Below are 57,013 nucleotides of genomic sequence, written 5' to 3' on the forward strand. Positions count from 1 at the left end.
TCAGCAGACCCAGCATATCCGCGGCTGACAGGATCGGTTTGCCGCCTGCCGAGCGAACATGCTGTGAGTGCTGGATAGGGAGGTAAGCATGGCCGGACCGCATCTGATCAACCGGGACCAGTGGGCCGCAAGGCCTGACGTTTGGCAGGGCGAGTTCGAGGGCGGTCATTATGGCGCCGGCGTTTCGGTCATATTCTACACGACCGACCGGATCGGCGGCGGTCCGAAATTGCACCGGCACCCCTATCCGGAAACCTTCATCGTTCGCACCGGCCGTGCTCTGTTCACCGTCGGCGACGAGACGATCGAAGCGGAGGCGGGGCAGATCGTCGTCGCACCTGCGAACGTTCCGCACAAGTTCGCCAATCTTGGTCCGGGTCGGCTGGAGACCACGGACCTGCATGCGAGCGATGCCTTTTCGACCGAGTGGCTGGAATAGGGCGGGCGGCCCGAACAACCGTATTTCGCTATTCGCCGTCTCTTCAAACGCGCGTAGACTGTCTCCACCGGCAGATTTACCTGGAGCGGAGATCGGCCATGAATCCCTTCAATAACTTTCGAGATTATCCCATCCTTCCCGGCGACGTGTTGATCCTCGAAGGCGTGCTGAACAAGGCGCTGAAGGAACGCAACTTGTCTATCGCCAGTGAGGAGGCCGACCAACTCGCTAGAAGGATCATCAAGCTTTACCAGACCGGCGTCAGAGAGCCGGACCAGATTTGGGAGATGATCCGGACAATCTGACGAGCGGCCTACTGCGTGTGTGCTTAATCAGGACCGATCTAAGGACAGAAACATGCAGCAATTCAAAGTGCTGCAGCGTGTGCGTCTGGAAAGGCGCCCGGCGCTGCCGGGAGCAGAAGCCTTCTCGTTTGCGTCCCTCAGCCGTTGCGGATTTCACTGAGCGTGCGCGTTGGCGTGATTGCTTCCGGGTCGAGCTTGATCTCGATGATCGCAGGCTTGCCGCTGGCGCGTGCTCGGAGGAAAGCATCGGCGAATTCTTCCGTTCGCTCGACTGTTTCGCCGTGGCCGCCATAGGCGCGCGCAAGCGCTGCAAAATCCGGATTGGTAAGGTCCGTTGCGCTGACACGGCCGGGATACTCGCGTTCCTGGTGCATGCGGATCGTACCGTAGATGCCGTTGTTTATCACGAGCACGATGATCGGTAGCTGATAACGGATCGCGGTCGCGAATTCCTGCCCATGCATGAGGAAGCAGCCGTCGCCGGCAAAGCAGATGACTTCGCGTTCCGGGTGGAGCTGCTTCGCCGCGACGGCCGCCGGCAGGCCGTAGCCCATCGACCCCGAGGCGGGGGCCGCCTGGGTTCCATAACGGCGGAAGCGGTGGAAGCGGTGCACCCAGGTGGCGTAGTTGCCGGCGCCGTTCGTGAAGATCGTGTCCGGCGCGGTATTCGCCTCGATCCAGTTCATGATCGGCCCCATCTGCACGTCGCCGGGTCCCTTCTCGGGCGGCGTCGACCATTTGAGATAGGCTTCGTGCATCGCCGCGGTGCGAGCGGACCACGCGGGTTCGCCGTCCGCGGGCCTGATGTCGTCGAGTGCGGCAACGAAATCGCGTGGGCTCGCGGCGATCGCCAGATCCGGGCGGTAGACGCGGCCGAGCTCCGCCGGGTCGGGATGGACATGAACCAGCGTCTGCCTGGGGTAGGGGACGTCGATCAACGTATAGCTGGAGGAGGGCATTTCCGAAAAACGGCCGCCGACGAGAAGGACGAGGTCGGCCTCCTTGATTTCCTTCGCCAGCGCGGGGTTGATGCCGATGCCGACATCGCCGGCATAAAGCGGGTTGAAGTGATCGAAGAGCATCTGGCGGCGGAAGGAGCAGCCGACCGGCAGTCTCCAGCGCTCGGCAAAGCGCTGGAACTCCGTTACGCTTTCGGCCGACCAGCGCGTACCGCCGAGAATGGCGATCGGCCGTTTCGCGGCGGCGAGCAGCTCCTTCAACCGGGCTACCTGGCCACGGCCCGGATGGCTTTCGACCGGCTGGTAGGCGCGCGCGGGGGGCGCCTCGGTGCTCTCGGTCAACATGTCTTCAGGCAGCGTCAGCACCACCGGCCCCGGACGACCGGAGGTTGCGACGGCAAAGGCGCGGGTGACGAATTCTGGGATGCGCGCCGGATCGTCGATTTCGCCTACCCACTTGGCGACCTCGGTGAAGGCGCGGCGATACTCGATCTCCTGGAAGGCCTCGCGCTCGCGCGCATCGCGCTGCACCTGGCCGATGAAGAGGATCATCGGGATCGAATCCTGTCTTGCGACATGAAGGCCCGCGGAGGCATTGGTGGCGCCGGGGCCGCGGGTCACCATGCAAATGCCGGGCTCGCCCGTGAGCCGCCCCCAGCAATCCGCCATCATCGCCGCGCCGCCTTCCTGGCGGCAGACGACGACGTCGATGTCGGTGTCGTGGAGCGCGTCCAGTACGGCCAGATAGCTTTCTCCCGGCACGCACGAGATGCGTTTGACGCCGTTTGCGACCAGCGCCTCGACAATCAGTTGACCACCCGTTTTCATCCACACACCTCCCAATGCTCTTTCATTCTATCCGCTTGCGGATTTGTTGATTTTACGCACGCCTCAGATCGCCGGCGACACCGGGGCGATGCTCGCCGTCTTCTCGACCTTGCGCTCGCGCCAGATGATATAGAGGCCCGAAGCGATGATGATCGCGATGCCCAGCCATTTCAGCGCATCCGGCAGATCGCCGAAGACCAGCCAGCCGAAGATCGTCGCCGAGACGATCTCGAGATATTGGAGCGGCGCGAGCACCGAGGCCGGGGCGGCGCGATAGGCATAGACGCCGAGCACGCCCGAGATCGTCGCAGTGACGCCGACGCCGAGCAGGTAGCCCCAGGCGTCGCCTTCCGGCCAGAGCGGATCGAACACGCTCGATCCGCTGCCTTCGCCGAACGACAGCAGGACGAGGCAGAAGAGGCCGCCCCAGATGCCGGCATGGAACTGCATCGACCAGGGATCCTCGTTCTGCGCGACCATGCGGGTGACCAGCAGGAATACTGCGAGGCCGAAGGCGGCGACGATCGGCAGAAGCGCAATCAGGCCGACTTCCTGCATGCTCGGCTGGATGACAAGCAATGCGCCGAAGAAGCCGACCGCACAGGCCGTATAACGGCGCCAGCCGATCGTCTCCTTCAGGAAGATACTGCCGAGAATCGTGAGGATGATCGGTTCGACGAAGAAGATCGCGATCGCGTCGGCCACCTCCATTACCTTCAACGTGGTGATGAAGGAGAGCATGGTCAGCACCAGAAGGCCGCCGCGCAGCGCATGCAGCGCAGTCTTGCGCCAGGTAAGGTCAAAGAGGGTACGTCGGACAAGGACGACCGGCAGGATGAAGACAACCTGCAGCAGGAAGCGGGCGGCGGTGATTTCCGCCGACGGAACCGTGGCAATCGCCAGCTTGGCAAAAATGTCGATCAGCGGCGAGATCAGAACGGCGATGACCATCAGCGTCAGGCCGTAGGAGACGCGGCTATGATCGGTGGCGATTTTGGGCAGCGAGAGGTCGGTCATGATCTTCCGTTTCAGCGCTTCCTGTCGACGGCCTTGAGGCACCAGGCGGCGAAGTCTTCCGTCGCCTTCTCCCGGCCGATCTCGTTGAGCGTTTCGTGGCGCATGCCGTCATGGATCCTAACCGTGACATCGGTCATGCCGCGCGCCTTCATCCGCCCGGCCAGCCAGCGAATGGCGGCACCGTTGAAGGTCGAAGGATCGGCGCTGCCGCCGACGAGATGGACAGGCAGATTTACGTGCAGCCGTGCCAGCCGGTCCGCGCGAGCGCCGGCGAAGGCGAATTTGAACACGTCGATCCAAAGCGACACCGTCGCATCGAAACCGCAGAGCGGATCGGCGGCATACTTGGCGACTTCACTTTCGTCGCGCGACAGCCAGTCGAAATCGGTCTTCCGATCGGCAATCGCCTTGCTCCAGGCGCCGAAGGTGAGCTTCGTGAGCAGCGGGCTCGGCACGTCCGAGCCTTTGAGCATCCTCTCGATCGCCAGCACCGCCTGACCGCCTCGGCCGGCAATGCCGGGGCGGAAATTGGAATTCCAGACGGCGAGAGCGTCGTAGAGCTCGGGATCGCTTTCGGCGGCGTTGAGGGCGATGAGGCCGCCCATCGAATGGCCGAAGAGAACGATCGGCAGGCCCGGGTGGCTGGCGGCGGCCATGTGGCGCATTGCCCGCAGGTCCGCTATGACCTTCTCCGTTCCGTCGCGATGCGCGAAGGTCGCAAGCGGCGCGTCCGGCGCCCGGCTCTCACCGTGGCCGCGGTGGTCATGCGCGTAGACGTGAAATCCGTGTGCCGCCATTGCTTCGGCGAAGCGCGCATAGCGGCCGGAATGTTCGGCGAGCCCGTGGCTGACGATGAGAATGCCCTTCGGCTCGGCAGAGGTGGCGAAATGGCGCCACCCGAGCGCGGCACCCGTCGGGCTCTGATGCGTCCTCACCTGCCCGAACATGCATGCCCCCGGAACATTCGTCAGACTCTTGTATGCGCCCAACAGAGGACGCCGGTTGCGCAAAAACCGGAAACACTTTCCAGCGGGAAAATGCTCCGCCGGATATCAAATCGATTTGGGCCGCAAAGGCAATCGCTGCTTGTTGCTTGTTGCGCATGAGGTCACAACGAATCCGGAAATGAGGATTAGGGGTTGCAATTTTCGCGTTTTTGTCGATATTTGTTCTCGTTTTGTTTTCTTGTAGGAGGCTATCTGAAATGCGGGCGAAGGCGGTAACGAATCTTACGAGGGTTGCGACGCTCATTCTGGGGCTGGGACTGTCGTCCCTTGCCGCAGCCGAGGACGTGTCGACGGACGAAACTGCAGGGGCGACAAGCTCCGACAAGACGCAATATGTGCTGGCGGTGAGCTGGCAGCCGGGATTTTGCGAGACGCGACCCACCCGCAAGGAATGCGTGGACCAGACGGCCGACCGTTTCGATGCGACGCATTTCTCGCTGCACGGGCTTTGGCCGCTGAAGAAAAGCTACTGCGGCGTCGAAGCGGAGCTTAAGGCGCGCGACCGCAAGGGCGATTGGCTGGACCTGCCGAAGCTTGCGATGGCCGACGAGACTGCAGCCCGTCTGCTTGTCGCCATGCCCGGCGTCAAATCCGGCCTCGATCGCCACCAGTGGCTGCAGAGCGGCACCTGTCAGGCGGCAAAGGCCGAGGATTACTTCAAGCTGCAACTGCGTCTTCTCGATGAACTGAACTCGTCCGCCGTGCAGGCCCTTTTTGCTGAAAAGGTCGGTTCCGAGATCGGCGAAAGTGAGATCAAGCAGGCTTTTGACCGGAGCTTCGGCGCCGGTGCTGGTGACCGGGTGCGCATGCGTTGTCAGACGGTGGAGGGCCGCAGCGTCATCACCGGCCTCACCATCGGGCTTTCCGGAGATCTCGCGGGCAAGGACGCCCTTAAAAGCCTGATCCAGGCGGCCGGACCGACAGAGTTCAAATGCGCCAAGGGGATCGCCGACGCTGCCGGTCGTGGCTGATCCGTGACGGGTAGCCTATGGGGAGGGAATGGCGAGGCGGGGCCTTTGGCGGATTGCCCCGCCACCATAATTCGCCTACATAGCGGGCAAATTTCCCTTCCGATGCGGAGCATTCCTTTATGGCACGTCAGTTCATCTATCACATGGCCGGGCTCAACAAGGCCTACGGCAACAAGAAGGTCCTGGAGAACATCCACCTGTCGTTCTATCCGGACGCGAAGATCGGTATTCTCGGCCCCAACGGCGCCGGTAAGTCGACGGTTCTCAGGATCATGGCCGGCCTCGACCATGAATATACCGGCGAAGCCTGGGTCGCCGAGGGCGCGACCGTCGGCTATCTGCCGCAGGAACCGCAGCTCGATGCACAGAAGACGGTGCTCGAGAACGTCATGGAAGGCGTTGCCGCCAAGAAGGCTATCCTCGACCGCTACAACGAGCTGATGATGAACTATTCCGACGAGACGGCGGAAGAAGGCGCAAAGCTCCAGGACGTCATCGACAGCCAGAATCTCTGGGATCTGGACAGCCAGGTGGAAATGGCGATGGACGCGTTGCGCTGCCCGCCGGGCGATGCGGAGGTCACCAATCTCTCGGGCGGTGAGAAGCGCCGCGTCGCGCTCTGCAAGCTGCTGCTCTCGCAGCCGGATCTCCTTCTGCTCGACGAACCGACCAACCATCTCGACGCCGAGACGATCGCCTGGCTCGAAAAGCACCTGCGCGAATATCCCGGCGCCGTGCTGATGATCACCCACGACCGCTACTTCCTCGACAACGTCACCGGCTGGATCCTCGAACTCGACCGCGGCCGCGGCATTCCCTACGAGGGCAATTATTCCGCTTATCTGCAGGCGAAGTCCAAGCGCATGGCGCAGGAGGGTCGCGAAGAGGCCACTCGCCAGAAGGCAATCAGCCGCGAGCAGGAGTGGATCGCTTCGAGCCCGAAGGCCCGCCAGGCAAAGTCGAAGGCGCGTATCCGTGCTTATGACGAGCTGGTCAAGGCGGCGGCCGACCGGCGTCCAGGCGACGCGCAGATCATCATTCCGGTCGGCGAGCGTCTCGGCCAGGTGGTGATCGAGGCGGAAAACATCTCCAAGGGCTATGACGACCAGTTGCTGATCGAAGGCCTGAACTTCAAACTGCCGCCCGGCGGCATCGTCGGTGTCATCGGTCCGAACGGCGCCGGCAAGACGACACTCTTCCGCATGATCACCGGCCAGGAACAGCCCGACGAAGGCGCGGTCCGCATCGGCGACAGCGTCCAGCTCGGCTATGTCGACCAGAGCCGCGACGCGCTCGACGGAAGCAAGACTGTCTGGGAGGAAATCTCCGGCGGCAACGACGTCATCAAGCTCGGCAAGCACGAGGTCAACTCGCGCGCCTACTGCTCGTCCTTCAACTTCAAGGGCGGCGACCAGCAGCAGAAGGTCGGTACGCTCTCCGGCGGCCAGCGCAACCGCGTGCACCTCGCCAAGATGCTGAAGGCCGGCGGCAACGTCATCCTGCTCGACGAACCGACCAACGACCTCGATACCGAAACGCTGGCGGCGCTCGAGGACGCGCTCGAAAACTTCGCCGGCTGCGCCGTCATCATCAGCCACGACCGCATGTTCCTCGACCGTCTTGCGACCCATATCCTCGCCTTTGAGGGCGACAGCCATGTCGAATGGTTCGAAGGCAATTTCGAGGACTACGAAAAGGACAAGATCCGGCGCCTCGGCCCGGATTCGGTCAATCCGAAGCGGGTGACCTATAAGCGCCTGACGCGCTGAGGCCTGAGCGGTCGAGGAGAGCGCAGACGGGGCAGGTTCCCGCGCAACGGATCGTTGCGCTTTCGCCTGCTCATTCCGTGCTCGTCACAGGAATACAGCACGCCCAAGTCCTGGGCGCAGAAAACGCGTTGCTGTTCCGTACCGCTCTCCTAGGCTCAGCCCGCTTGAAGCCAGCCACAGCGCCGACGCGCCGTGGCTGGCTTCCTGTGACGTGCACGGGAATGAGCGTGGATGGCCCGGCTTGGGTCCCGACAGGCGTTCTGCCTGGCAGCATCCGTCGGCTGAGATTCTCCGCCCGCCCGGCTATCTCCCGCGCGCCATTCCATTGCCTTTCCGCGCAAATTCGCTTGCACGCGTCTCGCAAATCACATAAAGATATCTTTATGTGTTGATGAGGAGACGATAGTGAGCCGAGGAACGCTTGGGTTGGACGCGTTGGTCGACGTTTTGAAGGCGGCGGGTGAGCCGACGCGAATGCGCCTTCTCGCGCTGCTTTCCGCCAGCGACCTCACCGTTACCGATCTTACCGAAATTCTCGGCCAATCGCAGCCGCGGATCTCTCGGCATCTGAAGCTGCTGGCCGAAGTGGCGCTCATTGATCGCTATCAGGAAGGGGCATGGGCCTATTTCCGCCTGCGGCAGGAGGGGGGGCGCGTCGCTCTGGTGCGCGATCTCCTGGCAGCAGCCGCGGCTGAAGACGCCATTCTCGCCAAGGATGCGGCGCGGCTCGCCGTCCTGAAGCGGCAGCGTGCCGAGAAGGCGCAGGCCTATTTCAGCCGCAACGCCGCCGGATGGGATGAACTGAGGCGGCTGCACGTCAGCGAAGGCGACGTCGAAGCTACGCTGAAGGCGATGGTCGGCGACGAGCCGGTCGAGAGCCTGCTCGATCTTGGCACCGGCACGGGGCGCATCCTGCAGCTTTTCGAGGGTATCTACCGGCGCGGCATCGGCGTCGACGCCAGCCGCGACATGCTCGCCGTGGCGCGGTCCAATCTCGATAAAGCCGGGATCACGAAGGCGTCCATCCGCCACGGCGACATTTTCAATCTGCCGCTGGATGGCCAGGCTTTCGATCTCGTGACGATCCATCAGGTGCTGCATTTCCTGGAGGAGCCGGAAGCGGCGATCACCGAGGCCGCGCGTATGCTCGCGCCTGGCGGCCGGCTCGTCATCATCGATTTCGCGCCGCACGGGCTTGAGTATCTGCGCGACGAGCACGCCCATGCGCGCCTCGGCTTCTCCCATCAGGCGATGGCCGACTGGCTGCAGAAGGCAGGCCTTGCGCTGGAGAAAACAACCGACCTCGCGCCGGAAGGTGCGGACGAGGGCAAACTGACAGTGACGATCTGGCTGGCGCGCGATCAGCGCGTCGCCGATCACATCGCCGATATGCCGCGTCAGCGCGTTCAGGCAGGGGGAGTTTGAGAATGGCCACACGCACGCTTTATCCGGCCGAGCGCGGCAATCTCAGGCTGTCATTCGAGTATTTTCCCCCGAAGACGGACGAGATGGAGGCACAGCTCTTCCAGACGATTGCCGATCTCTCCGTTTTCAACCCGGCCTTCGTCACCATGACCTATGGCGCCGGCGGCTCGACCAAGGCCCGTTCGCTGACGGCGGTCAGGCGGATGATTGGGGAGATGGGTCTTGGAAACACAGCGGCGCATCTGACCTGCGTCGGCGCCCCGAAGGCCGAAGTCGATGCGGTGATCGACGAGTTTCTGGCCTTCGGCATCCGGCATTTCGTGGCGCTGCGGGGCGATCCGCAGGGCGGCATCGGCAGCGCCTACCAGCCGTTTCCGGGCGGTTATGAAAACGCCGCCGCCCTCGTGAAGGCCTTGCGTGCCCGAGGCGACTTCGAAATCTCGGTCTCGGCCTATCCGGAAAAGCACCCGGAGAGCCCGGATGTCGCCGCCGACATCGACATGCTGAAGCGCAAGGTCGACAACGGCGCGACGCGGGCGATCACCCAGTTCTTTTTCGACAACGATGATTTCGAGCGCTATCTGGAGCGGGTGCGGCGGGCTGGCGTCCAGGTCCCGATCGTGCCGGGAATCCTGCCGATCAACAATCTCACGCAAGTGCAGAGATTCGCCGGCCTGTGCGGAGCGCGGATTCCGCAGGCGATAATTTCGCGGCTCGCCCATCTTGAAGAGCAGCCGGCCGAGCGGTTCAAGGAAGCGACCCACATTGCCGCCGAGCAGATTGTCGATCTTGCGCGGCGCGGCGTGCGCGACTTCCATCTCTACACGATGAACCGTTCGCCGCTTGTCACGGCGGTTTGCGACCTCGTCGGCTATGCGCGTGCACCGGCACAGGAGCCCGCCGTCGAACTCCCGATCAAGGCGGTCGCAAGGGCATAGATATAGATAGTGCCGGCGGGCGCGCAGTGTCGGAACAGAGAGAAAGCCTATGAACGGATCAACGTTCATGGGCTTTGGTCATTATCGCAGCCTATTGACCGGTACTCTATGAGAGGCCTGCCTGACTAATCTTGCTGCAAATGGATTTTCCGGAATTAAAGTCCCCGTCTCCGTTTGGACTTGTCAGCGGCCCTGCTCAGACAAAAAGCATTACGGCCACGAATGCAAACGCTGCACTGATCATGAGGACATTCAACGAATGTGTAAGTCCCATAAGCTGATCCTCCCTGCGTTGACGGGTAAAACATAGGGCGAAAAAGCGGCGCGTGAAAGCGAAACTTGTGCTGCGCTGCGAAATGCGCCTAATCGAGAAACCATATTCACAGGTCTAACTGCTCGAAACCGCTCAACAATTTCCGTTGCCACATTTTTTTCACAATTGCTTCGCAGCGGTTAATATGAACGTTTGTAATGCTGCGTGAGCGGGGCGTGGCGTGGCGGCGCGAGCCGTTTTGATTCTGTTCAAGCCGAATATCGAAGTCTCAGGATGCGTCCGTCGAGGACGATGAGACCGGTCGCGATCAGGGCCATGCCGGCGACGTCCATCGCCTGCAGCGTTTCGCCGAGGAAGAGATAGCCAAGCAGGATGGCGCTCGGCGGCACCAGGAGAGTGACAAGCGAAGCATTCGTCGCGCCGGCTTCCGCCATGACCCGGAAATAAAGAATGTAGCCGTAGGCGGTGGAGACAAGGGCAAGCCCGAGGATCGCGAGCACAGCGGTCATCGGCGGCATGTGCAGTATCCAGGGCGTATCCGCAAGGGCAGCGATCGGCAACATCATGAGTGTCGATGCCGTCAGTTGTCCTGCTGCCGTGACGGGCGGCGCCAGATTGCGGAAGCGCTTGCCGTAGGTTGCCGCGAGACCGTAGCTCACGGCAGCGAGCACGGGCAGGACGAGCGCCCAAAGCGGGATCGTGGTGGAATGGCCGACAAGACCCGCGAGCGCGCTCGGCCCGACAAGCACGATGGTGCCCGCCAGTCCCAGCAGGCAGCCGCTGATCTTGGAGGCGCTCAGTTTCTCGTCGTCCGTTGCCATGTTGGCGATCAACACGGTCCAGACCGGCGTCGTCGCGTTCAGGATCGCGGCGAGCCCTGCGCCGATTTGGGTCTGGCCGAGGAAAATGAAGGCGTGCGGAATGGCGTTGTTGATTAGCCCCATCAACAGGAACTCGGGCCAGCGTTCCTTCAGCGCCGGATAGATGTCGTAGCGGCCGCGAATGTAGATGTGGAGAGCAAGTGCGGCGAGACCGAGGCGCAGGAGAACCAGCGTGAAGGGCGGCACATGGGCGACAGCCACCCGCGCGAAGAAAAACGAACCACCCCAGATGAGACCGAGCAGGGCCAGGAGCGCCCAGTTGCGCATCGTCATCTGTGTGTTGATTGGTGAATTCATGATCGTGCCTGCGCCGTTCTGCAAATTGACGCGCAAGCCCTAATACGGCGAAGCGGGTGGTGCCACCCGCTTCTTGCTCGCGTTCGACTGTTTTCGAGCCCGTCCCGGCTTGTCCGATGACGAGCGTAGTTCTTGAGCGCCGTGCGTCTTTTCAGACGCACAAAGATCGCCATTGCACTTCGAGTTGCTGCTTGTTTTTGTCCTTAACTCGGCTTCGACCTAAGGGAACATGCAGCAGATCAGAGCGCGCCCAGGAGCTCCGGCGTGGCCCAGCCGTCCGCGGGCAACCCCAGCTTCAGCTGCTCCTTCTGCAGCGCAGTGCGCGTGCCGGAGCCGAGAATGCCGTCGATCTTGCCGACGTCATGGCCGAGGGCCTGGAGCCGCGTTTGCAGCGCCTTCATCTCGACATCGCCGAGGCCCGGTTCCGGATTGCCGCCCTGGTAGGGCGGGGCGCCGGCAAGGCGGGTGGCAAAATAGGCTGCGGAAGTCGTATAAATGAACGACTGATTCCACTCGAGATAGATGTTGAAGTTCGGATAGGTCAGGAAGGCGACGCCCTTGCGACCTTGCGGCACCACGAGGGATGCTTCAAGGCCGCTGTTGGCGGTGTTGCCGTCGCGCGGCGTGACGCCGAGCGCGAACCAGTCTCCCGCCGTCATGCCGGATTGCAGCCCGGTCTTCTCCCATGGCAGGTTCTCCGGGACGCTGACTTCCTGAATCCAGGGCTGGCCGGCCTTGAAGCCGAGGCTCTGGATGAATTTTGCCGCCGTGAGGATGGCATCCGGTGAACTTTTCTTCAGATTGACGTGGCCGTCGCCGTCGCCATCGACGCCATAGGCGATGATGTCTTCCGGCAGCATCTGCACCTGACCGATCTCGCCGGCCCAGGCGCCGGTGGTCGTCGCCGGGTCGAGGTCGCCGTGCTGCACCATTTCGATCGCAGCCAGCAGCTGCGGGCGGAACATTTCCGGGCGGCGGCAATCATGCGCCAGCGTCACCAGCGCATTACGCGTGTTGAAATCGCCCTGGACCGCGCCGAAATCCGTCTCCATCGCCCAGAAGGCAGTGATGACCGGCGCCGGCACGCCGAATTCGCTCTCCGCCCGAGCGAAGACGTCGGCATATTCCCTCATCTTCTGCGCGCCGATATCAAGCCGGGCCTTGCTGACGGTGCGCTTGGAAAATTCGGTGAACGTCTGCTTGAACACGCCCTGAGCGCGGTCGCGGCTCAGAACCTTCTGGTCGATCGCGGCGCCGGCGAGAGCGCGGTCGGCGCCATCGGCCGGAATACCCTTGGCAACTGCCTCAGCCTTGACGCCCTCGAGAAACGTGGCGAGATCGCCGCCGCAGGCCACGGCCGGCGTCTGCGGTTGGGTCTGCGCCAGCGCCGAGGTGCCGGTCAGCGCGAGCAGTCCGAGAGTGAGAAGGGCTTTTTGGGCTGCGCCAGTCATCATAGTTCCTTTCTGTCGCCGGTCGGTCTCAGTCGGCCGGCGAGCCTGCAATCTGTCTACTGCATGTTTCCTTGGACCGGCGGCGATCCAAGGAAACATGCAGCCATTCCGAGTGCTACAGCAACCGTTGCGCGTCTGAACACCGCACAGCGCTGTAGGGATCAAATCTGCCCAAGCTCTCTCAGAGCATTATGACCGAATGAAGAAATGCGGGGTTTCCACGACCAAATCCGAACAGCAATTCCCGTCTATCTCGCCCGGGAAACCGCCGCGACCCACTTCTGCCAGTTTTTCGCGGACCCGGCGAAGGCATTGATGTCCGTGCTTCCCTGGATGCCGGGGATGACGCCGGTGCTGGTGTATTGCCAAAAGGCCCAGCGGCGCTCCACGTAGACCTCGCCCGGATGCTTGGCAACGGAGCGGACCCAGAAGTGATAGTCCTTGAACTGGTCGACGAGATTGTCGCGATGGAAGTCAACGGACGTATAGATGATCGGCCGCTTGCCGTAATGCGCTTCCAGCCGGTCCATGAAGCGCTTCATTTCGGCGCGCACGGTCTCGGGCGAGGGGCGATAGCGGCAGGTCTTCGATTCGCCGTTCCATTCGACATCGAGCACCGGCGGCAGATAGACCGCGGTCTTTGGCACGTTGGAGATGAACCAGTCGGCCTGGGCGTCAGCGGTCGAGCAGAAGTAATAGAAGTGGTAGGGCGCGTAGGGAATCCCGGCGGCGCGCGCCTGCTGCCAATATTCGTTGAAGCGGGTATCGACCCTGTCCTTGCCTTCGGTCGCCTTGATGAAGGCGAAGGAGACGCCTGAATTCTTCACCCTCGCCCAGTCGATGTCGCCGTTCCACTTGGACACGTCGATGCCGTGAACGTGATGACCATGCGGCGTGCGACCGCCGAAATCCTGCGGGTCGGTATCCCGGAACCGCGGCGATATCGAAGCGGTCTGGACCAGGTCGTAGTCGGTTGAGGTGCAGGCGGAAAGAATGGTTGCGATAGGCAGCAAAGCCAGGAGAAGCCGGCGCATGAGTTTCCCGTTTCGAGACGATCGACGATCCTGCCTCACGCGATGGCTTCCATGATGATGATTTTCCCCTCGGAGGCGTGCCCCATTTTCACCATAACATCGTAAAAATTGAGTTAGCTCAAGTGGGGATTGCGACGGGACGAACGCTTCGGTGTCGCTGGCGCGAGCGCTTGCCTCGCCGGCGATGCGTCGAGTGTTATCAGGCCCCGTTCCGGTCCGGGCGGCGGTAGACGGCCAGCCAGGCATATCCCCGACCGATCGACTTCAGTTCGAGCACCGCTCCGTTTCTGTCGGCCTTGTCATGCAGGACGTCGAAAAGCGCTTCACGAGGCGTCACGTGAAAGCGCCGGAGCCACGCCTGGAGCAGGCGGCGGAAGCCGCCGGGCCAACCCTCCTGCTGGCCGAAGTCGGCGATGTGAAGCGAGCCGCCTGGGTTGAGCGCCGCGATCGCGGCATCGAGCGACCGTTCCCATTCGGGGATCATCGAGAGCGCATAGGAAATGACGATCCGGTCGAAACCCGGCAGGTCGAAAGCGGCGGGTGTAAAATTCGTCGCATCGGCGACGCGCAAGGTCACGTCCGACCGGCCCTGCCGCCGAAGCTTTGTCCTCGCGGTGGCAAGCATTTCTGCAGAAATATCGAGACCGAACAGCCGGGCGTCCGGATAGAGCTCGCCGATCATGGCGAGGTTGCGGCCCGTGCCGCAGCCGACTTCGAGCACGGAGGCGCCCGGCGGCGGGTTGAGCTCACGGATCAGCGTGTCGCGCCCGAAGAGATAATATTTCCGCGTAAAATCATAGATGTACCGCTGATAGCGGTACATCTGGTCCATAAGGCGGGCGTGATTGTTTTCCAAGGGCTGGGCGGCGCTCATGCTTTCTTCCGGTAGACGTGGAAGCCGCCGTAGATGGCCGAACGGTCCTCGGCGCCGAGCTTGACGGACGTCTCGGCATCGTAGTGCCACTGGTCAAGCAGTGCGGCGGAGACGCGGCCCGGCAGGATGCTTGCTTCCGCGGCCGTGCGGAAGATCACCATGGCGCCGGCATCGGCGGTGCGCGTGATCTCCGTCCAGAGATCGTTCAACTGGCGATCGGTCATCCAGTCCTGCGCGTCGAGCAGGACGTAGCGATCGACGGACGAAGCGGCCTTGCCGGCAAGCAGCTCGGTGAAGCTTGCGTGGTGCACTTCGACGCGTTCGGCATGGTTGCGGATCGCCTCATGGTTCTCGACTTGCAGATAGGTCGGCAGCTCACCTTCGTGCGGCTGCGGATAGCGTCGGGCGAATGCCTGCCAGGCGAAATAGTTCTCGCGAAGCGGGAAATGGCAGGTGAGCTTCTCAAGACGGTGGCGCAGCACCGCGGCCAGCGATTTCTCCTCGCTCAGGCTCGCGAGTTCGTCGAACTGCTGCGGGGGGATGCCGAGGCCGAAAAGCGAGCTCTTGCGGCTGGTGATCCAGCGGATGACGGGACGGTCGAACAGGGGCGCGAGCTTGTCGTCGAAGAACTGACGCTGTTCGCGCATGGAGCGCGCCTTGACGAAGTCTTGCGGGTTGATGCCGTGAAGACGGGCGAGCAGATGGCTGGCGGCAATGAAGCGGCCGAGCAGGCCGGTGCGATAGATGTTGCGGCCGAAGACGCCGATGCGGCGGCGTCCGTTGAGTGCGCGGCCGTTCCAGTAGGCGCGGCTCGCCGCATCGAGTTTCGGGGCGAGGAAGAGGTCAAAGGCCTGTACGTTCGACCGCGTGCCGGTTTCGCCGAGAAACCGTACGACATCCTTGTGGCTCGGCAGGTGGCGGAAGGCCGCGAGTTTCAGCCGGTTCAGTGCGATGTGGTGTGGATTGAGATCGACGACATCGATACGAGCGGGGCCGGCAGAGAGATAGGTCAGCATGTTGCAGCCGCCGGAGCCGATCGTCACGATGCGGTGTCCAGGGCGGATCTGCATTGCCGTCATGTCGACGATCGGGTCTTCCCAGATCTGCGGATAGACGAGCCCGGAGAAGAGCAGCCCGAACAGGCGTTCCGACAGGCCGGCGAGGGAGAGGGGCTTGTGCTGCAGCAGCGCGCTTTTCAGCTTCGGGTTCTTCCTACCAAAGCCGGCATCGGGAGCGAGTTCGGTCATCTTTGCCTGTCATCCAGTTGAAACTTAGCCGCTTCTAAAGTGACTCCGCTACACTTTGATGACGGGGTTTCGCACAGGCGCGAGCTTTCCAAAGGGCTTTTCCTTTCGCCGGAATCCTGTTTCTCTCAAGGCTGTTGCGTGCCATGCGCGTGCATGCAGTAGAGCCCGGGAGGATGCGAATGAGACGTTTGCTGAAGACGATCGCCGGGGCGGTGGTCGTCGGTCTTGCGGGTATCGGCGGCTGGCTGGCGCTGTTTCCGCCGGACCTTCTGAAGGTCGGTGACGGCTATGCCGCCAAGATCGTCTGCTCCAACGTCTTCATTGCCAAACGCGATCCGCAGGCCGTCCTTGCGGAAGACGTGCAGGCACCGGGCCATCCGCTCCTGAAGTTCGTACGTGTCTCTGTTGACCGGGACCGGGAGACCGTGACGGCGCGCATATTCGGCTTTGCCGCGCCTGGCCGAGCGGTCCATAGACCGGGATTTGGCTGCACCAACGTCGACGACGGCGGCGCGCATGCGCTTGCAGGCTCCGCAAGCGAGACAACGGGTGCGGCCGGGGCATCGGCCGCTCACGATCCGGCGCTCGGCTGGCCCGACGGCAGCAAGGCCGATATAGATCCGGCAATTCAGAGCGTCATCGAGGATGCCGGCCTGGCGGGGCCCGGCATAAGGGCGATCGCCGTCGTGCACGACGGCCGGCTGGTGGCCGAGACCTATGGCCCCGGCTTTGACCGGGCGACGCCTCTGCTCGGCTGGTCGATGACGAAATCCGTGACCGCGGCGCTGATCGGTCTGCGGATCGGCGAGGGGAAGATGGACGCTGCGCGCGGCGACCTGCTGCCCGCATGGAGCGGCGACGATCGATCGCAAATCAAGCTTGCGGACCTGCTGGCGATGCAGAGCGGGCTCGCGTTCAACGAGGACTATGGCGACGTCACCGACGTCACGCGCATGCTCTATCTCGAATCTGATATGGCCGGTTTCGTTGCATCCAAGCTGCTGGAGGTGCCGCCGGGCACGAAATTCCGCTATTCGAGCGGTACCAGCAACCTTCTGTCGCGGCTCTGGATGCAGACGTTCGACGATCCGGCCGAAGCACTTGCCTATCCGCGAAAGGCGCTCTTCGCCCCACTCGGTATGACTAGCGCGGTCATGGAGACCGATGCGAACGGCACTTTCGTCGGCTCTTCCTACATGTATGCGACGGCGCAGGACTGGGCGCGCTTCGCCCAGTTTCTGCTCGAGGACGGAAGCTGGAAGGGCAGGAGGCTTCTGCCCGAGGGCTATGTGTCCTTCATGCGGACGCCATCGCCGGCTTCCGGCGGCGATTATGGTTCGGCCCAGGTCTGGCTGCAGGAAAACGGTATTCGCGCCGGGACGGGCAGCTTCCCGCTAGACACGTTCTGGATGCTCGGGCACGACGGACAGGCGATCATGATCGTCCCCTCGCTGCGGCTGGCGGTCGTCCGTCTCGGCCTTACACCATCGCGACTCGGTTACGATGTGCAGAAGCTGAACGCCAAAATAATAGAGGCGCTCGATTGAGCGCCTCGGATGTCGAAGCCGTGTTGCTTGCGGAAGGCGCCCTGGCCACGCAAAAGACGCAGTAGCACTTTGAATTGCTGCATGTTCCTTGAACCGCTTACGATTTAGGAAACATGCAGTAGCGCTTACCGCATGTCGAGCTCGTCGAGCATGCCCTTGCGTTTGGCGTGGTAATAATAGCCGCTGGCGTAGAGCTTCACCGCGCCATCATGCTGGTTGTCGGCCACCATCCAGGCGCCGCGCAGATACTTGGTCGCGTATTTGAGATTGGTTTCCGCGTCGAAGAGGCCCTCGGCCGGTCCTTCATAACCAAGGCCCTTGGCGGTGTTGTAGCGGATCTGCATCAGGCCGTAGTTGCCCTTGCTGTATGCGCGGGGATTGTAGTTGCTCTCGCGCTTGACCACCCGATGCACCAGCTCCAGCGGGATACCGTTCAGCTCGGCATAGTATTTGATCAGCCGGTCGAGCTCGGGCCGCGAGCTGGTCGGCGTTTTCGAGAACTTCATCGAATCGGGAATGACACTTGCGACTGCGCCGACGGCCGAGCCGATCATGCCTGTGTTCGGCCGCGCGGTCGGAACGATCATCCTCCTTGCGACCAGCGTTTCCAGACCGACCGGCTCGCCCGTGTCGAAATCGGATTCCATGGCGGCAGCGACACCCAGGAAGGGCACGGCCGAGGGCCCGGCGTCCGCCGGCTTTTCGGCAAGCTCGGCCGATGCAAGGGGCTGTGCGGCGGGCGCCGCCATCGCCACCTCGAATGCCTGGCCCGGTTTGGCCACGGGAACGGCGACCCGCTGAGGTGCCGCAAAGGCCAATGTCGTGTCCGTTGCCGGAGTGACGCCTGCCGCGGTTTCCGTCGCGGCCGACAGCGTTGCCGTCGTCGTGGCGGCGACTGGGATCGCCTGTGCTGCGAGCGCGCTCGAAGCGGTGGTCGCCACCCCGTCCGGCGTCGGCAGCGCATAGGCCGTCATTTCCGTTCCGGGCTTCGCTATGGGCGTGACAGTCTGCACGGCGGTCAGTTCTTCAAGCGACGTATGCTCTACCGTGGAGCACCCCGAGGCAATGGCCACCGATGCCAGGGCAACGGCAGCAAATGCCCGTTTTGAAAGGGAGATACGGAATATCGCCATAGTGTCACTTTCGTGCTTCTGGGCCCCGTAGCCCCCCGCAAATCAGTGGATGCCAACCACCGCGCTTGAATCTCCATTAACCGATGCCGTTGGTTGCGGCAAGCGTGGGGGCGATTTTCACGACGCAGTCCGCTTCAGGCCGGCCGTCAGCAACCCGGCGCCGATGAGCAGCGAACCGCCGGTGCGGTTGACCACGCGGCGAACATTTGGCCTGCGGATCGAGTTCCGCGCAGCCGAAGCGAGAAAGGCATAAAGCGCTGCATTAAGCGTTGCGAGCACGAGGAACGTGGCCTCGAAAATCGCCATCTGGGCAAAAAGCGGCCGCGACAGATCAAGGAACTGCGGCAGGAAAGCGACGAAAAAGATGATGCTTTTCGGGTTGAGCGCGGTGACGGCATAGGCGTGCAGGAAGATGCGCAACGGCCGTTCCGTCGAGGCTGTGCCGTCGGCATCCTGATCTTCACTGCCGACCGGTGCCTTCCAGAGCTTGATGCCGAGCCAAACGAGGTATGCGGCGCCGACCCATTTCAAGAGGGTGAAGATGGCGGCCGATGTGGCGAGCAGCGCGCCAAGGCCGAGCATCGAGGCGGTCATGGCGGTGAAGTCGCCAAGGGCGACGCCGGCGACCGTCGCGCCGGCGGTCTTCCGGCCATGGCCGAGGGAATAGGAGATCACAAGCAGAATGGTGGGGCCGGGGATGGCGAGCAGCACCGCCGAGGCGGCGGCAAAGGCAAACCAGTTTTCGAAGGACATGAAAAGACTCCGCGCTTGAATGGCTCTCTTTCCTGGGTAGAACCCGGAGGGAGCCACGCAAGCGCGGAGCCGTCAACTGATATTGCGGGCGCTGCTTAGCGCGGGATGAGGAAAAGCGTGTGCGCTTTCCGCCCGCATCCCGCGCTAACTTCTTATCGTGATCTAGTCGGCCGCTTGCCACTTTTGGCCGATGACATCCATGACATCGCCGAACCACTTGGCCGACGTGTCGAAATGCTTGCCACCCTTGATGCGCGGGAACTCGATCGTGCGCAGCTTGCCGCCCTGGTCCTCGTCATGGCCGGTGACGCCGGAGACCTTGTTGAGGGCGCTTTCGACCGCGAGGTCGACCATGCTCTGGATCAGGCGCAGGTCGTCGCCATTGGCGGGCGCGGAGCGGGCATAATAGCCGGACTTCTGCACCATCGAGCGTTCGGCGCCGAGAAGGGCGGCGAACTGCTTGGAAAACCAATTGCCGACGTTGATCGTATCGATCTTCACATGGCCGAAAGCATCACGCTTGACCGTCTCGCCGGCCGCCTCGCGCTCGGCGACGATCGCGTCGAGGCAAGCGCCTTCGCTGACGAACAGGGTGACGAAGCCGGCGCGGTCCATGACTTCGCGCAGACGCTCGGCCTCGGCCTCCAGGTCGAACTTCATCTCCGGCAGATACAGCCCGTCGATGTTCTTCAATTGCGCGTTCATCATAAAGCCGTCGACATAGTCCTTGTCTCCGGCCATCTGGATATAGGAGCGTGCGGTCGCCGCCGTGAGCCACCCGCAGTGGCGGCCCATGACTTCGTGGACGACGAGGGTGCGCGGCGCCGCGCTCTGCTCGTTGCTGACATGGTCGAAGAAGCGCGCACCGTATTCGGCCGCGGTCCAGGCGCCGAGCGTCTGGCGAATAGGCACCACGTCGTTGTCGACCGTCTTCGGCAGGCCGACCACCGTCAGGTCGTAGCCGTTGGCGCCGAGATAGGCGGCAAGATCGGCCGCCGTCGTATTGGTGTCGTCGCCGCCGATCGTGTGCAGGATCGTCACGCCGTCGGAAGCCAGCCTTTCGGCGGCAACACGAAGCGGGTTCTGACCTTCCTTGACCAGGCCGCGCTTCACGCAGTCGGCGGTATTGGTGAGCTTCACGCGGCTGTTGCCGATCGGCGATCCGCCATGGCGATGAAGCACATGCGCCTTCTCGCGCATTTCCGGGGTAATTTCGATACGGTCGGCGAGAAGCAGGCCCTGGTAGCCGGAGCGGTAGGCGACGAGTTCGTAGTCGGGCGCGATGTCCGTGTACCGTTCGATCAGGCCGCCGACAGCGGATGAAAGGCAGGGGGCAAGCCCGCCCGCCGTCAGCATTGCGACTTTCTTCTTGGCCATGGTTCCTCCTCGGCGATTCGGCACTGGCTGGCGGCTCATCAGAGCCAATCACATTCATGATCCTTGCTTATTCAAGGACACCGTGGTCTAGCGCAAATCCGATGGAAGTTAAATGACAGGCCTGTGGATGCGCGAAAAGTTCGGACATGGCTGCGGCGTAAACCGCGCCGCGTTGCCTTGGCGATGCGGGCTTTCAGTCGCGCCGGATTTTTTTGCCTGATCGCAATTTCACCGGAATCGAACGCGTTTATGCCGCACCGAAATCGGTTGAGATTTACGGCGATATGATTTATTGAGGGGCCATCACAACTCCGTCATCCAGGACATTTCCGGCTGCCGGCCGCTTGCAATTTGCCACCACATCGGGTCATGCTGCTGGTGGACAGGGAAAAATCGCACATATGTCATTCTGGGACAGCCTGCTGAAAATCGTCACGGCCACCGGCAACGCGCTTGCAGGCGTGGTGGAGGCTGTTCGCACCCTCTTTGAAGGAGATCCGGAAACCCGGCGCAAGGTCGCGTTCTCGGTCGCCATGATCGCCCTTTCGGCGAAGATGGCGAAGGCCGACGGGATCGTCAGCGAGAACGAGGTTGCCGCTTTCCGCGATATCTTCAAATTTCCCGCCGATCAGGCGCGGAACGTTGCGCGTCTCTACAACCTCGCGCGTCAGGACGTCGCGGGCTACGAGGCCTATGCCGAAAAGATGGCGTCGCTGTGCTCCTCCTGCGAGAAGAACTGCCCGATCCTCGAGGACATTATCGACGGACTCTTCCACATCGCGAAGTCCGATGGCGCTGTCCACGAGAAGGAACTGACCTTCCTCATGCGCGTCGCCGAGATCTTCAAGATGGACGAGGAGCATTTCCAGCGCATCATGGCGCGTCATGTTCATCTCTCAGGCGACCCCTATGAGGTGCTGGGCGTATCGCCGAAGGACGACTTCGCCAAGATCCGCAGGCGCTATCGCGTGCTCGTGTCCGAGAACCATCCGGACATGCTGGTGGCTCGTGGCGTTCCGGAAGAATTTCACGCGATCGCCAACGATCGCATGGCCGCGCTCAATGCGGCCTACGAGGCGATCGAGAAAGAACGCCGCGCCGCATGACAGCGAAGACATGCAATTTTCCCGGTGCGCGTCTCGTGCCGTCGCCGAACCACGGCGAGCGGGCGGGCGGTCGTAAGCCGGATATGATCCTGCTGCACTATACCGGTATGGAGACGGCGGTCTCGGCGCTCGACTGGCTTTGCCGCGAGGAAAGCCAGGTTTCCAGCCACTACTTCATCCACGAGGACGGGCGCGTCGACCAACTTGTCGCGGAGGAGCGGCGGGCCTGGCATGCGGGAAAAAGCTTCTGGAAAGGCGAGACGGACATCAACTCGTGCTCGATCGGCATCGAGATCGCCAATGCCGGCCATCCGGGCGGCCTGCCGGAGTTCCCTGAAGCGCAGATCGAAGCGGTCGTCGAATTGTGTCGGGACTGTGGCCGACGCTGGTCTATCGCCCCGGAAAGGGTGCTTGCGCATAGCGATGTCGCGCCGATTCGCAAGGTCGATCCGGGAGAAAAATTTCCCTGGGATGTGCTGCATGCCAAGGGGGTCGGTCACTGGGTGGAACCGACGCCGGTCGGCGGCGGCCGGTTTTTCCAGCGCGGCGACCGTGGGCAACCCGTCGAGGCAATCCAGTCGCTCTTGTCACTCTACGGCTATGGCATTGAAGTAACAGGCGATTTCTGTGAAAAAACCGAGGGCGCGGTGGCGGCTTTCCAGCGACATTTCCGTCAGGCGAGGGTGGACGGAATCGCCGATGTTTCGACCATCGACACCCTTCACAGGCTGCTTTCCGCGCTCCCGAATCTCAGCGTTTAGGCAGCGATTTTTGGGTGCGCTAATTTAGCGCGCTCTTCACTTTCCTGCGCGATTTTTTTGTGTTGCCACATGTTTACCATGATGGCCCCTTCATTTTCCCTGCATCAACTGCAGGGGATGCGGCGCGACCGCGCGGCTCTTTTGTCAATGAAAACGATCGGGAAATTCGGTCGGGTGGCGGGGTGCGCCGCCCGGGCGGTTCCCCAGACCGGAGACTTCAAACTACATGAGAATATCGTCTGTTGCTGCGGTGGCGGCATGCCTTGGCATGTTCTTCACCGGGATGGGTACGTCGTACGCGGGGGGCGTCGACAAGACCATCAAGACCTCTGCCCTTCCGTCGGCCACCAGAACGACAGGCTATCCGAAACCAGACCTGACACTATCGCCCGTCTCCCAATACACCATTCTCATCCAATCCTACGCAAAACAATATGGCGTCCCCGCCGGTCTCGCCCATGCCGTCGTGCAGGTCGAAAGCAACTTCGACGCCAGCGCGCGCGGCAGTTCCGGCGAAATCGGCCTCATGCAGATCAAGCCCGCCACCGCCCGCATGATGGGCTATTCCGGTTCCGCCAAGGACCTCTACGATCCGGAAACCAACATCAAGTTCGGCATGATGTACCTCGCGAAGGCGCGCGAGCTTTCGGACGGCACCACCTGCGGAACCATCCTGAAATACAACGCCGGTCATGCCGCCAAGCGGATGAATCCGGTATCGAAGCGCTATTGCGGCAAGGTCCGGACGATCCTGAACGAGACCTGATCCTCGGTCCCGGGGGGGGGCGGCTTCGTCCCCGAACCGACATATGACTTGCCTTGGAGCGGTTCCGATCCGAGGCTTGGCCGGATAGGTCTCGCGTTCCGGCATACCGTTAATTCCCGATGGAATTCGGTGCCATTGTTAGTGCGGTATGTTATCCCCGGCGGAAGCGAACAGTCGGGAAGTGGCATGTCGGAAAACATTGATTTCGCCGTCGTCGGCAAGGGCATGATGGGTGCTGCGGCCGCGCGGCATCTGAGTGGTGCCGGTGCAAGCGTTGCGCTCATCGGCCCCGACGAGCCGGAAGATTGGGCCAACCACGGCGGCGTTTTCGCCAGCCACTACGACAATGCCCGCATTACCCGCACGATCGACGGCGATCCGGTCTGGGCCCGTCTTGCCCGCCGTTCGATCGATCGCTACGCGGAGATCGCCGGCGAGAGCGGCGTCGACTTCTACGCGGAGGTCGGTTGCCTGATCGCCGCGCCGGCGCCAGGCGGCGAATTCGACTATCTGGAGAACGTCGGACACGCCCGTGACAGGCTCGGCGTCGAGGCGCCGCTGATTTTGGGCGATGATCTCGCTCAGCGCTTTCCCTGGTTTCGTTTCCCCAAGGGCTACGGCGGTATTCATGAGGCGCGGGGCGCGGGCCACATCAATCCTCGGGCGCTGGTGCTGGCGCAGACGATCCTTGCCGAAAGATCGGGCGCACGCGTCATCCGTTCCGAGGTGACTGCCGTCGAGGAGAATTCGGATCATGCCGCCGTTACGACTGCCGACGGTCAAACGGTTCGGGCGGGGCGTGTCCTTGTCGCTGCCGGCGGCTTTTCGCTGTCGAAGGCACTGCTGCCGCGGCCGATCGATCTCGCCGTGAAGGCGCGCACGGTGCTTTTTGCCGAGGTCGCTGCCGAAGATCTCGTGAACTTCGAGCGCATGCCATCGCTGATCGGCGCGGCTCCGGAGCAGGAGCGAAGCTATTATCTGCTGCCGCCGGTTGCCTATGCCGACGGCAAACACTACATCAAGATCGGCGGCGACCCGACCGACCGGCTGCTCGCGAGCGAACCGGCGGTGAGGGAGTGGTTCCGCAGCGGCGGTAATGCGCCCGCGGCCGATCATTTGCGTGGCTTGCTTGCCGGAGTGATGCCGGGCTTCCAGCCTGTTTCGACGCATTTTGCGCCTTGCGTCACGTCGTTCACGCGCCACGGCTATCCCTATATCGGCTTTGCCAGCGATCGCCTCGCCGTCGTCACCGGCGGCAACGGTCAGGCCGCGAAGAGTTCCGACGAGATCGGCCGACTCGGTGCCGTGCTCGTCCTGAACGGGCATCTCGATGCCCCCGAATACGAGACCGATTTTGCGGTTTCGTACCGCTGACCGATCTACAGCGCCGCGCGTCCGATCGGACGCGCTAAGATCGCTGTAGCACTTTGAAGTGGTGCATGATTTTGTCCTTAAATCGATTCCGATTGAAGGAATCATGCGGTAGGCAAGGGGATCCGGGCAAGCGAAAGTGAAATCGCCGATTTCTCTGGCGCTTGCCGCTTTGGTCAGTTAATGACCCCTCTGCCAGTTGGCCGGGCAGCCGCGCCCCGCAAGCGCCGAAAGGCCGCGGGGGGAGGAAAGTCCGGGCTCCACGGAGACACGGTGCCGGATAACGTCCGGCGGGGGCGACCCCAGGGAAAGTGCCACAGAAAGCAAACCGCTTCGCTTCGCGGAGTAAGGGTGAAAGGGTGGGGTAAGAGCCCACCGCGGACATGGCAACATGGACGGCACGGCAAACCCCACCGGGAGCAAGACCGAATAGGGATGACACGGGCGCGCGAGCGTCCAGCCGGTTTCCAGGCGCGTCATCCGGGTGGGTTGCAAGAGGCTGCGCGCAAGCGCAGTCCCAGATGAATGGCTGCCACGTTCCGTTCCTTCGGGGGCGGGGCCATACAGAACCCGGCTTACAGGCCAACTGGCAATTTTTCTTCCATACCTTTTCGCGCGTCGACGTCGCGCGTCGCGTCGACCCTTTCCTTCTCCTTGAACGAATCAACTGGCAAAGGCCGTATGGCTGGCCCCGTCCCGGGCGGTTTCGCGCGGGATTCCAATGGATTAGGGTTCCGATCGTAACCCTTTGTTAAACTTAACAACCTATCAATATTTGATCATCCGCGAGGCTTATTACGAGCTTCTCCCATTGACGCCCATATGGTCCCATGTTATCCCATAATGGTACTGCGCAAGGGCCGCGTCGTGGCCCATCATCGCAAAATTCCAAGGTTCCTTCCTCGGAAGGATTAGGCGGGCGCGCTTGTGTCCGGCGGGGGTCTTTTGCGCGCGCAGGCAGGTGTTCGCGCGGGTCGATGATCATGGCCCGTCAGTCGGAGGCGGCCGTTTCGCGTCATGAACCGCTTCTTGTCACATGCAACGAACCGGATCGATGCAAAGGGGCGGGTCTCCGTGCCTTCCGCGTTCCGTGCCGTGCTTTCGGATGGAGGCGTCCGGGAGTTATACTGCTTTCAGGACTTCGTCTTTCCGGCGATCAGCGTCGGCGGGCCGGAGCTTCTGGACCGGTTCGAGAAGCAGATGGCGGCCGAGGATCCGTTTTCGGATGCCGCCAACCAGATGTCGCTCCTCGTTCATGGGGGCGGCGTCTTTGTGAAGCTCGACCCGGAGGGCCGGTTGATGGTGACGGATTTCATTCGCGACTTCACCGGCATCTCGACCGACGTGACTTTTGTCGGCCGGGGCGATCATTTTCAGCTCTGGGAGCCGCAGGCGTTTGCGAGGGCGCAGGCGGAGGCCCGGGAAGGGCGCAAATCACGGGGGTTGCGTCCGGAATAGAATGGAGAGGCGGAATGGTGACGGATCAAGGCGGCGGAGTTTCTGAAGCCGACGGCGGACCGGTTCGTCACATTCCCGTCCTGTTGAGCGAAGTGCTCGCCGCCCTCGATCCCGCGCCCGGCAAGATCGTTCTCGACGGCACTTTCGGTGCCGGCGGCTACACGTCCGCCATCCTGAAAGCGGGCGCCGACGTGATCGCGCTCGATCGCGATCCGACGGCGATTGCCGCCGGCCAGCCGCTCGCCGCTGCCTCCGAAGGGCGGCTCACGCTCGTTCATTCCCGTTTTTCCGATCTCGCCGAGCACGCGCCGGCAGAGGGGCTCGATGGCGTCGTGCTCGATATCGGCGTCTCGTCCATGCAGATCGACGAGGCGGAGCGCGGCTTCTCGTTCCAGAAAAAGGGCCCGCTCGATATGCGCATGTCGGCCGCCGGCGTCTCCGCAGCCGATGTCGTCAACCGCGCCAAGGTCTCCGATCTCATTCGCATCTTCGGGTTCCTCGGCGAAGAGAAGCAGGCAGGCCGCATTGCCCGCGCCATCGAGAAGCGCCGCGCCGACGCGCCGTTCGAAACGACGCGCGATCTCGCCAATCTCATCGAGGCGGTGACGCCGCGCAAGGCCAAGGACAAGATTCATCCCGCGACCCGCGTCTTCCAGGCGCTTCGCATCTTCGTCAACGACGAGCTCGGCGAACTTGCCAATGCGCTTTTCGCGGCCGAGCGGGTGTTGAAGCCCGGCGGGCGCCTCGTCGTGGTCACGTTTCATTCTCTCGAAGACAGGATCGTCAAGACATTCTTCCAGGACCGATCCGGCAAGGCGGCAGGATCCCGCCACCTGCCGATGGTTGCTGCCCGCGCCGCAACCTTCACGCCAGTTGGCAAGCCTATGATTGCAGCCAGCGAGGAAGAAGCGTCCCGCAATCCGCGCGCCCGGTCCGCCAAGCTCAGGGCCGGCATCCGCACGGAGGCCCCGTCGCCGGGAGACGATCTGTCCATTTTCAATCTGCCGGAACTGGCGAGCCTTGCGAAACTGGGGGGCTGAGAAAGATGCTGCGAACGCTCGACATTGTCCTGATCGTCGTCATGACGGCAGCCGCCACGGTGACCTATACGATCAAGCACCAGGCCGAGAACAAGCGCGAGGAGGTCCGCCGGCTCGATGCGGCCATCAAGCTTGAGGAAGACACGATCGATCTGCTGAGGGCAGACTGGGCGCTGCTGACCCAGCCGAACCGGCTGGAGCGCCTCGTCGCCGCCTTCGCCGTCGACCTGCAACTCGCGCCGACCCCTTCGACCCAGCTCGCCCGGCCCGAGGAGCTTCCGATGTTGAAGGCGGATCTGCCGCAGCCGGAAAATGACAAGGCGGCTGAAGACGGCGTCGCTGCCGTCATCAAGACGGATGATATCGCAACAGGTTCGGTGGCGCGCTGATGTCGTTTCTCTCCCGTATCATGGTGCTGAAGAGCAAGGCGCATTTTTCGGCGGGCGGCAATAACCGCCCGTCCGATGGGGTCAACGTCACAATCCAGGGGACGCGCAAGAAGAGCGCCAGCCAGGCGAAGAACCGGGTCGCGATCGTCATTGCCAGCTTCGGCATCGTTTATGCGGTGATCGGCGGGCGGCTGGTGCAATACGGCATGGCGCAGCCGGAGACCGTCTCCTCGATCGGGCGCGCCGACAACCTTATGGCTTCGCGCCCCGACATTCTCGACCGCAACGGTGAGATCCTCGCAACCGACATCCGCACCGTGTCGCTCTATGCCGAGCCGCACAAGATCGTCGATGCCGACGAAGCGGTGGAGCGCCTGGCGACGGTCCTGCCCGATCTCAACGCCCGCGAGATCTACAACAAGCTCAAGTCGAAATCGCGCTTCCAATGGCTGCGCCGGCAGCTGACGCCGAAGCAGCAGAGCGAAATCCTGGCGCTCGGGATTCCCGGCGTCGGCTTCCGCCCGGAAAAGCGGCGCTTCTATCCCGGAGGTCCGACCGCCGCCCACATCCTCGGCCATGTCAATATCGACAACCGGGGCGTCGCGGGCATGGAGCGCTACATCGACAGCCAGGGCCTCGCCGATCTCGCCGCCATCGGCATGACAAGCGACGCGAAACTCGAGCCGGTCAAGCTTTCAATCGATGTGCGCGTCCAGAACATCGTGCGTGACGTCATTGACGCGGGCATGAAGAATTTCCAGGCGATTGCCGCCGGCGCGGTCGTGCTCGACGTCAACACCGGCGAAGTGCTGGCGATGGCCTCGGTTCCGGACTACGACCCGAACAAGCCGGTGGAAGGCGCCGAGGAAGGCTGGATGAACCGCATGTCGAACGGCACGTTCGAGATGGGCTCGACCTTCAAGACCTTCACGATCGCGATGGGGCTCGACTCCGGCAAGGTGACGCTCAACGACAGCTTCGATGCGACTGCGCCGATCCGCATCGGCGGCTTCACCATCAAGGATTTTCACGGCAAGCGTCGCGTGCTGACCGTTCCGGAGATCTTCCAGTACTCCTCGAACATCGGCACGGCCAAGATCGCCGATCTGGTCGGCATTCCCGGGCACAAGGAGTTCCTGACGCGCATCGGGCTCCTGTCGAAGCTGCCGACGGAGCTTCCGGAGGTCAAGACACCGAGCCAGCCGCGCGAATGGAAGAAGATTAATTCGATCACCATCTCCTTCGGCCACGGCGTTTCGACGACGCCATTGCAGACGGCGGTTGCCGGAGCCGCGTTGGTCAATGGCGGCAAGCTCATCCCGCCGACCTTCCTTCCGCGCACAGAGGAGCAGGCAAGCGAGCTTGCGACCGCGGTCGTCAAGAAGAGCACCAGCGAAGATATGCGCTTCCTGCTCCGCTGGAACGGCATCGCCGGCTCCGGCAAGCGTGCGCTCGTTCCCGGCTTCAACGTCGGCGGCAAGACCGGCACGGCCGACAAGGTGGTCAACGGCCGTTACGCCAGCGACCTGAACTTCAACGCCTTCCTCGCCGCGTTCCCGATCGACAATCCCAAATACATCGTGCTGACCTTCATCGATGCACCCAAGACCGGCGAAGGTGGCGGGCGGACCGCGGGTTCCAACGCAGCGCCCATGGTGCGCGATATCATCAGCCGCTCCGCGCCTCTTCTCGGCGTCGAACCGAAATTTGGAGAAGACGGTTCTGCCTTGCTTGTGTCTTATTGACCGTGAAATGAGAATGCGGACGATTCGTCATCGGGCGGATCGATATCGATGCGAGACATGCAGTTCATGAAGATCAAGGACCTGGCGGGAAAAAGCTTCCCGGAACTCTCGGCGCAACTGAAGGGCGTTTCCTCGGATATCGAGATCGCCGGCATCACGGCCGACAGCCGGCAGGTCAAGCCGGGCGATCTTTTCGTCGCCGTCGCCGGGACAAAGGCGAACGGCACCGCATATATCGCTGATGCCCTTTCGCGCGGCGCCGCGGCCGTGATTACAGCGGCCGGCACCGCTGCCGAGGCCGGGGTGCCGGTATTCGGGTTGTCGGAGCCGCGCCGTTTCCTGGCGAAGGCGGCGGCAGCCTTCTACGCGCGCCAACCGGAGACCATGGTGGCTGTGACCGGAACGGCGGGCAAGACTTCCGTCGCCTCCTTCACCCGGCAGATCTGGGCGCATTCTGGTCTTTCCGCCGCGATGATCGGAACGACCGGCGTCGTGGCGCCGGGCCGCAACGATTATGGATCGCTGACCACGCCGGATCCGGTTTCCCTGCACAAGCTGCTTAAAGAGCTCGCCGATGCCGGCGTGACCCATGCGGCAATGGAAGCCTCCAGCCACGGCCTCGATCAGAGCCGGCTCGACGGCGTTCGGCTTGCCGCTGCGGCCTTCACCAATCTCGGCCGCGACCACATGGACTATCATCCGACGGTCGAACACTACATGGCCTCGAAGATGCGTCTGTTCTCGGCGCTCCTGCCCAAGGGCGCGCCGGCGGTGATCTTCGCCGACGACCAATGGTCGGACCAGGCGATCGCCGCTGCCCGCAAAGCCGGGCAGGATGTGCGCACAGTCGGACGCAAGGGCGAATTCATCACGTTGAAGCGCGTCGAACATTTCCGCCACAAGCAGTCGGCGGAGGTGCATGTCGGCGACGATATTTTTGAAATCCACGTGCCGCTTGCCGGCGACTTCCAGGTTGCCAACGCGCTGGTTGCCGCCGGCCTTGCCATGTCCACCGGCATCAGCGCCAAGGTGGCATTCTCGGCGCTCGAGAAATTGCAGGGCGCGTCCGGGCGCCTGGAACTCGTCGGACACACCAAGGACGGCGCGCTCGCCTATGTGGACTACGCCCACAAACCGGACGCGCTGGAAAACGTCCTGACCTCGGTTCGTCCCTTCACCACCGGCCGCATCATCCTTGTCTTCGGCTGCGGCGGCGATCGCGACAAAGGCAAGCGGCCGATCATGGGCGAGATCGCCACGCGGCTTGCTGATGTCGTTATCGTCACTGACGATAATCCGCGTTCGGAAGTGCCGGAAGTCATCCGCGCCGAGATCATGGCTGCGGCCAAGGGCGCGACCGAAATCGGCGACCGCGCCGAGGCGATCCGCGCCGCCGCCGGTATGCTCAAGAGCGGCGACACCCTGATCGTCGCCGGCAAGGGACATGAGGAAGGGCAGACGATCGGGTCCGTGACCCTGCCGTTCTCGGACCATGAGGAAGTGCGCAAGGCATTGGGAGGGCTATGATTTGAACTGGCTCTGGACAAGCAGCGATCTTCTGGCTGCGATGAACGGCCGTCCGGTCGGAAACCTGCCAGAGGGAATTGCCGGCATCTCGATCGACAGCCGAACGATCAACAAGGGCGAGGCATTTTTCGCGATCAAGGGCGATCGCGTCGACGGCCATGACTATGCCGGGATCGCACTTGCCAATGGAGCTGCCCTTCTTGTCGTCAGCGAAGGCAAGATTCCTGCGCTCGGCCGACTGATCGCACCGATGATCGTGGTCGACGACGTGCTGGAGGCATTGATCCGCCTCGGCTGCGCCGCGCGCGACCGCAGCGCTGCGAAGGTCATTGCCGTCACCGGTTCGGTCGGCAAGACCACGACGAAGGAAATGCTGAGGCACGTGCTTTCGCCGCTCGGCCGCGTGCACGCCTCCGTTGCCTCCTTCAACAATCACTGGGGCGTGCCGCTCACCCTTGCGCGCATGCCGGAAGCGACGGACTTCGGCATCTTCGAGATCGGCATGAACCATCCGGGCGAGATCCGGCCGCTGACGAAGATGGTTCGCCCGCATGTGGCCGTCGTCACCAGTATCGCTCCCGCCCATCTGGGCAATTTCGCGAGTCTCGACGAGATCGCAACGGCAAAGGCCGAGATCTTCGAAGGCGTCGTCAACGGCGGTCATGCCGTCCTCAATCTCGACAGCCCGCAATACAACCTGCTGGAGCGGGCCGCCGGTGCGGCCGGGGTGAGCTACATCCATTCCTTCGGCGCCAATCCGAAAGCGGAGTTCCGGCTGGTCGAGTTCGCCGGCGGATCGGAAGGGTCGGTGCTTTGGGCGGGGATCGGCGGCAGGACGCTGGAAGTCGCGATCGGCGCTCCCGGGCGCCATATCGCCGAAAACGCGCTGGCCGTGATCGCTGCGGCGAAGCTTGCAGGCGCCGATCTCGATCAGGTCCTGGCGTCGCTTGCGACCATGCGGCCGGAAAAGGGCAGGGGACTGCAGCACCGCCTGAAGGTCGGCGCGGGTCACCTGACGCTGATCGACGAGAGCTACAATGCCAACCCGGCCTCGATGCGCGCTGCGATCTCGTTGCTCGGCGATGCCGAACCACCGGTCGGCGGTCGCCGGATCGCGATCCTCGGCGACATGCTGGAGATGGGCGAGCACGCGGCCGATGTCCATGCCGCCCTTGCAGAACCGGTCGTCGAGGCGGGAATTGCGGACGTCTGGTTAGCCGGGCCCGAGATGGCGCATCTGCGCGACGCGCTGCCGCCGGAGGTTTCGGTCGTCTATCGGCAGGTCGTCGACGATCTCACGGATTACGCACTCGCGGCGGTTGCCGCCGGCGATGTCGTGATGGTCAAATCATCCAAGGGAACCGGCTGCGCGAAGATCGTCCAGGCTCTTCTCGATGCCTATCCGGAAGAGGCGGTGAGGCGCGGGGAAGTATAACGGGCGTTGCCACTACTGCATGTTTCCTGATCGGAACCGATTTAAGGAAAGAACATGCGGCAATTGAAAGTGCGACAGCGAGCTTTGTGCGTCTGAAAGGATGCACGGCGCTGTGGTGCTGGTGGATACCGCCCTTCGGCCAGGGGATATGGCCTAACATAGTCGACCACAAGCGGGTAACGTCTATCAGATGATTCTGTTGGACAATGTCCGATTCTAAAACCTTTGGGGAAAGGTCCCTTATGCTGATCTGGCTCGTGGAACTGGCGGACCACTTTCAATTCTTCAACCTCTTTCGCTACATCACTTTCCGCACGGGTGCAGCTCTCTTTACTTCCGCCTTGATCGTCTTCCTGTTCGGCCCGGCGATGATCGCATCGCTTCGCATCCGCCAGGGCAAGGGCCAGCCGATCCGCGCCGATGGCCCACAGACCCACTTCAAGAAGGCCGGAACGCCGACCATGGGCGGCCTGATGATCCTTGCCGGCATCGTCGTCTCGTCGCTGCTTTGGGCCGACCTGTCCAGCGTCTATGTCGTTTCGACCCTTCTCGTGACGCTCGGCTTCGGCGCGATCGGCTTCTACGACGATTACCTCAAGGTGACGAAGCAGTCGGACAAGGGCTTTTCCGGCAAGGCGCGTCTCGGCATCGAATTCGTGATCGCGGCGATCGCCGTCTTCTTCATGATGCGGGCCGCGCTTTCGGCGGGGACCGCGGGCTCCACCTTCGGTTCCTCGGTTACTTTCCCCTTCTTCAAGGACCTGATGCTCAATCTCGGCTATTTCTTCGTGCTTTTCGGCGGTTTCGTCATCGTCGGGGCGGGCAATGCCGTGAACCTGACCGACGGTCTCGACGGGCTTGCCATCGTGCCCGTGATGATCGCGTCCGCCGCCTTCGGGCTGATCGCCTATCTCGCCGGTAACGCCGTTTTCGCCAACTATCTGCAGATCCATTTCGTACCGGGCACCGGTGAACTCGCCGTGATCCTCGGCGCCGTCATTGGCGCGGGTCTCGGCTTCCTCTGGTTCAACGCGCCACCCGCCGCAATCTTCATGGGCGATACCGGCTCGCTGGCGCTGGGTGGCCTCATCGGCACGGTTGCCGTTGCCACGAAGCATGAAGTCGTGATGATCATCGTCGGCGGCCTCTTCGTCATTGAGACGTTGTCGGTGATTATCCAGGTCTTCTGGTTCAAGCGGACCGGCCGCCGCGTCTTCCTGATGGCGCCGATCCACCATCACTTCGAAAAGAAGGGCTGGACGGAAAGCCAGGTGGTGATCCGCTTCTGGATCATCGCCGTCATCCTAGCGATGATCGGCCTTTCAACGCTCAAGCTGCGGTGAGTGTGCGATGATCCCGGTCACCACATTCAAGGACAGGAAGGTCGCACTCTTCGGGCTCGGCGGTTCCGGCCTCGCGACGGCGCAAGCGCTGGTCGCGGGCGGGGCGGACGTCGTCGGCTGGGACGACAATCCCGACAGCGTCGCCAAGGCCGCCGCAGCGGGGCTTTCGACGGCCGATCTGCGCGGCGTCGACTGGTCCGGCTTTGCCGCTTTCGTACTCTCTCCCGGCGTGCCGCTGACGCATCCGAAGCCGCATTGGACCGTCGATCTTGCCCATCAGGCGGGTGTCGAGATCATCGGCGACGTGGAACTTTTCGTGCGCGAGCGCCGGGCGCACGCGCCCGACTGCCCTTTCATCGCCATCACCGGCACCAACGGCAAGTCGACGACGACGGCGCTTATCGCCCACATCCTGAGAGAAAGCGGGCGAGACACCCAGCTTGGCGGCAATATCGGCACCGCGGTACTGACGCTCGATCCGCCGAAGGCCGGACGGTTCTACGTGGTGGAATGCTCCTCCTACCAAATCGATCTTGCGCCGACGCTTGAGGCGACGGCCGGCATCCTGCTCAACCTGACCCCGGATCATTTGGACCGGCATGGCACGATGCAGAACTATGCCAATATCAAGGAGCGCCTGGTGGCGGGAAGCGACACCGCGATCGTCGGCGTCGACGACAGCTTCTCGACACTGATCGCCGATCGGGTGGAGCGTGCCGGAACCAGGGTCGTTCGCATTTCGCGCCGGCACGTGCTTGCCGACGGGCTTTACGCCGAAGGCTCGCGGTTGATGCGCGCCCGTGGTGGCACGTCTTCGCTCTTCACCGATCTTGCCGGCATCCAGACGTTGCGGGGCGGGCATAACGCCCAGAATGCGGCTGCGGCGATTGCCGCCTGCCTCGCGGTCGGCGTCGAGGAGAAGGACATCGTCGACAGTCTTCGCAGCTTCCCGGGGCTGAAGCACCGCATGCAGCCGGTCGGGAAAAAGGGTGATGTCGTCTTCGTCAACGACAGCAAGGCGACCAATGCGGATGCCGCGGCGCCGGCGCTGTCGAGCTACGATCGGATCTACTGGATCGCCGGCGGTCTGCCGAAGGAAGGCGGCATCGCCTCGCTAACGCTGTTCTTCCCGAAGATCGTCAAGGCCTATCTGATCGGCGAGGCGGCTCCCGCCTTTGCAGCGACGCTCGGCGAGGCCGTGCCCTACGAGATTTCGGGAACGCTGGAGAATGCCGTGGCGCATGCGGCGGCGGATGCAGCACGGGACGAGGGCGGACCGTCGGCCGTGATGCTCTCACCGGCTTGCGCAAGCTTCGACCAGTACAAGAATTTCGAGGTGCGCGGAGATGCCTTCGTCGGGCATGTGGCGGCGCTCGAAGGCGTGACCATGCTCATCTGACGGGCGGAGTTGGGCTGAACTATTGACGTGGCGCACATGTGCGCCAGAAAAGGGGACAGACAGATGGTAAGCCGAGCCGAACGTGGCCCTGTGGCCGACTGGTTCTGGACGATCGACAGGTTTTTTCTGGCAACCTTCGTCCTCCTGATGGGCGTCGGCTTCATGCTCTCCTTCGCGGCGAGCCCGCCGGTCGCCGAACGGCTCGGCCTCGACAGCTTCCACTTCGTCAAGCGTCACGCGCTCTTCCTCCTGCCGTCGCTTGCGGTGATGGTCGGCATCTCCTTTCTTTCGCCGCGCCAGGTCAGGCGCGCAGCGATCATCCTGCTTGCAATTTCTCTCGGGATGATGGTGCTGGTTCTCTTCGTCGGTCAGGAGGTCAAGGGCTCGCTGCGCTGGATTTCGATCGCCGGCATTTCCATTCAGCCTTCGGAATTCATGAAGCCGGCCTTTGTGGTCGTCTGCGCCTGGCTTTTCTCCGAGCACGCAAGGCAGCCGGAGATCCCGGGCAATCTTTTCGCCATCCTGCTTTTCGGTATCGTCGGCGCGCTTCTCGTCGCCCAGCCCGACCTCGGCCAGACAATCCTGACGACGGCGGTCTGGGGCGGCATGTTCTTCATGGCCGGCATGCCGTGGCTGTGGATCATCGTGCTCGCGGGCGCGGCGGTCGGCGGCTTCTTCGTCGCCTATACCATGCTGCCGCACGTCGCCGGCCGTATCGACCGCTTCCTGACCGGCGAGGGCGACACGTTCCAGGTGGACACCGCGCGCGAGGCGATCATCCGCGGCGACTGGTTCGGCCGCGGCCCGGGCGAGGGCGTGGTCAAGCGCATCATTCCCGACAGCCACACCGACTTCGTCTTCTCGGTGGCCGCCGAAGAGTTCGGCATCGTCTTCTGCATGGCCATCGTGCTGATCTTTTCGTTCCTCGTCATGCGCGGCCTCAGCCATGCCTTCCGCGAGCGCAACGATTTCAACCGCTTCGCCGTTGCCGGGCTGGTCCTGCAGATCGGCATCCAGTCGCTGATCAATATCGGTGTGAACCTCGAACTGCTTCCGGCCAAGGGCATGACCCTGCCCCTGATCTCCTACGGCGGCTCGTCGATGGTGGCGATCTGCGTGACGGCCGGATTCATCCTGGCATTGACCCGTCACCGGCCGGAAAAGCGCGCCGTGGAGCGTAGCCTCTTTCGATCCGGCGTCGGCGTGCCGGCGGAGTAAGTCATGAGCAAAGGCATCATTCTTCTTGCCGCCGGCGGCACCGGCGGTCACCTTTTTCCCGCGGAAGCGCTGGCACATGAGTTGAGGGCGTCCGGCTATTCCGTGCATCTGGTGACGGACAGCCGCGCCGAGCGCTTTGCCGGCAGGTTTCCGGCGGACGACATCCACGTCGTGCCGTCGGCGACGATCGGCTCGAAGAACCCGATCAAACTGGCGCAATCGGTCTGGAAGCTCTGGACAGGCCTGCGCGCGGCGCGGCGCCTAATCGCGCGCCTGAAGCCGAAGGCGGTGATCGGTTTCGGGGGTTACCCGACCGTGCCGCCGCTGCTGGCGGCAACCGGCATGGGTGTCCCCTCGATGATCCACGAGCAGAACGCCGTGATGGGACGAGCCAACAAGATGCTGGCATCGCGCGTTCAGGCAATCGCGGGAGGCTTTTTGCCCGAGGGCACCGGGGGGTTCGCGACGAAAACGGTGGCCACCGGCAATCCCGTTCGTCCCGCCGTGCTCCAGGCGGCGGGCGTGCCCTATGCGATTTCGGCGAGCGATGCGCCGTTCCACCTGGTCGTCTTCGGGGGCAGCCAGGGCGCACAATATTTCTCGCAGGCGGTCCCACAGGCGGTCTGCCGTCTCGACGACACCGCGCGCCAGCGGGTGCGGGTCACACAGCAGGCGCGCCCCGAGGATCGGGAAGGTGTCATCGCGGCATACCAGAAACTCGGCGTCCCGGCCGAGGTTGCCCCCTTCTTCAACGACATGGCGGCGCGGATCGCGGCGGCCCAACTCGTCATCTGCCGTTCGGGCGCGTCGACCGTTTCCGAGCTTGCCGTCATCGGCCGGCCGGCAGTCCTTGTGCCTTATCCTTATGCGCTCGATCACGATCAGGCGGCGAATGCGGCCGCGCTTGCGGCCAAGGGCGGCGCCCGTGTGATCGCACAGGCCGAACTCAGCGCTGAACGGCTCTCGGGCATCCTCGCCGACGCCATGAACAATCCGCAATCCCTGGCGCAGATGGCCACCAATGCCCGCGAAACCGGCAAACCGGACGCTGCGCGCTTGCTTGCGTCCCTCGTAGAGGCTATTGCCAGCGGTTTGACAGTCGAGAAATTCAAGGAAACACGCTCATGAAAATGCCGAAGACGATCGGGCTCGTACATTTCATCGGTATCGGCGGCATTGGCATGAGCGGCATCGCGGAGGTTCTGCACAATCTCGGTCACCGGGTGCAGGGTTCGGATCAGTCGGACAGCGCCAACGTGCAGCGCCTGCGCGACAAGGGCATCAGGATCTCCGTCGGCCACAAGGCTGAAAACCTCGGCGATGCCGAGGTTGTCGTCGTCTCGACCGCGATCAAGAAGGACAATCCCGAGTTGATCGCCGCGCGCGAAAAATTCCTGCCCGTCGTGCGCCGCGCCGAAATGCTGGCCGAGTTGATGCGTTTCCGCAATGCGATCGCCATCGGCGGCACGCACGGAAAGACGACGACGACCTCGATGGTCGCAGCGCTGCTCGATGCAGGCGGGCTCGATCCGACCGTCATCAATGGCGGCATCATCAACGCCTACGGCACCAACGCGCGCATGGGCGCCGGCGAATGGATGGTGGTCGAGGCGGACGAGTCCGACGGCACCTTCCTGAAGCTGCCGGCCGACATCGCCGTCGTCACCAATATCGACCCGGAGCATCTCGACCACTACGGCAATTTCGACGCCGTGAGGGCGGCCTTCCGGCAGTTCGTCGAGAACGTGCCCTTCTATGGTTTCGGCGTGCTCTGCCTCGATCATCCCGAGGTCCAGTCGATGGTCGCCAAGATCGAGGACCGCAAGGTCGTCAGCTATGGCGAGAACCCGCAGGCGGACGTGCGTTACCACAATATACGCATGGACGGCGCGACCTCGATCTTCGATATCGAGATCCGCCGCCGCCGCACCGGGCAGGTGATCACGATGAAGGATCTGCGGCTGCCGATGCCCGGCCGCCACAACGTTTCCAATGCCACGGCCGCTATCGCAGTCGCCCAGCGTCTCGGCATCAAGCCGGAGGATATCGCGAAGGGGCTCGCCGCCTTCGGTGGCGTCAAGCGGCGTTTCACGCTTACCGGCGAGTGGAATGGCGCGCGCATCTTCGACGACTACGGCCATCACCCTGTCGAGATCAAGGCGGTCCTTAAGGCGGCGCGCGAGGCCTGCCAGGGACGGATCATCGCTGTCCACCAGCCGCATCGCTACAGCCGCCTGTCGACCCTCTTCGAGGACTTCTCTTCCTGCTTCAACGATGCCGATACGATCCTGATCGCGCCCGTTTACGCGGCCGGCGAAGACGCGATCGACGGCGTGAATTCGGAAGCACTGGTCAATCGCATCAAAGCGGCGGGCCACCGTGACGCGCGCTATGTCGCCGGGCAGGAGGAAATCGCACCAATCGTCTCGAAGATTGCGCAGGCGGGCGATTTTGTGGTTCTCTTGGGGGCTGGCAGCATTACCTATTGGGCTGCAGCCCTGCCCAAGGAACTCGCGAATATTTCAGGAATTTGAGCATGAAACAGGTCAACGGTCAGAAACTTTTCGAAGCGCTCGGAAGCGGCGTCAGTGCAGTTCGCGGACGCATCACGCCCGATGCCCCGATGGACCGCGTGACCTGGTTTCGCGCCGGTGGGCTTGCCGAGCTCATGTTCCAGCCGCACGACACCGACGATCTCGTCACGTTTCTGAAACTCGTGCCGGAGAACGTGCCGGTCATGGTCATCGGCGTCGGTTCCAACCTGCTCGTGCGCGACGGCGGCATACCGGGCGTCGTTATCCGCCTTTCGGCCAAGGGCTTCGGCGATCTTGAGATCGTCGGCGAAAACCGCATCAAGGCGGGTGCCATCTGCCCGGACAAGAATATCGCCGCGATGGCGCTCGACCACGGCATTGGCGGCTTCTATTTCTACTACGGCATCCCGGGTTCGATCGGCGGTGCGCTCCGGATGAACGCCGGCGCGAATGGCGGCGAGACGCGCGAGCGCGTCGTGGAGGTCCATGCGGTCGACCGCAAGGGCAAAAAGCATGTTCTGAGCAATGCCGACATGGGCTATTCCTATCGTCACACTGCAGCGGCGAAGGACCTGATCTTCACGCATGCGATTTTCGAAGGCTATCCGGAAGACAAGAACAAGATCCGCACCGACATGGATGCGGTGCGCCAGCATCGCGAGACGGTGCAGCCGATCCGCGAGAAGACCGGCGGCTCGACCTTCAAGAATCCGGAAGGCCACTCCGCCTGGAAGCTCATCGACGAGGCGGGTTGCCGCGGCATGATGATCGGCAGCGCGCAAATGTCTCCGCTCCACTGCAACTTCATGATCAACACGGGGCAGGCGACCGGCTACGAGCTCGAATATCTCGGCGAGACCGTGCGCCAGCGCGTGATGGAACATTCCGGCGTGAAGCTGGAGTGGGAGATCAAGCGCGTCGGCAATTTCATGCCAGGTTACGAGATCAAGGAATTCCTCGGCCGCGGCATAGCCTAAGCCGGAAAATAGCAACGGAAAGGGCCGCGACGGTTGCCGTCGCGGCCCTTCCTGCTTTTCAATTCGGTGTTGTCGTCAGCCGGAAACTTCCTCTTCCTTCGAGAGCAGCAGGCAGACAAGCGTGATCAGCGCGGCGGCCAGCAGGTAATAGCCGACGTGGCCGAGGCTGTAATTGGTTGCAAGCCAGGTGGCGATGTAGGGCGCCAGCGACGCGCCGAAGATGCCGGCGAGGTTGAAGGTCATCGAGGCACCGGTATAGCGCACCGCCGTCGGGAAGGGGGCGGCGAGTGCTGCGCCGATCGGCCCGTAAGTGAGTCCCATCAGACCAAGGCCGATGATCGAAGAGGCGAAGGCGCCGCCTAGGCCGCTCGTCATCAGCGGAGCCATGACGAGACCGAAGATGCCGATGCCGATCGTCGTCAGCACCAGAACGAGACGCCGACCGAAGCGATCCGAAAGAATGCCCGAGACCGGGATCATCAGGCCGAAGAATACGACGCCGGCCATCTGGACGACCAGGAACTGCTCGCGCGAATAACCGAGCTTCGCCGTGCCCCAGGAGAGCGAGAAGACGGTCATCAGGTAGAACAGAACAAAGGTCGCGAGCGCCACGAAAGTGCCGAGCACGAGACTGCGCTTGTGTGAGCGGAAGATTGCCGCGACCGGAACCTCGACGCGCTCATGCTTGTCGATCGCCTTCTGGAATTCCGGCGTCTCGGTGATCTTCAGGCGGACATAGAGGCCGACGATGACGAGGAGCACGCTGGCGATGAAGGGGATGCGCCAGCCCCAGGCGAGGAAGGCTTCCTCGCTCATCACTTCGCCGAGCACGAGGAAGGTGCCGGCGGAAAGGATGAAGCCGATCGGCGCACCGAGCTGCGGGAACATCGCGTACCAGCTCCGCTTGCCTTCCGGGGCGTTCTCGGTGGCGAGCAGCACGGCGCCGCCCCATTCGCCGCCGAGCCCGAGACCCTGGCCAAAGCGGCAGAGCGCCAGCAGCAGCGGCGCGGCAATGCCGATCGTCGCATAGGTCGGCAGAAGACCGATGACGACGGTCGAAATGCCCATGGTCATGAGCGCCGCGACGAGTGTCGCCTTGCGGCCGACCTTGTCACCGAAATGGCCGAAGACCACCGCGCCGAAGGGGCGGGCGAAAAAGGCGATCGAGAAGGTGGCGAAGGACTGCAGCATCGCCGAGGTCGGATCGGCCGAGGGGAAGAAGAGATGCGGGAAAATGATCACCGCCGCCGTCGCATAAACGTAGAAGTCGAAGAATTCGATGGTCGTGCCGACGAGGCTGGCGAACAGCACCCGTGCAGGCGAGTTCACTGCCGGCTGATGCAACGCACTATCCTTTGGCGACAGCGAGGTTGTCGCGTCTGTCATTGTCTTGTTCCTGATATGATTGCCATGCCGTCTTGGCAGGCGGTCGGCGGGTCTTAGCGCAAGTTTCCGTCGGGAGAAACCCCGATATAGTAAGAAATGCGAACTAAATTTGCGGCGAGCGCAGCATTATTCCGCCGGCGCGCGGCTCGGCATGATCTACCCGCTCGAGGCCTCGATTTTCGGCAAGGGCCAGGTCCCGGCAGCATTCCTTTGCGGTAGTCACCGCCGTTCGCAAGATTGTCGAAGTGATGGTGTCCCAGGTGAGCGGCGCGCTTAGGCAAGCGACGAGAGCCTTGCCAGGAGCCGCGACGGATATCCAGGGGCTTCATTTTTCGCCGTCCGCACTCATTTTCTTAACATAGCCGTACAAACCACTGATTTCTCGTCTGATTGCCTTGTTTAGGCAGGCGTTTTCGGCGGCAAAGCTGACGCGCTTCATGAGAAGAGTTAACCAAAGTAAACGATTCATTAACCATAATGCCGTTCTAGTGGCGCTGTTCGGGCGCCGGCGACTCGGCAGCCGGAATCAGCCAGACGCAAGCAAGAATAGTGATAGTGGCGTATTGTTTGGGGGTTTTGATGAGCGGCAGGCATGTTGCTGTCCTGATGGGCGGATTTTCCTCGGAGAGGCCGGTGAGCCTGTCTTCCGGGGCTGCTTGCGCCGATGCCCTTGAAGCCGAAGGCTATCGCGTTACGCGCGTGGACGTCGGGCGCGATGTGGCCGCAGTTCTTGCGGACCTGCGTCCGGAGATTGCCTTCAACGCCCTCCACGGCCCCTTCGGCGAAGACGGCACGATCCAGGGCATCCTGGAATATCTCGAGATTCCCTATACCCATTCCGGCGTGCTTGCCTCCGCGCTCGCCATGGACAAGGCGCAGGCCAAGCATGTCGCCAAGGCTGCCGGCATTCCGGTCGCCGATGCGTTGATCATGGATCGGCGGACATTCGGCAACCGGCACCCGATGAAGCCGCCCTACGTGGTCAAGCCGGTTCGCGAAGGTTCGAGCTTCGGCGTCGTCATCGTCAAGGAGGATCAGTCGCATCCGCCGCAGGTGATCACGTCCAGCGAATGGCGCTACGGCGACCGTGTCATGGTCGAGCGCTATATCGCCGGCCGCGAGCTGACATGCGGCGTCATGGGCGATGTCGCGCTCGGCGTCACCGAGATCATTCCCCAGGGGCATGCCTTCTACGATTATGATTCAAAATACGTAAAAGGTGGTTCAAGCCACGTCATTCCGGCGCAGATTTCACCAAATATTTACCAAAAAATACAAACACTCGCTTTGAAGGCGCATCAGGCAATCGGTTGCCGCGGCGTCAGCCGATCCGACTTCCGCTTCGACGATCGCGGTCCCGGCGAGGGCGAGTTGATCTGGCTGGAAATCAATACCCAGCCCGGCATGACCCCGACCTCCCTGGTGCCCGAGATGGCGCAGCATGCGGGCCTTCAGTTTGGTGAGTTTCTCAGGTGGATGGTGGAGGACGCATCGTGTTTGCGTTGAGGGGCAGAAGGGGCAGAAGGGTGCGTCACCCGCTCGGCGTCGCCGGCGAGGCGGATGAGACGTTCGTGCTGCCGCGTCCACTGCGCAAGGTCGTGCGCTTCCTGGTCAGCCTTGGCACGGGCCGCATCCGCTTTCCCGCGCACACCGGTACTGTGTCGGCCGCCGCCTTCCTTGCGGCGACGGGCTTCTACGGCATGTCGCTTGGGGGCCACACGCAGAACTTCGCGCAGGCCTCGACGACGGCAGCCGGCTTCGCCATCGAGGACGTCCGGGTTTCCGGCAACGAGCAAACCTCCGAGATCGATATTCTCCAGCAGCTCGGGCTCGATGGCGCGACGTCGCTCGTCGCTCTCGACATCGCCGAGGCGCGCAGGCTGATCAGCGAATTGCCCTGGGTGCAGAACGTGACCGTGCGCAAGGTCTATCCGGGCACGATCGAGGTCAATCTTGAGGAACGCAAGGCCTTCGGTATCTGGCAGCATGGCTCCGACCTGTCACTGATCGAGCGCAGCGGCAGTGTCATCGCGCCGCTTCGCGACAACAAGTTCGCCGCTTTGCCGCTGTTCGTCGGTCGCGATGCAGAGACGGCGGCGGCCGGGTTCTACGACGAATTCTCGCGCTGGCCGGAGTTCCGCTCCCGCGTGAAGGCTTTCGTGCGGGTTTCCGGCAGGCGGTGGGACCTGCGCCTCGACAACGGCATCATCGTCAAGCTTCCGGAGAACGACGTCGCCAGGGCGATGAAGGTTCTCGCCGAGATGGAGGAGAGGCACCAGCTTCTCGAGCGCGACATCGCCGCCGTCGATCTGAGGCTTGAAGACCGCACCACGGTACAATTGACGCCGGAAGCCGTTGCCCGGCGAGAGGTCGCGTTGAAGGCGAGGGAGAAGATGCTGAAAGCCCAGGAGAAGCGGATATGAGTTTGTTCGGGTCCGCCAATTTTGGCCTTCCGCGTCTGAAGCCGCTTTCGTCCAAGCGGTCGCACGTCGTCTCGGTGCTCGACATCGGCTCGACCAAGATCGTCTGCATGATCGGCCGGCTGACGCCGCGCGCCGAAAGCCAGATCCTGCCCGGTCGCACCCACAACATCGAAATCATCGGCATAGGCCATCAGAAGTCACGCGGTGTGAAGAACGGCGTCATCGCCGATCTCGACGCGGCGGAAGGCGTCGTCAGGCTCGCGGTCGATGCCGCGGAGCGGATGGCGGGGCTGACGATCGACAGCCTGATCGTCAATGTTTCCGCCGGCCGCCTGCAGAGCGACGTCTACACGGCGACGATCGATCTCGGCGGGCAGGAGGTCGATGCAAGCGATCTCAAGAAGGTGCTGGCCGCCGCCGGCCAGCAGTCGCAGCGCTCCGATCGGGCAATCCTGCATTCGCTGCCCACCGGCTTCTCGCTCGATGGCGAGCGCGGCATTCGCGATCCACTGGCGATGTTCGGCGATGTCCTTGGCGTGGATATGCACGTGCTAACGGTCGAGCGGGCCGCTCTCAAGAATCTCGAGCTCTGCGTCAACCGCGCTCATCTCTCGGTCGAGGGCATCGTTGCGACGCCTTATGCCAGCGGTCTTGCCGCACTCGTCGACGACGAGGTGGAGCTTGGCTGCGCGGCCATCGACATGGGCGGCGGCACGACGACGATTTCCGTCTTCGCCGAAGGCAAGCTGGTTCATGCCGACGCCGTCAGCCTCGGCGGCCATCATGTCACCACCGATCTTGCACGCGGGCTATCGACGCGCATCGAGGATGCCGAACGGCTGAAGGTCGTGCACGGTTCGGCGCTGCCGAACAGCGCCGACGAGCGCGACATCGTATCCGTCCCGCCGATCGGCGAAGACGATCGCGATCAGCCGACCCATGTGCCGCGTGCGCTGGTGTCGCGCATCGTTCGCGCCCGCATCGAGGAGACGCTGGAACTCATTCGCGATCGCATCCAGCGTTCGGGCTTCAGCCCGATCGTCGGCAAGCGCATCGTGCTGACGGGCGGCGCCAGCCAGCTGACCGGTCTGCCGGAAGCGGCGCGGCGCATTCTCGCCCGCAATGTCCGCATTGGTCGCCCGCTCGGCGTGTCCGGTCTGCCGGCCGCGGCGAAGGGGCCTGCCTTTTCCACGGCTGTCGGGCTGATGATCTATCCGCAGGTCGCCGATCTCGAGACCCATGCTGCCCACGGTGGCATGTTCTCCACCTTCGGCGGCGGCAACAGCCGCATCGCCCGCATGGGACAGTGGTTGAAAGAGAGTTTCTGAGCTTCGCCGGCGTCGCAGGGCGCCGGGCGAAACAGGTGTTTGAGTTTTGAAGGATTTGGTCGGCTCGGCAAGGCGGCCAGAAAACGAGAAGGAACAGTGATATGACCATCAACTTGCAAAAGCCGGATATCACCGAGCTGAAGCCCCGCATCACGGTCTTCGGCGTCGGTGGCGGCGGCGGCAACGCCGTCAACAACATGATCACCGCGGGCCTGCAGGGCGTCGACTTCGTTGTCGCCAACACGGACGCGCAGGCGCTCACCATGACCAAGGCTGAACGGATCATCCAGATGGGTGTGGCAGTCACCGAAGGTCTCGGCGCCGGCTCGCAGCCGGAAGTCGGCCGCGCAGCCGCCGAAGAGTGCATCGACGAGATCATCGATCATCTGAACGGCACGCATATGTGCTTCGTCACCGCCGGCATGGGCGGCGGCACCGGCACCGGCGCGGCCCCGATCGTCGCCCAGGCCGCCCGCAACAAGGGCATCCTGACTGTCGGCGTCGTGACCAAGCCCTTCCACTTCGAAGGCCAGCGCCGCATGCGCCTCGCCGATCAGGGTATCGCCGAACTGCAGAAGTCGGTCGACACGCTGATCGTCATACCGAACCAGAACCTCTTCCGCATCGCCAATGACAAGACGACCTTCGCGGACGCCTTCGCGATGGCCGACCAGGTCCTCTATTCGGGCGTTGCCTGCATCACCGACCTCATGGTCAAGGAAGGCCTGATCAACCTCGACTTCGCCGACGTCCGCTCGGTGATGCGCGAAATGGGCCGCGCCATGATGGGCACCGGCGAAGCATCGGGCGAAGGCCGCGCAATGGCTGCCGCCGAGGCTGCAATCGCCAACCCGCTGCTCGACGAAACCTCGATGAAGGGCGCTCAAGGGTTGCTCATCTCCATCACCGGCGGTCGCGACCTCACGCTGTTCGAGGTCGACGAGGCTGCAACGCGCATCCGCGAGGAAGTGGATCCCGACGCCAACATCATCCTTGGCGCCACCTTCGACGAAGAACTCGAAGGCCTGATCCGCGTTTCCGTCGTTGCAACCGGTATCGATCGCACGGCCGCGGAGGTGGCCGGTCGCACGGTTGACTTTCGTCCGGTAGCGCCGAAGCCGGTCGTTCGCGCGTCCGCAGCAATCCCGACCCAGCCTCAGCCGGTCGCCCAGCACCACCAGCCGGCACCACAGCCGCAGCCGGTTGCCCAACCCGTGCAGCAGCAAAACACGGTCGACCAGATCGCGCTCGCAATCCGCGAAGCCGAAATGGAGCGCGAGCTCGATATCGCCACCCGCACCCAGGTCGCCGCGCCTGTGCAGCAGGTACAGCAGGTGCAGGAAGAAGCCTTTCGGCCCCAAAGCAAGCTTTTCGCCGGCGCCGCCCCGGTGGAGGCCGCTCCCGTAGTGCGTCAGGCCCCGCCGGTGCAGCGTCCGGTCGAAATGCCGGTGCAGGCACAGGTCCAGCCGCAAATGCAGCCGCAAATGCAGCCGCAGCCGGTCCGTCACGAGCCTGCTCCGGTCGTGCGCCAGCAGGCCGAACCGGTGCGCATGCCGAAGGTCGAGGACTTTCCGCCAGTCGTGAAGGCCGAGATTGATCACCGCGCGCATGCCGCACCCGCTCACCAGGAAGAGCGCGGCCCGATGGGGCTCCTGAAGCGAATCACCAATTCGCTTTCCCGTCGCGACGATGACGATCATGGCGTCTCGGCCGACATGACGGCCGCAGCACCGAGTGCTGCCTCCCAGCAGCGCCGCCCGCTTTCGCCGGAAGCGAGCCTTTACGCGCCGCGTCGCGGCCAGCTTGACGATCACGGCCGCGTCTCGCCGCAGGCGCGCTCGCACGAAGATGATCAGCTCGAAATCCCGGCGTTCCTTCGCCGGCAATCGAACTGATTTTGAAGGACTGTTCCTTCACCTTGCCGAATGCCCGGGCGACTGCCCGGGCATTTTTCCATTTTCGTCGTTCTTTCAACGGCTTGCCACTTATGTTGCGCGCATGACAATTGCGTAACAATGCGAAACGAACAGTGATTTGGAATGGTGCCTCCAAAATCTTATTTTCAGCATCGGAATTGGGGACGCATACGATTCGATCGGGCGCTGTTAGTTCAAGAGATCGAGGTTTCGGCCGACAGACGCGAATCCTCGGGGGTCTTACTTTGTGCCTTTGAACATCGTTGCATCCTTCGTGCGTTTGGCCCAGGCGGCCTCATTGAGTGAAAGTGACGACGAGAATGGGAATTGAACTCCTCGGGTTTCAGACAACGATTGCAAGCCCGGTAACGCTGAAGGGAATTGGCGTCCATTCAGGCGCGGAAGTGTCGATCACCTTCCATCCGGCCGAGGCCGACGCCGGCATCGTCTTCCAGCGGGTTCTCGCCGGCGGCCGCGTCGCCGAGTTCCGGGCCGTCTCGTCGCAGGTCGGCAACACCGATCTCTGCACGGTTCTCGGTTTCTCGCCGGCGACCTCTGTCGCGACGGTCGAGCACGTGATGGCTGCGATTTATGCGCTCGGTCTCGACAACTTGCTCGTCGAAGTTCACGGTGCCGAAATGCCGATCATGGACGGCAGCTCCGAGCCCTTCATCGACGCGATCGAACAGGTCGGCCTGAGGGCGCTTGCGGTGAAGCGGCGCTATATCCGCATCATCAAGCCGGTGCGCATCGAATCGGGGGCCTCCTGGTCGGAGTTCACGCCCTATGACGGCATGCGCTTCGAGGTCGAGATCGACTTCGACTGCCCGCTGATCGGCCGTCAGGCCTGGAAGGGCGATATGACGCCTTCGGTCTTCAAGCGGGAGCTGTCGCGCGCGCGCACCTTCGGCTTCATGCGTGATGTCGAGCGGCTGTGGGCCGGTGGCTTCGCGCTCGGCTCGTCGCTCGAAAATTCGGTGGTGATCTCGGACGGCAACACGGTGATCAATATCGAGGGCCTGCGCTATACGGACGAATTCGTTCGCCACAAGACCCTTGACGCAGTCGGCGATCTTTCACTGGCCGGCGCTCCCTTCATCGGCTGCTATCGTTCCTATCGCGGCGGCCACAAGATGAACGCCAATGCACTGAAAGCCCTGTTGAGCGACAACAGCGCTTACGAGGTCGTCGAAACGGCAACGCCGCGCCAGCGCACCCGCTCGCGCGATTTGGTCGCCGTCGCCGCCCCGGGTTTCGCGCCTTGGTCCGCATAACAACAAGAGTGAGTTCTTCTCCAGTCGCCGGCCGAAAGGCCGGCTTTTTCATTGCGTCGGATGATTCCCCGAAGCGGAATCGAGGCTGGGAATATGCTTTCACGCAAAGTATTGGGCGGCCTTCATCGGTGGAAAACGCGTAAAGCACTGCATACCGCCACAAATTTGCATGAATTGCTGATCATGACGTTGCGATCTTGAGGCAACTTGCTCTAAAACGCGCAGGTCTGGCGGGATGCGGTCCGCCGAGTGAAACGGGAATATTCGATGGTTCTTGCAGTTTCGGTCGACATAAGAAAATCGGTGCGCGTCGCCGCGGTCGTTATTGCGGCTGTGGCTGGCAGCAGCCTGATCACAGCCTGCCAGAACGATCCGGATATCGACATCACCAAGCTTGCGGCGGAAACCGATCCGCCGGAGGTGCTCTACAACCAGGGCCTTGCCAACCTCAATGCTGGCAAGACGACCGAAGCGGCGCGCAAGTTCGAAGCGCTCGACCGCCAGCATCCGTTCTCCGAATACGCCCGCAAGGCGCTGGTGATGAACGCCTTCGTCGCCTACCGCAATGGCCAATATCAGGACGCGATTAACGCGACGAGCCGCTATCTGAACCTCTACCCGCAGTCGGAAGACGCGGCCTATGCGCAATACATTCAGGGCCTCGCCTATACGAAGCAGATTCCCTCGGTGACCCAGGACCAGAAGGCGGCCGCCAAGGCGATCGATGCGATGCAGGCCGTCGTCGATAAATATCCGGACTCCGATTATGTCGAGGACGCGCAGTCGAAGATCCGCTTTGCCCGCGACCAGCTCGCCGGCAAGGAAATGCAGGTCGGCCGCTACTACCTCGAGCGCAAGGAATATCTTGCCGCCGTTTCCCGCTTCCGCGTCGTCGTCGAACAGTATCCGAATACGAACCAGGTCGAGGAAGCGCTTGCCCGACTCGTCGAGGCCTATTACGCCATGGGTGTAACCACGGAAGCGCAGACTGCGGCGGCAGTGCTCGGGCACAATTATCCGGACAGCCAGTGGTATGCCGATTCCTTCAAGCTGCTGCAGTCGGGCGGGCTTGAGCCGCGCGAAACCGGCACGTCCTGGATCGCGCGCGCGGGTAAGAGGCTCATCGGCGCCTGATAGGCTCGGCGCTCGACAAGGAAGATATGAAACCGGATGCTCGCCCAGCTCTCGATCCGCGATATCGTCCTGATCGAACGGCTTGACCTCACCTTCGATGCCGGGCTCTCCGTGCTGACCGGCGAAACCGGCGCGGGCAAATCCATCCTTCTCGACAGCCTGTCGCTGGCGCTCGGCGGCCGCGGCGACGGCTCGCTCGTGCGCCACGGCGAGGACAAGGGGCAGGTCACGGCTGTTTTTGACGTGCCTGCCGGCCACGCGGCGCGGCTGATGCTGCGCGAAAACAGCATCGATGACGACGGCGATCTGATTTTCCGCCGCGTGCAGTCGACGGACGGCCGCACCAAGGCTTTCGTCAACGACCAGCCGGTGAGCGTACAACTGATGCGGCAGCTCGGCCAGACACTGGTCGAAATCCATGGCCAGCACGACGACCGGGCGCTGGTCGATACTGACGCGCATCGCGCACTGCTCGACGCTTTCGGCGGCACCTCGGAAGCGGCGGATGAGGTGGCCGCGCTTTACCGCGGCTGGCGCGACGCGGAACGCAATCTCAAGAAACACCGCGAAAAGGTAGAGGCGGCGGCGCGCGAAGCCGATTATCTGCGCTCCTCCGTCGAAGAGCTGGAGACGCTTTCGCCGCGTGACGGCGAAGAGGAGGAGCTTGCCGAAGCCCGCGCACGGATGATGAAGGCCGAGCGGATCGCCGGCGACATCAACGAGGCTTCGGAGTTCCTCAACGGCAATACGTCGCCGGTTCCGCTGATCGCCTCGCTTGTCCGGCGTCTCGAACGCAAGAGCCACGAGGCCCCCGGCCTGCTCGAAGAGACCGTGGAGCTTTTGGACGGGGCGCTGAACCAGCTTTCGGACGCGCAGATGGCGGTGGAGCGGGCGCTGCGCAACACGGAATTCGACCCGAAGGAGCTGGAGCGCGCCGAGGAGCGGCTGTTCGCACTGCGTGCCGCAAGCCGCAAATATTCCGTTCCGGTCACGGAGCTCCCGGCGCTTGCCGTTCGCATGATCGCCGACCTCGCCGATCTGGATGCCGGCGGGGAGAAGCTGAAGCAGCTGGAAGTGCAGGTAGGAGAGGCGAGGGCGGCTTTCGACGCAACGGCCCGGTCGCTTTCCGAGAAGCGCCAGCATACGGCGGACGCGCTTTCGGCCGCGGTGATGGCGGAGCTGCCGGCGCTGAAGCTCGAACGGGCGCGTTTCATGGTGGAGGTCGCGAGCGATCCGTCGTCACCGACCGCCGATGGCATCGATATCGTCGAATTCCATGTGCAGACCAACCCCGGCACCCGGCCGGGGCCGATCATGAAGGTAGCTTCCGGCGGCGAACTTTCGCGTTTCCTGTTGGCGCTGAAAGTGGCGCTTGCCGATCGGGGCTCGGCGCCAACGCTGGTCTTCGACGAAATCGACACCGGCGTCGGCGGGGCGGTCGCCGATGCCATTGGCCAGCGGCTGAAGCGGCTTTCCAAGAATGTCCAGGTGCTCTCCGTCACCCACGCGCCGCAGGTGGCCGCGCGCGCTGCGACCCATCTCCTGATTTCCAAAGGGCCGTCGGCGGAAAAGGCAGAGACAATCGCAACCCGCGTTGCCCGTATGGACGACGAAGCGCGCACCGAGGAAATCGCCCGCATGCTCGCCGGCGCCTCAATCACCGAGGAGGCGAGGGCGGCGGCGGCGCGGCTGCTCGCCGGCAACGGCTGAGCGCAGCGACTTCAGCTTCCCGGCTATGCACCATGGCGCGGCGCTTCTCTCGAGACGCGCAAAGGTCGTTGTAGCACTTGGAATCGCTGCATGATTTTGTCCTCAAATCGATTCCGATTTGGAGAATCATGAAGTACAAAACGACTCGCGAATCCGGAGTCGTCGCCCATGTCGAATGAAAGAAAACCAGTCGAGCAGTTGACCGAAACGGAGGCCGCCGAGGAACTGGCCTTTCTCGCGAGCGAGCTTGCCCGCCATGACGCGCTCTATCATGGGCAGGACGCACCGGAAATCTCGGATGCCGATTACGACGCGCTGAAGCGGCGCAACGACCTGATCGAGGCGCGGTTTCCCGCACTCATCCGTGAGGACAGCCCCTCGCGGAAGGTCGGTGCTGCACCCTCGCTCACCTTCCAGCCGGTCATCCATGCGCGGCCGATGCTTTCCCTCGACAACACCTTTTCTGACGAGGACGCCCGCGATTTCCTCGCCGCCATCTATCGCTTCCTCGGACGACTTCCGGATCATTCGATCGACTTTACGGCCGAGCCGAAGATCGACGGGCTTTCGATGTCGCTGCGCTATGAAAACCGCCGGCTGGTGACGGCTGCGACACGCGGCGACGGCACGACCGGCGAAAACGTCACCGCCAATGTCCGCACCATCGGCATGATCCCCAAGACGCTTCCAGCGGACGCACCGGATGTGGTCGAAGTCCGCGGCGAGATCTACATGGCGAAGTCGGACTTCGCTGCGCTTAATGCCGAGATGGCGGCGCAGGGCAGGCCGCTTTACGTCAATCCGCGCAACACGGCATCCGGCTCGCTCCGTCAGCTCGACGCCAAGGTGACGGCGAGCCGAAAGCTCCGGTTCTTCGCCTATGCCTGGGGCGAGATGTCGGCAATGCCGGCGGACACGCAATTCGGCATGGTCGAAGCCTTCAGGGCCTGGGGTTTCCCGGTCAATCCGCTGATGCAGCGCTTCTCTTCCGCGGACGAATTGCTGGAACACTATCACCACATCGAGCGCGAGCGGCCGGACCTCGACTATGATATCGACGGCGTCGTCTACAAGGTCGACCGGCTCGACCTGCAGGCGCGCCTCGGCTTTCGCTCGCGTTCGCCGCGATGGGCGACTGCGCACAAGTTCCCGGCCGAGCAGGCCTTCACCCGGCTCAAGGGCATCGACATCCAAGTCGGTCGCACCGGCGCGTTGACGCCGGTGGCGCGGCTGGAGCCGATCACCGTCGGCGGGGTGGTGGTGACGAACGCAACCCTGCACAACGAGGACTATATCCGCGGTGTCGGCAATAGCGGCGAAGCAATCCACGAAGGGCGCGACATCCGGATCGGCGACATGGTCATCGTCCAGCGGGCAGGGGACGTCATTCCGCAGATCGTCGACGTGGTGATGGACGAGCGGCCGGAAGGTGCGGAGCCTTACAAATTCCCGGCCACATGCCCTGTCTGCGGCAGCCATGCGGTGCGCGACATCAACGAGAAATCCGGCAAGGTCGATGCCGTGCGCCGCTGCACCGGCGGCTTCGTCTGCCGGGCCCAGGCGGTCGAGCACCTGAAACACTTCGTCTCGCGCAATGCCTTCGACATCGAAGGGCTTGGCTCCAAGCAGATCGAATTCTTCTTCGAAAGCGAAGACGAGAACCTCAGGATCCGCACCGCACCGGAGATCTTCACGCTGGAGCGCCGCCAGGAGTCCTCGCTCACCAAGCTCGAAAACATCGAGGGCTTCGGCAAGGTCAGCGTCAGAAAGCTCTTCGAGGCGATCAATACCCGCCGCTCGATCGCGCTTCACCGCTTCATCTATGCGCTCGGCATACGCCACGTGGGAGAGACGACGGCGAAGCTGCTTGCGCGCTCCTATGGCAGCTACGATCATTTTGGCGCAGCGATGATCGAGGCGGGCAGTTTTGCAGGCGACGCCTGGAACGAACTCAACAGCATCGACGGCATAGGCGAGGTCGTCGCCCGTGCCATCGTCGAGTTCTACAAGGAGCCCCGCAACGTCGAGGTCGTCTCGCGGCTTATCGAGGAAGTGACGCCGGAAAGGGCCGAGGCGCCGGTTGTGACCGATAGTCCGGTTGCGGGCAAGACGGTGGTTTTCACCGGCTCGCTCGAGAAGATGACGCGCGACGAGGCGAAGGCGAAGGCAGAAAGTATCGGCGCGAAAGTGGCGGGCTCGGTGTCGAAAAAGACCGACATCGTCGTGGCCGGCCCCGGTGCGGGCTCCAAGCTCGACAAGGCCCGTGAACTCGGCATCCAGACCATGGACGAGGACGAGTGGCTGGCGCTGATCGGCGGGTGAGCGTCAGTAGGCTTTGGATCGCTTGAGTCTTTCGCCGCGCGGACGGCAGTGGCGTCGCAACGGCTCTGCGGTAGAGGGATGAAGAGGCACTACCCTCTGTCATCCTCGGGCTAAACATCAAGCCCGAGGATGACGGAGCAAAGGGAAAGCCAGCGGCAAACAATAAGTGCGAGCGGTACGTCCTCCGGCTCAGCTGGTCACGCCGCCTGCTCTGCCGACATATCCATCCACATGAACTCCCAGACGTGGCCATCCAGATCCTGGAAGCTGATGCCGTACATCGAGCCGTAGTCGATCGCCGGCTTCCACGGCTTGGCGCCGGCGGCGAGCGCCTTGGCGAGCATGTCGTCACACTCGGCGCGACTCGCGGCGGAAAGGGCGGTGATGACTTCCGTGCCCTTGGACGCGTCGCTGATCTCCCCGGTGATGAAATCACGGAATTTCGCCTCCGTCAGAAGCATGGCGAAGATATTGTCGTCGATGACCATGCAGGCGGCAGTATCGTCCGAGAACTGTTCGTTGAAGGTGAAGCCGAGGGCGGAGAAGAATGCCCGCGAGGCCTCAAGGTTTTTGACTGGCAGGTTAACGAAAATCATGCGCATGGAATGTTCCTCGTGAAAGAGATCTTTGCTTCTACGCGGCAAGGACGAAGCGGGGCCTCGTCAGCCGACAGGGGTGGCGAAATTTAGCTGGCGCCGCGGCGACAACTTTCAAGCATGATCAGCCAAGGCTGCCGGCAAAACGTTCCGCAAACCTGTGCCGTTTGAAATGGTCGGCGACGAAATCGATGAAGATGCGCGTCTTGGCGGGTAGAAGCGTGCGGCTGCCGTAGTAGACCGATATCGGGCCGGCATCGGCATACCATTTGGGCAGGACGCGGACGAGTTCGCCGGATTCGAGATGGGGCAGTACGTCCGGCACGGCAACCAAGGTCACGCCGAGGCCGAGGAGTGCGGCGCGGCACATGGCGGCCGGATCGTTGACGACGATCGTCTCCTTCGGCGCGGCGGCCATTTCCTCCCCCGCGGCGTTGCGCATTATCCATTGCCGGATGCGGCCAGTGCGCGCCGAACGCATGACGATGCCGTCGAGATCGGCGAGACCGGCGGGATCGAGCAGCGGGCTTCGCCCGACGAGATAGGCAGGAGAGGCGACCGCGATGATATGGGCGGGAGCCAGCACCCGCGAGACGATACCGGGCGACAGCTCGAAACCGCCGCCTATTGCCGCGTCGAAACCTTCCGCGACGAGATCGACCTGCCGGTTGTCGAACTGCCAGTCGATCCGGATCGCCGGGTACTGCTTCAGGAAGTCCGGCAGCAGCGGCAGAATGTGGTCGATCCCGAAGGTCGGGCTGAGGCTGACCTTGAGCACGCCCGCGGGTCCCCCCCGTTCGCCGCCTGCTTCGGCGATCGCGCTCTGCAGTCCTTCGAGATTGTCGCGGATCGCGGCCAGGAAGCGCTCGCCGTCCTCTGTCAGCGTCAGCTTGCGGGTCGAACGATGGAAGAGGCGGATGCCGAGGTTTCTTTCGAGCATCGCGACATTGCGGCTTACTGCGGCGGGCGTCAGGCCGAGACGCCGGGCGGCACCGGAGAAGCCGCGATGCTCGGCGCTGCGGACGAAGGATTCGAGGTTGGCAAGCGTTTCCATGGGCTTTCAAGTAATCGTTGAAAATGCTGAAAGTGATTACCGACTTATTCTAGCTGAATGAGATGGCAATATCCACTCCATCGAAACCTCAATGGAGTGAAGACAATGTCCAGCCAGAACCTTCAAGGAAGGGTCGCTTTCGTCACCGGCGGCTCCCGCTCGATCGGCGCTGCCATCGCCAAACGCCTTGCGAACGATGGTGCCGCCGTCGCCATCACCTATCACGGATCGCCCGAACGGGCCGCTGCGGTGGTTGACGCGATCAAGGTCGAGGGCGGCCGCGCCGCCGCCATCCGGGCCGATGCCGGTGACGCTACCGCGGTACGCGCGGCCGTCACTGAGGCGGTCAGGATGTTCGGCGGCATCGACATACTCGTCAACAATGCCGGCATCGCGCTCGGCGGTCCGATCGACGAGATCACCGAGGCGGATTACAATCGCATGATTGCGGTCAACGTCACCGGCGTCTTCGTCGCCACGCAGGAGGCCGTGCGCCATATGAAGAGCGGCGGGCGCGTCATCCACATCGGCAGCTCGATGGTACGCTACGCGGCCTTTCCGACCGCCTCGCTCTACACGCTGACCAAGGGTGCCGTTGCCGGCTTCAACCGCAGCCTGGTGCGCGATCTCGGGCCGCGAGGCATAACCGTCAACACGGTGCATCCCGGCCCCACCGACACCGACATGAATCCGGATGGCGGCCCGGTCTCGAAGATCGTCGGTCCCGGCATGGCGATAGGCCGCTACGGCAAGCCGGAGGAGATCGCAAGCGTCGTTGCCTATCTGTCGAGCCCCGAAGCAGCCTTCGTTACTGGAGCCGACATCGTCGCTGACGGCGGCTTTACGGCCTGACGTCGCAACAAACGGGAACATCGAAAGGAACGTGCCATGTCCATCGGCATCATCGGATCCGGCAATATCGGATCGGCCTTTGCCCGGGCGCTCGCGAGAGCCGGCGTACCGACCGTCATTTCCAATAGCCGCGGGCCGGAGAGCCTGAAAGAGCTTGCCGGCGAACTCGCCCCTTACATCACCGCTGGCACGCGCGAGGAGGCCGCAAGCGCCGATATCGTCCTTGTCGCCGTCAACTGGTCGAAACTTCCAAAGGCGCTTGCCGGCCTGCCGGACTGGGACGGCCGCATCGTCATCGACGCGAACAATCCGATCGAGGCGCCGCTCTTCAAGCCCGCCGAGCTCAACGGACGGCTTTCGAGCGAGATCTTTGCCGATCTCGTCCCCGGGGCCCGCGTGGTCAAGGCGTTCAATCATCTGCAGCCGCATCTCGTCTCGGGCAATCCGAATGCGGAAGGCGGGCGCCGCGTCCTGTTCTTTTCGGGCGATGACGTCGCCGCCAAGGCGGAGGTTGCGCACCTGATCGACCGCCTCGGCTTCTTCGGCATCGATCTCGGCCCGCTCTCCATTGGAGGAAAGCTCGCGCAGTTCCCCGGCGGCCCGCTGCCGGCGCTCAATCTGGTGAAGTTCGACTAGAGCAATTCCACCTGTGCAACGGTTTCCGTCCGGAATGGCTTTGTTCCAAAGCATTGGATCACTTCGACAAATGAAATGTTCCAAGATCAGGCAGGTCGGACGATCCGGCCTGCCTTTTTGGCCTCGGCTGATCCTTCCCCACACCATTTCCATTTGTCTTTTTGCGCTGCACAAGATAGAGCTTTTGCAGCCAAAATTTGTGCAATTGCCTTTTCGCGGGGCTGGCTACGACGGCGCCGCGCGTCCTGCCGGACGCGCAAGGTTCGCTGTAGCACTTTGAATTGCTGGGTGATTCCTTAAGTCGGTTCCGATTTAAGGAGTCGTGCAGTAGCCATATCGGCGAAACGGGGCGCGCCACTCAGTGCCCCGGCGGATTGGAGGATCCGGAGATGAGAACCATAACCACCATCACCGAGTTGCGGGCAGCCCTTGCCGAGCACAGGCGGGCGGGGAAGACCATCGGTCTTGTCCCCACGATGGGGTATCTTCACGTCGGTCACATGGAACTCGTGCGCCGCGCGCGCAGTGAGAACGACGTGGTCGTCGCCAGTATCTTCGTCAATCCGCTGCAGTTCGGGCCGAACGAGGATCTCGCCAAATATCCGCGCGACCTTGCTCGCGACGAGGCGATGCTCGCCGACGGCGGCGTCGATTTTCTGTTCGCGCCGGGCGTTTCCGACATGTATCCGCGTCCGATGGAAACGGTTGTCGACTTGCCGAAGCTCGGCTCGGAACTCGAGGGTTCGGTCCGACCCGGCCATTTCGCCGGTGTCGCGACCGTCGTCAC

At 62.9% G+C, this 57,013-nt stretch carries 49 protein-coding genes and 1 other RNA gene (2 of these 50 running past the window's edge); 36 read left to right on the plus strand and 14 right to left on the minus strand.

Going from position 1 to position 57,013, the window contains the following annotated elements; genetic code table 11:
* The 3 genes from ILFOPFJJ_RS06565 to ILFOPFJJ_RS06575 form a co-directional block, all read left to right on the plus strand.
* On the plus strand, positions 1–28 hold the final stretch of the coding sequence (locus tag ILFOPFJJ_RS06565) for a protein tyrosine phosphatase family protein (protein ID WP_173509720.1). It extends 311 nt beyond the left edge of the window; the window shows 28 of its 339 coding nt (coding positions 312–339); its start codon lies beyond the left edge, outside the window; it ends in the stop codon at positions 26–28.
* A 60-nt stretch (positions 29–88) separates the two neighbouring features.
* Entirely contained in the window at positions 89–439 is a 351-nt protein-coding gene (locus ILFOPFJJ_RS06570) for a cupin domain-containing protein (protein ID WP_173509721.1), read from the plus strand.
* A gap of 98 nt (positions 440–537) precedes the next feature.
* Entirely contained in the window at positions 538–744 is a 207-nt protein-coding gene (locus tag ILFOPFJJ_RS06575; protein WP_173509722.1) for a hypothetical protein, read from the plus strand.
* Positions 745–881: 137 nt separating this feature from the next.
* On the opposite strand, the gene ILFOPFJJ_RS06580 is transcribed toward ILFOPFJJ_RS06575, so the two are convergent.
* The 3 genes from ILFOPFJJ_RS06580 to ILFOPFJJ_RS06590 form a co-directional block, all read right to left on the minus strand.
* Positions 882–2,531, minus strand: a complete 1,650-nt coding sequence (locus ILFOPFJJ_RS06580; protein WP_173509723.1) for a thiamine pyrophosphate-binding protein — start codon at positions 2,529–2,531, stop codon at positions 882–884.
* A gap of 63 nt (positions 2,532–2,594) precedes the next feature.
* Positions 2,595–3,548, minus strand: a complete 954-nt coding sequence (locus ILFOPFJJ_RS06585; RefSeq protein ID WP_173509724.1) for a DMT family transporter — start codon at positions 3,546–3,548, stop codon at positions 2,595–2,597.
* A gap of 11 nt (positions 3,549–3,559) precedes the next feature.
* Positions 3,560–4,495 carry an alpha/beta hydrolase gene (locus ILFOPFJJ_RS06590; protein WP_173509725.1) on the minus strand — a complete coding sequence of 312 codons (936 nt, stop codon included), beginning with the start codon at positions 4,493–4,495 and terminating at the stop codon, positions 3,560–3,562.
* A 257-nt stretch (positions 4,496–4,752) separates the two neighbouring features.
* On the opposite strand from ILFOPFJJ_RS06590, the gene ILFOPFJJ_RS06595 reads away from it, so the two are divergent.
* The 4 genes from ILFOPFJJ_RS06595 to metF all read left to right on the plus strand — a co-directional run bounded on the left by ILFOPFJJ_RS06595 (position 4,753) and on the right by metF (position 9,658).
* Complete coding sequence (locus ILFOPFJJ_RS06595; protein WP_173509726.1) at positions 4,753–5,526, plus strand: ribonuclease T2; 774 nt, start codon at positions 4,753–4,755, stop codon at positions 5,524–5,526.
* Positions 5,527–5,645: 119 nt separating this feature from the next.
* Complete coding sequence (gene ettA / locus ILFOPFJJ_RS06600) at positions 5,646–7,295, plus strand: energy-dependent translational throttle protein EttA (RefSeq protein ID WP_173509727.1); 1,650 nt, start codon at positions 5,646–5,648, stop codon at positions 7,293–7,295.
* Positions 7,296–7,697: 402 nt separating this feature from the next.
* A complete protein-coding gene (locus tag ILFOPFJJ_RS06605) occupies positions 7,698–8,720 on the plus strand; it encodes an ArsR/SmtB family transcription factor (protein ID WP_173510173.1) in 1,023 nt (340 codons plus the stop codon).
* A 2-nt stretch (positions 8,721–8,722) separates the two neighbouring features.
* Complete coding sequence (metF, locus tag ILFOPFJJ_RS06610; protein WP_173509728.1) at positions 8,723–9,658, plus strand: methylenetetrahydrofolate reductase [NAD(P)H]; 936 nt, start codon at positions 8,723–8,725, stop codon at positions 9,656–9,658.
* A 522-nt stretch (positions 9,659–10,180) separates the two neighbouring features.
* On the opposite strand, the gene ILFOPFJJ_RS06615 is transcribed toward metF, so the two are convergent.
* From ILFOPFJJ_RS06615 to ILFOPFJJ_RS06635, 5 genes are all read right to left on the minus strand, one after another.
* Positions 10,181–11,110 carry a DMT family transporter gene (locus ILFOPFJJ_RS06615; RefSeq protein ID WP_173509729.1) on the minus strand — a complete coding sequence of 310 codons (930 nt, stop codon included), beginning with the start codon at positions 11,108–11,110 and terminating at the stop codon, positions 10,181–10,183.
* Between the two features lie 239 nt (positions 11,111–11,349).
* The gene (locus ILFOPFJJ_RS06620; RefSeq protein WP_173509730.1) at positions 11,350–12,561 is read right to left on the minus strand and encodes a lytic murein transglycosylase; all 1,212 of its coding nucleotides are present in this window, start codon (positions 12,559–12,561) and stop codon (positions 11,350–11,352) included.
* A 248-nt stretch (positions 12,562–12,809) separates the two neighbouring features.
* The gene (locus ILFOPFJJ_RS06625; RefSeq protein WP_173509731.1) at positions 12,810–13,595 is read right to left on the minus strand and encodes a glycoside hydrolase family 25 protein; all 786 of its coding nucleotides are present in this window, start codon (positions 13,593–13,595) and stop codon (positions 12,810–12,812) included.
* Between the two features lie 199 nt (positions 13,596–13,794).
* Positions 13,795–14,469, minus strand: coding sequence for a class I SAM-dependent methyltransferase (locus ILFOPFJJ_RS06630; protein ID WP_173509732.1), 675 nt, complete (start codon positions 14,467–14,469; stop codon positions 13,795–13,797).
* The gene (locus tag ILFOPFJJ_RS06635) at positions 14,466–15,716 is read right to left on the minus strand and encodes a BtaA family protein (protein WP_173509733.1); all 1,251 of its coding nucleotides are present in this window, start codon (positions 15,714–15,716) and stop codon (positions 14,466–14,468) included. Before ILFOPFJJ_RS06635 ends, ILFOPFJJ_RS06630 begins: the two co-directional genes overlap by 4 nt.
* A gap of 179 nt (positions 15,717–15,895) precedes the next feature.
* Here ILFOPFJJ_RS06635 and ILFOPFJJ_RS06640 point away from each other — a divergent pair, with 179 nt between their 5' ends.
* Complete coding sequence (locus tag ILFOPFJJ_RS06640) at positions 15,896–17,263, plus strand: serine hydrolase domain-containing protein (RefSeq protein WP_173509734.1); 1,368 nt, start codon at positions 15,896–15,898, stop codon at positions 17,261–17,263.
* Positions 17,264–17,388: 125 nt separating this feature from the next.
* Here ILFOPFJJ_RS06640 and ILFOPFJJ_RS06645 read toward each other — a convergent pair whose 3' ends face one another.
* The 3 genes from ILFOPFJJ_RS06645 to ILFOPFJJ_RS06655 all read right to left on the minus strand — a co-directional run bounded on the left by ILFOPFJJ_RS06645 (position 17,389) and on the right by ILFOPFJJ_RS06655 (position 20,526).
* Positions 17,389–18,396: a lytic transglycosylase domain-containing protein gene (locus ILFOPFJJ_RS06645; RefSeq protein ID WP_173509735.1), complete on the minus strand. Its 1,008-nt coding sequence runs from the start codon at positions 18,394–18,396 to the stop codon at positions 17,389–17,391.
* Positions 18,397–18,513: 117 nt separating this feature from the next.
* Positions 18,514–19,149, minus strand: a complete 636-nt coding sequence (locus ILFOPFJJ_RS06650; protein ID WP_173509736.1) for a LysE family translocator — start codon at positions 19,147–19,149, stop codon at positions 18,514–18,516.
* A gap of 162 nt (positions 19,150–19,311) precedes the next feature.
* Positions 19,312–20,526, minus strand: coding sequence for a pyrophosphate--fructose-6-phosphate 1-phosphotransferase (locus ILFOPFJJ_RS06655; protein WP_173509737.1), 1,215 nt, complete (start codon positions 20,524–20,526; stop codon positions 19,312–19,314).
* 401 nt (positions 20,527–20,927) lie between these two features.
* Here ILFOPFJJ_RS06655 and ILFOPFJJ_RS06660 point away from each other — a divergent pair, with 401 nt between their 5' ends.
* The 17 genes from ILFOPFJJ_RS06660 to murB all read left to right on the plus strand — a co-directional run bounded on the left by ILFOPFJJ_RS06660 (position 20,928) and on the right by murB (position 39,595).
* Complete coding sequence (locus ILFOPFJJ_RS06660) at positions 20,928–21,632, plus strand: J domain-containing protein (protein ID WP_173509738.1); 705 nt, start codon at positions 20,928–20,930, stop codon at positions 21,630–21,632.
* On the plus strand, positions 21,629–22,393 hold the full coding sequence (locus tag ILFOPFJJ_RS06665; RefSeq protein ID WP_173509739.1) for an N-acetylmuramoyl-L-alanine amidase: 765 nt from the start codon (positions 21,629–21,631) through the stop codon (positions 22,391–22,393). The genes ILFOPFJJ_RS06660 and ILFOPFJJ_RS06665 overlap by 4 nt, the downstream gene beginning before the upstream one ends.
* Positions 22,394–22,619: 226 nt before the next feature.
* The gene (locus ILFOPFJJ_RS06670) at positions 22,620–23,159 is read left to right on the plus strand and encodes a lytic transglycosylase domain-containing protein (RefSeq protein ID WP_173509740.1); all 540 of its coding nucleotides are present in this window, start codon (positions 22,620–22,622) and stop codon (positions 23,157–23,159) included.
* A gap of 186 nt (positions 23,160–23,345) precedes the next feature.
* Complete coding sequence (locus ILFOPFJJ_RS06675) at positions 23,346–24,533, plus strand: NAD(P)/FAD-dependent oxidoreductase (RefSeq protein WP_173509741.1); 1,188 nt, start codon at positions 23,346–23,348, stop codon at positions 24,531–24,533.
* Positions 24,534–24,725: 192 nt separating this feature from the next.
* An RNA gene (gene rnpB, locus ILFOPFJJ_RS06680) (RNase P RNA component class A) lies at positions 24,726–25,124 on the plus strand.
* A gap of 423 nt (positions 25,125–25,547) precedes the next feature.
* Positions 25,548–25,988, plus strand: a complete 441-nt coding sequence (gene mraZ / locus ILFOPFJJ_RS06685; RefSeq protein ID WP_173509742.1) for a division/cell wall cluster transcriptional repressor MraZ — start codon at positions 25,548–25,550, stop codon at positions 25,986–25,988.
* 14 nt (positions 25,989–26,002) lie between these two features.
* Positions 26,003–27,028, plus strand: coding sequence for a 16S rRNA (cytosine(1402)-N(4))-methyltransferase RsmH (gene rsmH / locus ILFOPFJJ_RS06690; RefSeq protein ID WP_173509743.1), 1,026 nt, complete (start codon positions 26,003–26,005; stop codon positions 27,026–27,028).
* Positions 27,029–27,033: 5 nt separating this feature from the next.
* Entirely contained in the window at positions 27,034–27,417 is a 384-nt protein-coding gene (gene ftsL / locus ILFOPFJJ_RS06695; protein ID WP_173509744.1) for a cell division protein FtsL, read from the plus strand.
* A complete protein-coding gene (locus tag ILFOPFJJ_RS06700; protein WP_173509745.1) occupies positions 27,417–29,162 on the plus strand; it encodes a peptidoglycan D,D-transpeptidase FtsI family protein in 1,746 nt (581 codons plus the stop codon). Before ftsL ends, ILFOPFJJ_RS06700 begins: the two co-directional genes overlap by 1 nt.
* Positions 29,163–29,228: 66 nt before the next feature.
* Positions 29,229–30,689, plus strand: coding sequence for a UDP-N-acetylmuramoyl-L-alanyl-D-glutamate--2,6-diaminopimelate ligase (locus ILFOPFJJ_RS06705; protein ID WP_173510174.1), 1,461 nt, complete (start codon positions 29,229–29,231; stop codon positions 30,687–30,689).
* Position 30,690: 1 nt separating this feature from the next.
* A complete protein-coding gene (locus ILFOPFJJ_RS06710; RefSeq protein ID WP_173509746.1) occupies positions 30,691–32,124 on the plus strand; it encodes a UDP-N-acetylmuramoylalanyl-D-glutamyl-2,6-diaminopimelate--D-alanyl-D-alanine ligase in 1,434 nt (477 codons plus the stop codon).
* Between the two features lie 242 nt (positions 32,125–32,366).
* Positions 32,367–33,467 (plus strand): phospho-N-acetylmuramoyl-pentapeptide-transferase, encoded by a 1,101-nt coding sequence (gene mraY, locus ILFOPFJJ_RS06715; protein ID WP_173509747.1) that lies wholly within the window; start codon positions 32,367–32,369, stop codon positions 33,465–33,467.
* A 7-nt stretch (positions 33,468–33,474) separates the two neighbouring features.
* Positions 33,475–34,866 carry a UDP-N-acetylmuramoyl-L-alanine--D-glutamate ligase gene (gene murD / locus ILFOPFJJ_RS06720; protein ID WP_173509748.1) on the plus strand — a complete coding sequence of 464 codons (1,392 nt, stop codon included), beginning with the start codon at positions 33,475–33,477 and terminating at the stop codon, positions 34,864–34,866.
* A gap of 63 nt (positions 34,867–34,929) precedes the next feature.
* Positions 34,930–36,084: a putative lipid II flippase FtsW gene (gene ftsW, locus ILFOPFJJ_RS06725; RefSeq protein ID WP_173509749.1), complete on the plus strand. Its 1,155-nt coding sequence runs from the start codon at positions 34,930–34,932 to the stop codon at positions 36,082–36,084.
* 3 nt (positions 36,085–36,087) lie between these two features.
* Positions 36,088–37,212 (plus strand): undecaprenyldiphospho-muramoylpentapeptide beta-N-acetylglucosaminyltransferase, encoded by a 1,125-nt coding sequence (murG, locus tag ILFOPFJJ_RS06730; RefSeq protein ID WP_173509750.1) that lies wholly within the window; start codon positions 36,088–36,090, stop codon positions 37,210–37,212.
* Entirely contained in the window at positions 37,209–38,618 is a 1,410-nt protein-coding gene (gene murC, locus ILFOPFJJ_RS06735; RefSeq protein WP_173509751.1) for a UDP-N-acetylmuramate--L-alanine ligase, read from the plus strand. The genes murG and murC overlap by 4 nt, the downstream gene beginning before the upstream one ends.
* A 2-nt stretch (positions 38,619–38,620) precedes the next feature.
* Complete coding sequence (murB, locus tag ILFOPFJJ_RS06740) at positions 38,621–39,595, plus strand: UDP-N-acetylmuramate dehydrogenase (RefSeq protein ID WP_173509752.1); 975 nt, start codon at positions 38,621–38,623, stop codon at positions 39,593–39,595.
* 75 nt (positions 39,596–39,670) lie between these two features.
* On the opposite strand, the gene ILFOPFJJ_RS06745 is transcribed toward murB, so the two are convergent.
* Complete coding sequence (locus ILFOPFJJ_RS06745; RefSeq protein WP_173509753.1) at positions 39,671–40,981, minus strand: MFS transporter; 1,311 nt, start codon at positions 40,979–40,981, stop codon at positions 39,671–39,673.
* A 579-nt stretch (positions 40,982–41,560) separates the two neighbouring features.
* Here ILFOPFJJ_RS06745 and ILFOPFJJ_RS06750 point away from each other — a divergent pair.
* From ILFOPFJJ_RS06750 to ligA, 8 genes are all read left to right on the plus strand, one after another.
* On the plus strand, positions 41,561–42,487 hold the full coding sequence (locus tag ILFOPFJJ_RS06750; RefSeq protein ID WP_173509754.1) for a D-alanine--D-alanine ligase: 927 nt from the start codon (positions 41,561–41,563) through the stop codon (positions 42,485–42,487).
* Entirely contained in the window at positions 42,475–43,404 is a 930-nt protein-coding gene (ftsQ, locus tag ILFOPFJJ_RS06755) for a cell division protein FtsQ (protein ID WP_173509755.1), read from the plus strand. The genes ILFOPFJJ_RS06750 and ftsQ overlap by 13 nt, the downstream gene beginning before the upstream one ends.
* On the plus strand, positions 43,401–44,732 hold the full coding sequence (ftsA, locus tag ILFOPFJJ_RS06760) for a cell division protein FtsA (RefSeq protein ID WP_173509756.1): 1,332 nt from the start codon (positions 43,401–43,403) through the stop codon (positions 44,730–44,732). The genes ftsQ and ftsA overlap by 4 nt, the downstream gene beginning before the upstream one ends.
* A 101-nt stretch (positions 44,733–44,833) precedes the next feature.
* Complete coding sequence (gene ftsZ, locus ILFOPFJJ_RS06765) at positions 44,834–46,627, plus strand: cell division protein FtsZ (protein WP_173509757.1); 1,794 nt, start codon at positions 44,834–44,836, stop codon at positions 46,625–46,627.
* 341 nt (positions 46,628–46,968) lie between these two features.
* A complete protein-coding gene (gene lpxC / locus ILFOPFJJ_RS06770) occupies positions 46,969–47,922 on the plus strand; it encodes a UDP-3-O-acyl-N-acetylglucosamine deacetylase (RefSeq protein WP_173509758.1) in 954 nt (317 codons plus the stop codon).
* Positions 47,923–48,189: 267 nt separating this feature from the next.
* Positions 48,190–49,056: an outer membrane protein assembly factor BamD gene (locus ILFOPFJJ_RS06775; RefSeq protein WP_173509759.1), complete on the plus strand. Its 867-nt coding sequence runs from the start codon at positions 48,190–48,192 to the stop codon at positions 49,054–49,056.
* Between the two features lie 36 nt (positions 49,057–49,092).
* Positions 49,093–50,766 carry a DNA repair protein RecN gene (gene recN, locus ILFOPFJJ_RS06780; RefSeq protein ID WP_173509760.1) on the plus strand — a complete coding sequence of 558 codons (1,674 nt, stop codon included), beginning with the start codon at positions 49,093–49,095 and terminating at the stop codon, positions 50,764–50,766.
* Positions 50,767–50,934: 168 nt separating this feature from the next.
* Positions 50,935–53,088 carry an NAD-dependent DNA ligase LigA gene (gene ligA / locus ILFOPFJJ_RS06785; RefSeq protein WP_173509761.1) on the plus strand — a complete coding sequence of 718 codons (2,154 nt, stop codon included), beginning with the start codon at positions 50,935–50,937 and terminating at the stop codon, positions 53,086–53,088.
* 197 nt (positions 53,089–53,285) lie between these two features.
* On the opposite strand, the gene ILFOPFJJ_RS06790 is transcribed toward ligA, so the two are convergent.
* Positions 53,286–53,690 (minus strand): VOC family protein, encoded by a 405-nt coding sequence (locus ILFOPFJJ_RS06790; RefSeq protein ID WP_173509762.1) that lies wholly within the window; start codon positions 53,688–53,690, stop codon positions 53,286–53,288.
* Between the two features lie 118 nt (positions 53,691–53,808).
* Positions 53,809–54,738 (minus strand): LysR family transcriptional regulator, encoded by a 930-nt coding sequence (locus tag ILFOPFJJ_RS06795; RefSeq protein WP_173509763.1) that lies wholly within the window; start codon positions 54,736–54,738, stop codon positions 53,809–53,811.
* 105 nt (positions 54,739–54,843) lie between these two features.
* Between ILFOPFJJ_RS06795 and ILFOPFJJ_RS06800 the strand changes: the two genes are divergently transcribed.
* The 3 genes from ILFOPFJJ_RS06800 to panC form a co-directional block, all read left to right on the plus strand.
* Positions 54,844–55,590, plus strand: a complete 747-nt coding sequence (locus ILFOPFJJ_RS06800) for a 3-oxoacyl-ACP reductase family protein (protein WP_173509764.1) — start codon at positions 54,844–54,846, stop codon at positions 55,588–55,590.
* 36 nt (positions 55,591–55,626) lie between these two features.
* Positions 55,627–56,226 carry an NADPH-dependent F420 reductase gene (locus tag ILFOPFJJ_RS06805; RefSeq protein ID WP_173509765.1) on the plus strand — a complete coding sequence of 200 codons (600 nt, stop codon included), beginning with the start codon at positions 55,627–55,629 and terminating at the stop codon, positions 56,224–56,226.
* A gap of 389 nt (positions 56,227–56,615) precedes the next feature.
* Positions 56,616–57,013 carry the 5' end (the start) of a pantoate--beta-alanine ligase gene (gene panC / locus ILFOPFJJ_RS06810; RefSeq protein WP_173509766.1) on the plus strand. It continues 478 nt past the right edge of the window, so the window shows 398 of its 876 coding nt (coding positions 1–398); the start codon lies at positions 56,616–56,618; its stop codon lies off the right edge, out of view.

Origin of the sequence: Sinorhizobium psoraleae, from assembly GCF_013283645.1 — a bacterium.
Classification (GTDB): domain Bacteria; phylum Pseudomonadota; class Alphaproteobacteria; order Rhizobiales; family Rhizobiaceae; genus Sinorhizobium; species Sinorhizobium psoraleae.

Excerpts from the sequence above, each read along its gene's own strand:
- ILFOPFJJ_RS06570 (WP_173509721.1), top strand. The coding sequence starts at position 89 with ATGGCCGGACCGCATCTGATCAACCGGGACCAGTGGGCCGCAAGGCCT.
- ILFOPFJJ_RS06575 (WP_173509722.1), top strand. The coding sequence starts at position 538 with ATGAATCCCTTCAATAACTTTCGAGATTATCCCATCCTTCCCGGCGAC.
- ILFOPFJJ_RS06580 (WP_173509723.1), bottom strand. The coding sequence starts at position 2,531 with ATGAAAACGGGTGGTCAACTGATTGTCGAGGCGCTGGTCGCAAACGGC.
- ILFOPFJJ_RS06585 (WP_173509724.1), bottom strand. The coding sequence starts at position 3,548 with ATGACCGACCTCTCGCTGCCCAAAATCGCCACCGATCATAGCCGCGTC.
- ILFOPFJJ_RS06590 (WP_173509725.1), bottom strand. The coding sequence starts at position 4,495 with ATGTTCGGGCAGGTGAGGACGCATCAGAGCCCGACGGGTGCCGCGCTC.
- ILFOPFJJ_RS06595 (WP_173509726.1), top strand. The coding sequence starts at position 4,753 with ATGCGGGCGAAGGCGGTAACGAATCTTACGAGGGTTGCGACGCTCATT.
- ettA (WP_173509727.1), top strand. The coding sequence starts at position 5,646 with ATGGCACGTCAGTTCATCTATCACATGGCCGGGCTCAACAAGGCCTAC.
- metF (WP_173509728.1), top strand. The coding sequence starts at position 8,723 with ATGGCCACACGCACGCTTTATCCGGCCGAGCGCGGCAATCTCAGGCTG.
- ILFOPFJJ_RS06615 (WP_173509729.1), bottom strand. The coding sequence starts at position 11,110 with ATGAATTCACCAATCAACACACAGATGACGATGCGCAACTGGGCGCTC.
- ILFOPFJJ_RS06620 (WP_173509730.1), bottom strand. The coding sequence starts at position 12,561 with ATGACTGGCGCAGCCCAAAAAGCCCTTCTCACTCTCGGACTGCTCGCG.
- ILFOPFJJ_RS06625 (WP_173509731.1), bottom strand. The coding sequence starts at position 13,595 with ATGCGCCGGCTTCTCCTGGCTTTGCTGCCTATCGCAACCATTCTTTCC.
- ILFOPFJJ_RS06630 (WP_173509732.1), bottom strand. The coding sequence starts at position 14,469 with ATGAGCGCCGCCCAGCCCTTGGAAAACAATCACGCCCGCCTTATGGAC.
- ILFOPFJJ_RS06635 (WP_173509733.1), bottom strand. The coding sequence starts at position 15,716 with ATGACCGAACTCGCTCCCGATGCCGGCTTTGGTAGGAAGAACCCGAAG.
- ILFOPFJJ_RS06640 (WP_173509734.1), top strand. The coding sequence starts at position 15,896 with ATGAGACGTTTGCTGAAGACGATCGCCGGGGCGGTGGTCGTCGGTCTT.
- ILFOPFJJ_RS06645 (WP_173509735.1), bottom strand. The coding sequence starts at position 18,396 with ATGGCGATATTCCGTATCTCCCTTTCAAAACGGGCATTTGCTGCCGTT.
- ILFOPFJJ_RS06650 (WP_173509736.1), bottom strand. The coding sequence starts at position 19,149 with ATGTCCTTCGAAAACTGGTTTGCCTTTGCCGCCGCCTCGGCGGTGCTG.
- ILFOPFJJ_RS06655 (WP_173509737.1), bottom strand. The coding sequence starts at position 20,526 with ATGGCCAAGAAGAAAGTCGCAATGCTGACGGCGGGCGGGCTTGCCCCC.
- ILFOPFJJ_RS06660 (WP_173509738.1), top strand. The coding sequence starts at position 20,928 with ATGTCATTCTGGGACAGCCTGCTGAAAATCGTCACGGCCACCGGCAAC.
- ILFOPFJJ_RS06665 (WP_173509739.1), top strand. The coding sequence starts at position 21,629 with ATGACAGCGAAGACATGCAATTTTCCCGGTGCGCGTCTCGTGCCGTCG.
- ILFOPFJJ_RS06670 (WP_173509740.1), top strand. The coding sequence starts at position 22,620 with ATGAGAATATCGTCTGTTGCTGCGGTGGCGGCATGCCTTGGCATGTTC.
- ILFOPFJJ_RS06675 (WP_173509741.1), top strand. The coding sequence starts at position 23,346 with ATGTCGGAAAACATTGATTTCGCCGTCGTCGGCAAGGGCATGATGGGT.
- mraZ (WP_173509742.1), top strand. The coding sequence starts at position 25,548 with ATGAACCGCTTCTTGTCACATGCAACGAACCGGATCGATGCAAAGGGG.
- rsmH (WP_173509743.1), top strand. The coding sequence starts at position 26,003 with ATGGTGACGGATCAAGGCGGCGGAGTTTCTGAAGCCGACGGCGGACCG.
- ftsL (WP_173509744.1), top strand. The coding sequence starts at position 27,034 with ATGCTGCGAACGCTCGACATTGTCCTGATCGTCGTCATGACGGCAGCC.
- ILFOPFJJ_RS06700 (WP_173509745.1), top strand. The coding sequence starts at position 27,417 with ATGTCGTTTCTCTCCCGTATCATGGTGCTGAAGAGCAAGGCGCATTTT.
- ILFOPFJJ_RS06705 (WP_173510174.1), top strand. The coding sequence starts at position 29,229 with ATGAAGATCAAGGACCTGGCGGGAAAAAGCTTCCCGGAACTCTCGGCG.
- mraY (WP_173509747.1), top strand. The coding sequence starts at position 32,367 with ATGCTGATCTGGCTCGTGGAACTGGCGGACCACTTTCAATTCTTCAAC.
- murD (WP_173509748.1), top strand. The coding sequence starts at position 33,475 with ATGATCCCGGTCACCACATTCAAGGACAGGAAGGTCGCACTCTTCGGG.
- ftsW (WP_173509749.1), top strand. The coding sequence starts at position 34,930 with ATGGTAAGCCGAGCCGAACGTGGCCCTGTGGCCGACTGGTTCTGGACG.
- murG (WP_173509750.1), top strand. The coding sequence starts at position 36,088 with ATGAGCAAAGGCATCATTCTTCTTGCCGCCGGCGGCACCGGCGGTCAC.
- murC (WP_173509751.1), top strand. The coding sequence starts at position 37,209 with ATGAAAATGCCGAAGACGATCGGGCTCGTACATTTCATCGGTATCGGC.
- murB (WP_173509752.1), top strand. The coding sequence starts at position 38,621 with ATGAAACAGGTCAACGGTCAGAAACTTTTCGAAGCGCTCGGAAGCGGC.
- ILFOPFJJ_RS06745 (WP_173509753.1), bottom strand. The coding sequence starts at position 40,981 with ATGACAGACGCGACAACCTCGCTGTCGCCAAAGGATAGTGCGTTGCAT.
- ILFOPFJJ_RS06750 (WP_173509754.1), top strand. The coding sequence starts at position 41,561 with ATGAGCGGCAGGCATGTTGCTGTCCTGATGGGCGGATTTTCCTCGGAG.
- ftsA (WP_173509756.1), top strand. The coding sequence starts at position 43,401 with ATGAGTTTGTTCGGGTCCGCCAATTTTGGCCTTCCGCGTCTGAAGCCG.
- ftsZ (WP_173509757.1), top strand. The coding sequence starts at position 44,834 with ATGACCATCAACTTGCAAAAGCCGGATATCACCGAGCTGAAGCCCCGC.
- lpxC (WP_173509758.1), top strand. The coding sequence starts at position 46,969 with ATGGGAATTGAACTCCTCGGGTTTCAGACAACGATTGCAAGCCCGGTA.
- ILFOPFJJ_RS06775 (WP_173509759.1), top strand. The coding sequence starts at position 48,190 with ATGGTTCTTGCAGTTTCGGTCGACATAAGAAAATCGGTGCGCGTCGCC.
- recN (WP_173509760.1), top strand. The coding sequence starts at position 49,093 with ATGCTCGCCCAGCTCTCGATCCGCGATATCGTCCTGATCGAACGGCTT.
- ligA (WP_173509761.1), top strand. The coding sequence starts at position 50,935 with ATGTCGAATGAAAGAAAACCAGTCGAGCAGTTGACCGAAACGGAGGCC.
- ILFOPFJJ_RS06790 (WP_173509762.1), bottom strand. The coding sequence starts at position 53,690 with ATGCGCATGATTTTCGTTAACCTGCCAGTCAAAAACCTTGAGGCCTCG.
- ILFOPFJJ_RS06795 (WP_173509763.1), bottom strand. The coding sequence starts at position 54,738 with ATGGAAACGCTTGCCAACCTCGAATCCTTCGTCCGCAGCGCCGAGCAT.
- ILFOPFJJ_RS06800 (WP_173509764.1), top strand. The coding sequence starts at position 54,844 with ATGTCCAGCCAGAACCTTCAAGGAAGGGTCGCTTTCGTCACCGGCGGC.
- ILFOPFJJ_RS06805 (WP_173509765.1), top strand. The coding sequence starts at position 55,627 with ATGTCCATCGGCATCATCGGATCCGGCAATATCGGATCGGCCTTTGCC.